35 protein-coding genes (2 of these 35 cut by a window edge) are annotated in these 57,671 nt (G+C 44.4%); 2 read left to right on the top strand and 33 right to left on the bottom strand.

Annotated features, from left to right (window positions below; translation table 11 throughout):
- The 13 genes from pksL to FB592_RS09850 all read right to left on the bottom strand — a co-directional run.
- On the bottom strand, positions 1–7,441 hold the 5' portion of the coding sequence (gene pksL / locus FB592_RS09910) for a polyketide synthase PksL (protein WP_141949468.1). 6,176 nt of this gene lie to the left of the window's left edge; only the first 7,441 of its 13,617 coding nucleotides appear in the window; the start codon lies at positions 7,439–7,441; its stop codon lies beyond the left edge, outside the window.
- The gene (gene pksJ, locus FB592_RS09905; protein ID WP_141949467.1) at positions 7,425–22,556 is read right to left on the bottom strand and encodes a polyketide synthase PksJ; all 15,132 of its coding nucleotides are present in this window, start codon (positions 22,554–22,556) and stop codon (positions 7,425–7,427) included. Before pksJ ends, pksL begins: the two co-directional genes overlap by 17 nt.
- 44 nt (positions 22,557–22,600) lie before the next feature.
- Positions 22,601–23,350: a polyketide synthase gene (locus FB592_RS09900; RefSeq protein WP_015715915.1), complete on the bottom strand. Its 750-nt coding sequence runs from the start codon at positions 23,348–23,350 to the stop codon at positions 22,601–22,603.
- A 31-nt stretch (positions 23,351–23,381) separates the two neighbouring features.
- On the bottom strand, positions 23,382–24,161 hold the full coding sequence (locus FB592_RS09895) for an enoyl-CoA hydratase/isomerase (protein WP_072173348.1): 780 nt from the start codon (positions 24,159–24,161) through the stop codon (positions 23,382–23,384).
- Complete coding sequence (gene pksG / locus FB592_RS09890; protein ID WP_024573082.1) at positions 24,149–25,411, bottom strand: polyketide biosynthesis 3-hydroxy-3-methylglutaryl-ACP synthase PksG; 1,263 nt, start codon at positions 25,409–25,411, stop codon at positions 24,149–24,151. The genes FB592_RS09895 and pksG overlap by 13 nt, the downstream gene beginning before the upstream one ends.
- The gene (gene pksF / locus FB592_RS09885; RefSeq protein ID WP_124048390.1) at positions 25,412–26,659 is read right to left on the bottom strand and encodes a polyketide biosynthesis malonyl-ACP decarboxylase PksF; all 1,248 of its coding nucleotides are present in this window, start codon (positions 26,657–26,659) and stop codon (positions 25,412–25,414) included.
- On the bottom strand, positions 26,637–26,885 hold the full coding sequence (locus FB592_RS09880; protein ID WP_038828279.1) for an acyl carrier protein: 249 nt from the start codon (positions 26,883–26,885) through the stop codon (positions 26,637–26,639). The genes pksF and FB592_RS09880 overlap by 23 nt, the downstream gene beginning before the upstream one ends.
- Before the next feature lie 61 nt (positions 26,886–26,946).
- Complete coding sequence (gene fabD / locus FB592_RS09875) at positions 26,947–29,250, bottom strand: ACP S-malonyltransferase (RefSeq protein ID WP_141949466.1); 2,304 nt, start codon at positions 29,248–29,250, stop codon at positions 26,947–26,949.
- A complete protein-coding gene (locus FB592_RS09870) occupies positions 29,247–30,221 on the bottom strand; it encodes an acyltransferase domain-containing protein (protein ID WP_038828277.1) in 975 nt (324 codons plus the stop codon). The genes fabD (FB592_RS09875) and FB592_RS09870 overlap by 4 nt, the downstream gene beginning before the upstream one ends.
- Positions 30,222–30,723: 502 nt before the next feature.
- The gene (fabD, locus tag FB592_RS09865; RefSeq protein ID WP_141949465.1) at positions 30,724–31,590 is read right to left on the bottom strand and encodes an ACP S-malonyltransferase; all 867 of its coding nucleotides are present in this window, start codon (positions 31,588–31,590) and stop codon (positions 30,724–30,726) included.
- Positions 31,587–31,853, bottom strand: a complete 267-nt coding sequence (locus tag FB592_RS09860) for a hypothetical protein (RefSeq protein ID WP_120363368.1) — start codon at positions 31,851–31,853, stop codon at positions 31,587–31,589. Before FB592_RS09860 ends, fabD (FB592_RS09865) begins: the two co-directional genes overlap by 4 nt.
- Positions 31,854–31,963: 110 nt before the next feature.
- Positions 31,964–32,641: an MBL fold metallo-hydrolase gene (locus FB592_RS09855; RefSeq protein ID WP_015715908.1), complete on the bottom strand. Its 678-nt coding sequence runs from the start codon at positions 32,639–32,641 to the stop codon at positions 31,964–31,966.
- A 189-nt stretch (positions 32,642–32,830) separates the two neighbouring features.
- A complete protein-coding gene (locus tag FB592_RS09850; RefSeq protein WP_015715907.1) occupies positions 32,831–33,448 on the bottom strand; it encodes a TetR/AcrR family transcriptional regulator in 618 nt (205 codons plus the stop codon).
- A gap of 120 nt (positions 33,449–33,568) precedes the next feature.
- On the opposite strand from FB592_RS09850, the gene FB592_RS09845 reads away from it, so the two are divergent.
- Positions 33,569–34,126 (top strand): hypothetical protein, encoded by a 558-nt coding sequence (locus FB592_RS09845; RefSeq protein ID WP_014479830.1) that lies wholly within the window; start codon positions 33,569–33,571, stop codon positions 34,124–34,126.
- Positions 34,127–34,280: 154 nt separating this feature from the next.
- Positions 34,281–34,736 carry a regulatory YrvL family protein gene (locus FB592_RS09840; protein WP_021479270.1) on the top strand — a complete coding sequence of 152 codons (456 nt, stop codon included), beginning with the start codon at positions 34,281–34,283 and terminating at the stop codon, positions 34,734–34,736.
- A gap of 396 nt (positions 34,737–35,132) precedes the next feature.
- Here FB592_RS09840 and mutL read toward each other — a convergent pair whose 3' ends face one another.
- From mutL to yfmF, 20 genes are all read right to left on the bottom strand, one after another.
- On the bottom strand, positions 35,133–37,016 hold the full coding sequence (gene mutL / locus FB592_RS09835; RefSeq protein ID WP_124048388.1) for a DNA mismatch repair endonuclease MutL: 1,884 nt from the start codon (positions 37,014–37,016) through the stop codon (positions 35,133–35,135).
- A gap of 15 nt (positions 37,017–37,031) precedes the next feature.
- Complete coding sequence (mutS, locus tag FB592_RS09830; RefSeq protein ID WP_003231832.1) at positions 37,032–39,608, bottom strand: DNA mismatch repair protein MutS; 2,577 nt, start codon at positions 39,606–39,608, stop codon at positions 37,032–37,034.
- Positions 39,609–39,740: 132 nt separating this feature from the next.
- Positions 39,741–40,286 carry an outer spore coat protein CotE gene (cotE, locus tag FB592_RS09825; RefSeq protein WP_003231833.1) on the bottom strand — a complete coding sequence of 182 codons (546 nt, stop codon included), beginning with the start codon at positions 40,284–40,286 and terminating at the stop codon, positions 39,741–39,743.
- Between the two features lie 261 nt (positions 40,287–40,547).
- A complete protein-coding gene (ricA, locus tag FB592_RS09820) occupies positions 40,548–40,979 on the bottom strand; it encodes a regulatory iron-sulfur-containing complex subunit RicA (RefSeq protein ID WP_003231834.1) in 432 nt (143 codons plus the stop codon).
- A 1-nt stretch (position 40,980) separates the two neighbouring features.
- Positions 40,981–42,510, bottom strand: coding sequence for a tRNA (N6-isopentenyl adenosine(37)-C2)-methylthiotransferase MiaB (gene miaB / locus FB592_RS09815; protein ID WP_014664026.1), 1,530 nt, complete (start codon positions 42,508–42,510; stop codon positions 40,981–40,983).
- 147 nt (positions 42,511–42,657) lie between these two features.
- Entirely contained in the window at positions 42,658–43,836 is a 1,179-nt protein-coding gene (locus tag FB592_RS09810) for a glycine C-acetyltransferase (protein ID WP_038828267.1), read from the bottom strand.
- Positions 43,837–43,848: 12 nt separating this feature from the next.
- Complete coding sequence (gene tdh, locus FB592_RS09805) at positions 43,849–44,892, bottom strand: L-threonine 3-dehydrogenase (protein ID WP_070548987.1); 1,044 nt, start codon at positions 44,890–44,892, stop codon at positions 43,849–43,851.
- Between the two features lie 264 nt (positions 44,893–45,156).
- Positions 45,157–45,417 (bottom strand): stage V sporulation protein SpoVS, encoded by a 261-nt coding sequence (spoVS, locus tag FB592_RS09800; RefSeq protein ID WP_003154135.1) that lies wholly within the window; start codon positions 45,415–45,417, stop codon positions 45,157–45,159.
- Between the two features lie 199 nt (positions 45,418–45,616).
- Positions 45,617–46,411, bottom strand: coding sequence for a 2',3'-cyclic-nucleotide 2'-phosphodiesterase (ymdB, locus tag FB592_RS09795; protein ID WP_003245138.1), 795 nt, complete (start codon positions 46,409–46,411; stop codon positions 45,617–45,619).
- A 68-nt stretch (positions 46,412–46,479) separates the two neighbouring features.
- A complete protein-coding gene (gene rny, locus FB592_RS09790; RefSeq protein ID WP_003221010.1) occupies positions 46,480–48,042 on the bottom strand; it encodes a ribonuclease Y in 1,563 nt (520 codons plus the stop codon).
- 274 nt (positions 48,043–48,316) lie between these two features.
- Positions 48,317–49,492 (bottom strand): serine hydrolase domain-containing protein, encoded by a 1,176-nt coding sequence (locus FB592_RS09785; protein WP_015715899.1) that lies wholly within the window; start codon positions 49,490–49,492, stop codon positions 48,317–48,319.
- Between the two features lie 167 nt (positions 49,493–49,659).
- Positions 49,660–50,706, bottom strand: a complete 1,047-nt coding sequence (recA, locus tag FB592_RS09780; protein ID WP_003245789.1) for a recombinase RecA — start codon at positions 50,704–50,706, stop codon at positions 49,660–49,662.
- A 172-nt stretch (positions 50,707–50,878) separates the two neighbouring features.
- Positions 50,879–52,129, bottom strand: coding sequence for a competence/damage-inducible protein A (locus FB592_RS09775; RefSeq protein ID WP_003231847.1), 1,251 nt, complete (start codon positions 52,127–52,129; stop codon positions 50,879–50,881).
- Between the two features lie 17 nt (positions 52,130–52,146).
- Complete coding sequence (pgsA, locus tag FB592_RS09770) at positions 52,147–52,728, bottom strand: CDP-diacylglycerol--glycerol-3-phosphate 3-phosphatidyltransferase (protein ID WP_003244753.1); 582 nt, start codon at positions 52,726–52,728, stop codon at positions 52,147–52,149.
- Between the two features lie 49 nt (positions 52,729–52,777).
- Complete coding sequence (gene rodZ, locus FB592_RS09765) at positions 52,778–53,692, bottom strand: cell shape determination protein RodZ (RefSeq protein ID WP_021479276.1); 915 nt, start codon at positions 53,690–53,692, stop codon at positions 52,778–52,780.
- Between the two features lie 18 nt (positions 53,693–53,710).
- Entirely contained in the window at positions 53,711–54,502 is a 792-nt protein-coding gene (locus FB592_RS09760; protein ID WP_003220998.1) for a DUF3388 domain-containing protein, read from the bottom strand.
- Positions 54,503–54,631: 129 nt separating this feature from the next.
- Positions 54,632–54,889 carry a DUF3243 domain-containing protein gene (locus FB592_RS09755; RefSeq protein ID WP_003245199.1) on the bottom strand — a complete coding sequence of 86 codons (258 nt, stop codon included), beginning with the start codon at positions 54,887–54,889 and terminating at the stop codon, positions 54,632–54,634.
- 80 nt (positions 54,890–54,969) lie between these two features.
- Positions 54,970–55,698 (bottom strand): elongation factor P 5-aminopentanone reductase, encoded by a 729-nt coding sequence (gene ymfI, locus FB592_RS09750; RefSeq protein ID WP_015483236.1) that lies wholly within the window; start codon positions 55,696–55,698, stop codon positions 54,970–54,972.
- Between the two features lie 54 nt (positions 55,699–55,752).
- A complete protein-coding gene (gene yfmH, locus FB592_RS09745) occupies positions 55,753–57,039 on the bottom strand; it encodes an EF-P 5-aminopentanol modification-associated protein YfmH (protein WP_141949464.1) in 1,287 nt (428 codons plus the stop codon).
- Positions 57,036–57,671, bottom strand: partial view of an EF-P 5-aminopentanol modification-associated protein YfmF gene (gene yfmF, locus FB592_RS09740; RefSeq protein WP_021479277.1) — the 3' portion only. Its footprint extends 645 nt past the window's final position; only the last 636 of its 1,281 coding nucleotides appear in the window; its start codon lies beyond the right edge, outside the window; the stop codon is at positions 57,036–57,038. The genes yfmH and yfmF overlap by 4 nt, the downstream gene beginning before the upstream one ends.

The raw sequence follows: 57,671 nt of genomic DNA, 5'->3' as shown, positions 1-57,671 counted from the left end.
TATCCTCATCAGCAGCAAAAGCAGCAATGGCTTCTTTGTTGCTCTTTACTTGTCCGCGATAGACATATTCACGATTTTCTGTTCCGGAGATACATTCATACAGCTTTTCTTCAAGCTCCTGCATCGTTTCCGCAACGAACGCCAGCCGTTCGTTCATCGCTTCCCGGCCGACTTGCAGCGTATAGGCAATTCGGTGTAAATCTGCTTCAACATATGTTTGTTCACGAATGGCATGCAGCAATCGCTCTGCGCGTTTCTGAAGTCTTTCCTCATTTTTTGCTGAGAGCACAATGACAGCCGGCTGTTTCCTCGCTGGTAAACGTTCCTCCACAGGTTCCGGAGCATACTCTTCTATTAAAATATGGGCGTTCACACCCCCGGCACCAAATGAAGAGACTCCTGCGATTCTCGGTAATTCGATGTCTTTGCCATTGACACTGATGATCGGCCTCTTCCACTCTTCTAGCTCTTGCTGTACTTTAAACGGCGAGTTAAGGAAATCAATATTCGGGTTCAGCACGTTTGAATGCAGGGAAGGCGCAAGCTGCCTGTATTTCATTTGGAGCAATACCTTCGTTACTCCTGCGATACCTGCCGCACTCTCACAGTGCCCGATATTTGATTTGGCTGACCCTATTGCACAAAATTGTTTGTCATCGGTTTCTTGCGTAAACACTTTGGACAGCCCTGTGATTTCAATAGGATCACCGAGAGAGGTTCCCGTGCCGTGGGCTTCGATGTAACTGACTGTCCGCGGATCAACCTTCGCTTCCACAAACGCCTTTTTGATGACATCTGCTTGGGCATTCGGATTGGGCACTGAGTATCCGTTTGTTTTTCCCCCGTGGTTAATGGCAGTCCCCTTAATGATTCCATAAATGTGATCACCATCTTCAACTGCTTTAGACAATGGCTTCAGAAGCACTGCTCCAACGCCTTCCCCCGGCACATAGCCGTCTCCGCCCTGTCCGAAGCTTTCACACCGGCCTTTGCTGGACATAAATTTGTTCTGCCCGAGCATCAAATATTTATTTGGATGGATTGACACATTCACGCCGCCCGCGAATGCCGCCTCACACTCTCCGCGCTGCAGGCTTTGGCAGGCCAAGTGGATAGCCGTTAAAGAAGAAGAACACATGGTGTCTAATGCAATACTCGGTCCGTGAAAATCAAAATAATAAGATACCCGGTTCGCGATGGATGATGGATTTCCCGTTAAAGCCAGAGACCTTCCCCGCACCTGCTCTTGTGCCCCGTACAGCTGATATTCTTCGTACATGACACCGACGTAAACACCGACGCTTCCGCCAAGCTCAGCATCACGCTTACGGCCGAGGTGCTCTCTTGTATAGCCTGCGTCTTCCATCGTTTCATACACGCACTGCAAAAATAAACGCTCTTGCGGGTCCATTAATTTTGCCTCACGCGGCGATATATGGAAAAACTGAGGATCAAACTTGTCTACATCCTTCAAGAAGCCTCCCCACTTGCTGTAGGTTTTTCCAGGCTTGTCTTTATCTTCATCATAATAAAGACTGTGATCCCAGCGGTCTGCAGGAATTTCAGTAATACATTCTCGACCGTCTCTCAGGTTTTCCCACAATTCATCAATGTTGTCTGCCTGTGGATAGCGACCTGAGATACCGATGATCGCGATTTCTTCCGTTTCCTTCTCTCTTAACTGCTTCTGCTCTTTATCTCGCAAAGGAAGAAATCCAGACTTTCTTAGGGTAACTGGGATTTCTTGTTTTTCAGGTTCTGATTTTCTTTCAACAGAAGGTTTTCCTGTTTCAATTCCCAAGATGTCCAGCAGTTTTTCTCTGCGGGAATCAATAAAATACCGTGTTAATGAGCGAATATCCTGATATTCAAAGAACAACGTCTTGGACAAAGAACCGAATACTTTTTCTAATTGACCCGTTACATGCATGATCATGATAGAATCGATCCCGTAATCCTCGAGAGGAGCTTCAGCATCAATCTGGCCGGCTGGCAGCTTAATCACCGAAGAAAGCACCTGTTTAAAATAGTTCTCCGCTTTTTCTCTTAGTATCTCTTCATCAGCTTCCCCGATCATGTCTGCTTTTTCTGCCTCCTGATTGAGACTGCTTTTTTTGATATCGTGAGATTGGCCTTTGCCATGTCCCGTTTCATGTAAAAATGCACGAATCCGATCAGTAACACCGGAAGCAACTAACACTTGCGGCTTTCCTGACGTCCAGCCATGATATAGCGCCTGAATCCCACGATCTGTTTCCATGGCCACCATGCCTGTTTCTCTTTTCAGCATCCTTGCAGTTTCCGCATCAATTTGCATGCCCCCGTCTTTCCACAGCGGCCAGCACACTGAAAGAGTTTTTCCGTAACGCTTGTGCAGCTCTGCTTGGCCATTGCGATATTCGCTGAATGCATTCATAAATGCATTGGCCATTGCGTAATCAGCCTGTCCCGCGCTTCCTACTGCTCCGGCACCTGAGGAAAAAAGGATAAAGAAATCGAGCGGAATATCTTTCGTTGCTTCGTCAAGGTGAATCAGTCCTGCTACCTTTGGAGCAAGAACGGTTTGAACCTCTTCTTTCTTTTTCTTCATAATGAAATTATCTTTTATTAAACCGGCGCTGTGAATGATGCCATCTAAGTCTCCATAAACGTTTTGGGTTTCTTTTAATAAGGCATCAACCGTTTGTTTGTCAGCCAGATCAGCTTGTCTGTAAATCGCTTGGATGCCAAGTTTCTGTAAGGCTTTAAGCTTCTTCTTCTTCCTTTCATCAAGCGGAGAGCGTCCTGTCAGGATCACAACCGCATCATTCGTTTGGTTTGCAATTTCAGTTGCAAAGATGAATCCAAGACCGCCTGCACCGCCTGTGATCAGATACACGCCTTTATCTTTCCATGGCATGTCAGCACTTAGGTGCTCACCAGACACTTCTTTCCACTTGCTTACAAATCGCTTCCCTTGCCAGTGGCGGATATGCGTGTCACGCGGATAGCGTCTGTTTTCCTCCAATATTTCGAATAGGTCACCAGCTGACGTCCCGGTTTCTATTTCGATCAACTGTCCTGTCAGTTTTGGATTTTCCAGTTCAGCCGTTTTGAGCAATCCAGTTAAGCCGCTTAATAGCTGAGGCTCGTCCAACGCAGGCACCGCCACTTGAATGAATGTATGTCCTCCTGTTTTTGAGTGCATTAGCTGTTTGATTTCTTCAAATAACTGTATGGCATAACCTTCAAACCGTTCATCAATTGTCTCTGTATCATGCTGCAGAACTGTACAGTCAAGATGATTTTGGAGGCTTTCCATTTGTTCTCCAACATCACAGACAACGACTTTATGCGTGTCGTACTCTATGAGCTCTTGCCTCTCTGCAGCACGTTCTTCCCAAATATGTTCGAACAGTAGCGTGTCAGTCGCTTCAGAAGGACCTTCTTGATCTGTTTCTAACACTCTTGCAGAATAGCCCGTCAATCGCACGCAAACCTGCCCCTCTTCATTGCATAAATCGATATCAAGCTTCTGCATACGATCCCCAGCTGTACTGCCCTCGCTATATGTGATCCGCGCCCACATAGATGCCTCGCAGCCTTTGAAGATTTGGACATCCTGTATGGCAAAAGGCAGCATTGCCTTTCTGTCTTCTAAACTCGTAGCTCCTCCCAGCCTCAAACCGATAGATGCTTGAAATGCCGAATCTATCATGCTCGGATGCAGAATATATTGGTCTTCTGTATCAGAGATTACAGGAGGCATCGTCAATTTCACTAGAACTCCGTTTTCGCCTGCATATAGGCTGTCGATCGCTCTGTGGCTGTCACCATAATGAATACCCATTTCTGTATAAGCCTCGTAGCAATCAAAAGGTGACAGCGTCCGGCCATTATAGCTTGCCTTCAGTTCTTCAATGTTGAAAACCGGATTTTCACCAGCCTCACAAAGCACTGCACTCCCTTGCCCATATACAATCGGCGACTCCTCTGCGCTTTCAGGGTCCCGGCAGATTTCAAATGTAATCTCACCATTCTCCTCAGGATATAGACGTACATCTATATCTTTCTGCTGTTCTGTGACGGTGAACGGCCGGACCCAGACGATATTCCGGAGCCGGAATCCTGTCGGGAACTGATCCGCAGCTGCCCTTTCCACAGCTGCCCGAACCATCTCCAATAAAGCTGCGCCAGGTAAAACGTGTTCGCCCTTTATGACATGATCCTTCAAGAAAAATTCACGTCCTGTAAACGCTGAACGGAAGCGGACACCCGATATGTCGGACACATTTTGATGCAGAAGAGGATGCAGGATGTGCCGCTCCTGTTTTGAACGATCAGTCTTTTTCTCCGCTTTCGGCACCCAATAACGCACCCTCTCAAATGGGTAAGTCGGCAGGCTGATCCGCTTTGGTTTGTTTCCCTCGTAAAGCTGCTTCCAGTCAACACCAGATCCGTTCGCCCACTGCTCTGCAATCTGATCGAGTTTTCTTTGCTCCAGCAATTTATGTACCGATTCGGCGGGACGCGATGGTTCGCTTCCTCTTGACACGCGGCCCTTCCAGCAATGCTGAATGGTTTTTCGTCCTTCTATAAAAGCCTTCAATTGGTCGCTCAATTCTTGAATTCCGGATGCTAAGAAAGAAACCCGTTCTTCCATTGGTTCACGGCCTACCTGCAATGTATACGCCAAATCTTTAATCTGAATCCCATCATGAAGAAAATCCAAGAGACGTTTTACATATACACGGAGACGTTCTTGATTACGGGCAGAAAGCGGAATAACTGCGGATATGTCAGAATCTGAGGACAAAGAAACGTCCTGCTCCGCTGCTTGAGGAATATATTCCTCAAGGATAATATGTGCGTTTGAACCAGTTGCTCCGAAGGAACTGATACCAGCCCGCCGCGGATAAGGGACCTCTTCCCCATTCTCCTTGATAACAGGCTGCTTCCACGTTTCTGTTTTATGCTGTACATAAAATGGAGACTTTTCAAAATCAACGTAAGGATTCAGTTCTTCCGAATGCAAAGAAGGCACAAGTTTTTGATGGTGAAGCTGAAGGGCAACCTTGCTTAAACCACTGATCCCCGCGGCGGATTCGGCGTGCCCAATGTTTGACTTTACAGAACCGATTGAACAGAACTGCCGATCCTGCGTATATTGGCGGAACGCTTTCACTAATCCCTGTATTTCGATCGGATCTCCTAAGGACGTGCCGGTTCCATGGGCTTCCACATAACTGATCGTCCGCGGGTCGATTCCCGTTTTCTCCAAGCATGTCTCAATCAGATCAGCTTGAGAAACAGGGCTCGGCACTGAAATGCCGCTTACAGTGCCCACATGATTCACAGCACTTCCTTTAATAACTGCATAAATGCGATCTCCGTCTTCCTCCGCCTGGCGCAAAGGCTTTAATAAAACCGCGCCTATACCCTCGGCAGGCACATAACCGTCCCCATCCTTTCCAAACGTACGGCAGTGCCCGTCAGTGGAAAACATATCCCAGACCCCGTATGTCATATATTTATTCGGGTGCAAAGACAGGTTCACTCCGCCTGCTAACGCAACATCGCACTCACCGTGACGTATGCTTTCCAACGCCAAGTGCACTGCGGTCAAAGAGGATGAACATACCGTATCGACAGCCATACTCGGACCGTGGAAATTACAAAAGTAAGAAACACGGTTGGCGATTTGCGCATAGTTGAGCGAAAGAGGAAACACATTTTCTGCTGATGCTTCTTCAGCTCCGACTAATGTATAATCCTTGTGCATGACGCCGGCAAAAACTCCTACATACTGTCTTTTATTTCGTCCTTTAGGCTTGGCCAACGTCTTTGGCGTATAGCCCGCATCTTCAATCGTTTCCCAGCATGTTTCTAAAAACAGCCGCTCTTGAGGGTCCATTGTCTCCGCTTCTCTTGGCGTGATTCTGAAAAATTGAGGATCGAAGCAGTCGGGATCATCAATAAATCCTCCCCATTTGGAAATGTCCTTACCCGAAGGAGATGTGATTCCTTCAAGTCGCTGCCAATCCCAGCGCGACTCAGGAATCTCGCTAACGCAGTCCTTCCCCTCTTTCAGATTGTTCCAAAATTCATGAATATTGGCTGCCTTCGGATACCTGCCCGCCAAGCCGATAATCGCAATATCGCCTGCTGCCTCAATAGGTGCAGGACGAGAAGCTTCAACAGTCTTATGGTCGTTTATGCTGTCGGAAACCCGTGCTCTTTCATTCTGGCCAAGAGAACCAGCGGCACTAAAATGCTCAGCATATTCCTCGGCAAGAAACGCTGACAGCTCCGCTATGGTGGTATGCTCAAACAGAAGAGTCGGCGAAAGGCTCTCACCGATCTTATCACTGATCGTTTCTACCACCTCAAGCAAGCCCGATGAATTCAGTCCCATTTGGTAATAACCGACCTGTTTTTCAACTTGTTCTACCGGCTTATTGATTTTCTCTGCGATTAATTGGCTTACGAACTGTTCAGCCTCACTATAGGAATTAACGGGAGAAGATACCATGTCAGCAGGTTTATCACGCTCAGCAGTGTCCGCTCTTGTCATCTGTGTCTCCTGTGCATCTTGATGTTTTCCGCTAATCAGCTCTGCTTCTCGCACCAATTTGCTTGTAAAGTTTTTCAACTCAGCCACTTTTTCTCCCGACGCATTAAAAAATTCAAGTGTTACATAAATTAGCTCTTTTTCCCGCCGGACGGAGGAGCGCTTAATTCTTGTCATGCAATCCGACTGCAAAAGTGCAGAAGCTGAAAAGGATTCATAGAACAGAGGCAAATACAGCCTCTGTTCTCCTTTAAGTAAAGATGTGAGCAAATGATTGGCACCCACCCCGCTCCCGTCTATGAGAGTGGGGTGAAACATAAAGCCTTCTGCGTGAAGCATGGCTTCCGAACCGAGAGAAAGCTCAAGAAGGACGCCATCTTCCTCTTCATAGATGCAGCCACTTGCTTTCATATATTCGCTGTGCACCAATTCCTGACGTCTGCATTGTTCATATACTTCATCAAGCTGAACAGCGTTCTGTGCAGATGCTTTGATTTGACTGAGATCCAGTGTTTCTTCAAATATGGCTGGGGAGTCTGCGTGCATGTCAGCCTTCATATAGAGCTTTTCTTCTGAAACTTCTTTCCCATCACGTTTTTCAATTCCCTTGGCTGTGATTTTCCACTTTCCTTCTTTTTTCTCCGCGCATTGGATATTCAGAACAATTACTGCATCCTGTTCCGCCGTCAATGGCTGATAGATGGATAAATTCTGCAGCTGAAGCTCTGAGCAAGAGAAGCCGTGTTCTCTGAATATCTGGTAGATTATATCGATATAAGCCAATCCCGGCAGGACATTTTGTCCGTAAACCACATGGTGATAAATAAACGGATTTTTTAACGATAATGTGAGTTGTTTCGTTATCTTTTTCACGTTAGACCTCCACCTCATAAGTATCCCATATGTTTGCCGCAGTCATTTTTGAAGTCTCCGCTTCCAGCTTTGGCTCGCCTGGCAAAAGCGTTCGTTTCTTTAATTGAGGAGGCGATATTGGACTGCGCTTGATGGCGTGTTTTTCATCTTTTTCCCACGCCTCTACGATGACATGGGCATTCGTCCCCCCATCGGCAAAGCAGTTAATAGCCGCAGTAGGCTGCGAATCTGTCCATTTTTCCAGGGCTCGGCTGAACGTGATGTTCGCTTTCTGTTGATCGAAATGCGCCATCTCTTTTTCACCTGATAAAAATGGGACAAAGCGGCGCTCTTTCAGCATCAGCACAACCTTAATGAAGCTGGCGATCCCTTCAGCACATAGCGGATGCCCGATGTTCGGCTTGATTGAGCCAAGAGAAAGAGGCGATGAGTGCCCAGAACGGTACACTGATTGGATCGCTTTTAGCTCAAGGAGATCGGTTACGATTGAACCTGACCCGTTTGCCTCAAGGTAGCTGATGTCCTCTGGTTTTTTTCCGCTTTTGAAAAGCGCATCTTTCATGACTTCCTTTTGCGCCTCAAGATTAGGTGTTGCAGGCCCCGCCGTTCTTCCGTCGTTATTGACCGAGGCCGCTTTCACGACAGCATATATGGTATCTCCGTCTTCCAGTGCCTGTTTTACGGTTTTTAGCATAACCATTCCGACGCCTTCACCTAACACAACTCCGTCAGCACGCTCATCAAACACATGGAAGGATGAATGCTTGCTTAAAATGCCGCGCCGGTCAAACAGCCTGTGAGAGGCATCTGAGCTCAGCAAGCTGACACCGCCGACTATGGCGGATTGAATATCTCCGCCACGCAGCGCCTGAATGGCCATATTCATGCCGACCAGAGCTGACGAGCATGCGGTATCAACTACAACACTCGGGCCGCGGACATCAAAAAATTGTGAAAGATTAGCCGCTAAATAATTTTGGCCGACTGTCACGATCGGATTCTTGGCATGATCAAGGCTGTCTTCATCAGGTTTGTGCTGGCTTCTGCCTCCGATATAAACACCGACGGGCTTGCCCTTTATTTCCTCAGGTGTATAACCGGCGTGATACAAGAGTTTCAGACACTCTTCCAACACGAGCAGTGCTTGCGGATCCATCGCCCTTACGTCTTCTTTGTGAAGCAAAAAGAAATCAGGATCAAAATAGCTGACGCCATCAATCACGCCGGCATAATATGGCGTCTTACAGCCCCAACGCTCTGCCGGAATCGGGCCGATTGACGAACGCCCCTCGGATAGTAACGACCAATATGATTCCAATGTATCTGCTCCAGGGAATCGGCAAGAGAGTCCGACAACGGCAATACCTTCTGCATGAGAGTCCGGTGACAAAATCGCTGGCGCCTGAATCTGAGGTGTAAGAGCTCGATCCTCCGCAGGAACAGATACCTCCGCCTCTATTTTGTTCTCCAAAGGTGCTGATGCATCCGATATCCTGCCTCCGAATAAAGCGGACAGCCTTTCGGAATAAGAACCGATCAGCCAATCTGCGAACCTTTGAATTGTCGGGTATTCATATAGAATCGATGGATCGAGCGCTGCCTCTAATTTGCGGTTTATACGCTGGAGCACCTGTGCCAAAATGATCGAATCCACGCCATAATCCTGAAACAACCCGTCAATCTCGAAGTCTTCACGATCTATTCTCAGCTCTTCGGTAAACAGATCAACAAGCCAGGACTGTGTTTCAGATAATAATCCATCACATTTGGAAACTTCATCGGCCTCTTCAATGTCTCTGGCTGGCGGGCTCTGTAAAGCAGCTTCCTGCAAACCGCCCTCATGCGGTTTCCTCCTCTTCATCAGCAGTTCCGGCTCCCAGTTTGTTTGATTCGCCATTGCAGGGAGAACAACCGGTCCGAACATTTTCGATACAATTTGATCTAGAAAACGTAAGCCTTCTGAATTCGTAATGCTCAACAAGCCGCTTTCCCGATACACTTGATTTGTCACTTCACCCATACCGGTTTCTTTCCAGTTCGGCCACTGAACACTGATGATCGGCACATGTTTCTGATGTGCTTCTGCAAAATAATCCATATAGCTATTGGCCATCGCATAGTCAGCTTGTCCCGCCGAAAGCTCCGGAATAATGGCTGAAACAGAAGAAAATAAGACAAAAAACTGTAAAGGCTCGTTACACACATGGCGATATAACGTTGTAAGACCTGACACCTTAGGTTCCAGCACCCGCTGAATATCATCTGAAGTTTTTCGGATAAATGCCAGCGTATCCATATCCGTCAAACCTGCACAATGAATAACACCGCCAATCGGTCCTAATGTTCGCTTGATATGTTGCAGCGTTTGCTCAACCTGAGCTTCATCAGATAACGTCAGCGACAGCATCTCCACCTGTGCACCCTTCGCTTCCAGCTCCCGCACTGCCTGGATTTTCTGGGCAACTGATGTGTTCGAGGTGTCAAAACGAGTCCATTCCTCTCGCGGAGGAAGCTGTTCTCGTCCGGTCAGCACCAGTTTTTCCACTCCATAGCACTCTGCAAAATGACGGGCGCATAATAGTCCGATGCCTCGTGTGCCGCCTGTAATGAGAAGCACATGATCTTTCGGGAAGACCGCGCTCTGTTCCGTGGCCTTACCTGTTTCCGGATGAACTTTTAGAAAAGCTTGATACCGTAAACCATCTCTGTAGCAAACCTCGGCATCATGAGAATCGGAATAAAACTCATCAGCGATCAACTTCGCGAGACGGCGATGATCAGTAACCTCCTCAGCATCCATATGCCTTGATATAAGATGGCTGTACTCGCATTGGAGCATTCGATACAACCCAGCCCGTGAGGCGCCAGCCATCCGGACAGATGTGTTTTGAAACGATTCGAGCCCCTTCGTCACACAAAGCAGCCTGAGCCCCTCTTTATGCCCGAATTCAACCAGTCTTTGCACCCATTCAATCCAATCCAGCCGGCCCTCATCATCCTTACCGCATCCGATGACATCCACTAGGCCGTCAAACTCTTTCCAATCAATGTCTGACTGATCATTTTCTATCCGGCTCACATCTATTAAGAGATGATTCGGAAAATACGAAGACACTTCTGCTGCTAAATCTGCTGTCTCTTGATTGCTCAGGATGGCAACAGTTCTTGTCCCCGGCACTGCTGAGCCAATTGGACTCAAACTCCATTGTTTCGTCAAAAAACATGCATCCCGATCTTCAATCGCATTAACCAGTTCTTTTTTGTCTCTTTCTGAATGTTCCTTTGCCGGCACCCAATAGTGATCCTTCGCAAACGGATATGAAGGGAGGCTGATCAGGCGTGGTTTGGTCTCTCTGTATAATGTGTTCCACTGGATTGAGACCCCTTTGACCCATAAATCAGCAAGTTTGGCGTATTTTCTTTTTCTGATCCAAGCATCAAGTGCCAACGCCATATCTTCATCTGCTGTAAATATAGTCTGGGTCTCTTTATTTCGATGAGACTGTCCCCGGAAAAATTCGTCTGTTTCTTCCTTACCGTCAACAAACGCCTGCAGTTTCTCTTCAAGTTCCTGCATCGTCCCCGCAACACACGCCAGACGCTCATCCATTTCTTCGCGCCCGACTTGCAGGGTGTAAGCGATGCGGTGCAAATCCTGATCTGTATATTTTTTATTGCGAATCGCCTCAAGCAATTGCGAAGCACGATCCATCAGCCTGCTTTTATTTTTAGCCGACAGCACAATCACGTTTGGCTGTTCTGTAGCCGTGTGTTCTGAATTGGCTTTTGGCATATATTCTTCAACCACAATATGCGCGTTTACTCCGCCAATCCCAAACGAACTGATTCCCGCACGGCGCGGAAGCTCGTTTCCGTCACGATCTGTGACAGACTTCCATTCCTGTTTTTCCTGAACGATGTAAAACGGACTGTCAGTCAGCTGAAGATAAGGGTTAAGCGTCTTGCAATGCAGGCTTTTCACTAACGTTTTATGCTTCATTTGCAAAAGCACTTTGATCAAACCGGAAATACCTGCTGCTAGCTCTAAATGACCGATATTGCTTTTAACTGAGCCGATGCCGCAACGGCGATCCGGAACATCCGGCTGGCTCTCGCCTCTCATATTGGATAGTTCCTTAAACGCGGCTTTCAGCCCATTTATTTCAATCGGATCGCCCAATTCCGTCCCTGTTCCATGTGCTTCGATATATGTGACAGTGCTTGGATCTATGCCTGCTTGGCGATATGCACGCACCAACAAATCAGCTTGTGCTTTCGGATTAGGCGATGTCAGGGTATTGGCTCTTCCGCCGTGATTTTCCGCCGTCCCCCGAATAACACCGTAAATATGATTTCCGTCGCGCTCGGCATCTTCCAGCTTTTTCAACATGACCATTCCGACCCCTTCACCTCTGACATAGCCATTCGCATCGGCAGAGAAGGTTTTACACCTGCCGTCTTTGCTGAGCATCCCCGCCTTGCTGTAGCTAATATGCGCCTCCTCGGTTAAGATCGTATTCACGCCTCCAGCGATCGCCATCTCACAATCACCGTTTTGCATCGCAGTCACAGCACGGTGAATGGCTACAAGAGAACTGGAACAAGCCGTCTCTACTGGTTCGCTCGGACCATGAATATTTAAAAAATAACTCATTCTATTCGGGCCTACCGAAGGAATCATATGACCTGTAGCAGCATGGCCTTCAATTGGAAGATTCGCTCTATGGAATAGATCTTTATAACCGGTGTTTCCCGTACCGATAAAGATACCGGTCCCTGTACCCGAAAGGCTTTGCGGCGAGCAACCCGCATCTTCCAGTGCCTTCCACACGTATGTCATTAACAAGCGCTGCTGAGGGTCTACATAATCAGCTTCTCGCGGCGAAATACCAAAAAACAACGGATCAAACTCTGCGACACCATCAATAAACCCGCCCCATTTGATGTCGGTTTTATTGACGTCAGTGTCTGGGTTTCCATAATGCTCCCGCCAATCCCATCGATCTTTTGGAACTTCTGTGATGCTGTCTTTTCCTTCTTCTAGGTTTTCCCAAAATTCGTCTATATCCATAGCGCCAGGGAATCGGCCGCTGATGCCGACAATTGCAACCGGCTCAAAATCGGCAGCCTGCTTTTTGTTTCTTTCTGCTTTTGCAATAACAGGCTGTGTAAAGCGGCGCTTTCTACGTGATGTGATTTTCGGCGCTTCAGGGGATTTTGTCTGTAACTCTTCCTGCCCCTCTGGTTTTTCGCGCTCCTGAACCAGGGTGTCCTCATGTTCAGCAGTCAAATACTCAGCCAGGCTTTGGATGCTTCCATATTCAAAGAAAATGGTCGGCGTTAGCTCCAACTGAAATTCTTCGTTAATCTTGTTTGTAAAGACCGTAAATGTAACGGAATCAAATCCGTATTCACTCAGCTCTGTATTGACATCAATATCTTCACTATTTACTTTTAAAATTGCACTGACCATGTTGCTTAATGATGCCTCCAGGCTGTTTAAACTGTGCAATGAGTTTGTTCTTTCATCTATGCCTTTAGCAGTAGCATCTTGATTCCATTCGCCCTGATACGCAGCAACTACATATTCAGCCAGGCTTTGGACGCTACCATATTCAAAGAAAATGGTCGGTGTTAGCTCCAACTGAAATTTTTCGTTGATCTTGTTTGTAAAGACAGTGAATGTAACTGAGTCGAATCCGTACTCACTCAGCTCTGTGTTGACATCGATATCGTCTGTGTTTACTTTCAAAATTGCGCCAACCATCTGGATTAAGGCTGCTTCCAACTTTCTAGTTTGTCCTTGATCCTGATCCGCCTTTCTCTGATCGTTCCGCTTGGCTTTCGATCCTGCGGAAAGCAGTTTTTGTTTCATTTTCTGAAGCTGTCCTTCCATCACAAAAACTTGCGGCTTATCAGATGCTATCCCTTGATAAAATGCTTTCAAGCCACTATCTGTCGGCATCGGGACCATTCCCGTCGTTTTCAGCATTCTCTTTTCATCTTCAGCGCCGACTTGCATACCGCCTTCTTCCCATAACGGCCAATTGAAGGAAATGGTGGAGCCGAATCTCTTTTTTGATGCCGCAAGAGAACGGCGGTATTCAGCAAATGCATCCATAAACGAATTGGCTGCCGCATAATCGGCTTGTCCAGCGTTTCCTAAACATCCCGAAACAGATGAGAAGAAAATGAAAAAGTCCAATGGGAAATCCTTGCTGCATTCGTCTACATGTAACAACCCGCTCACTTTTGGCTGCAATACTTCTTGAAACTCTTCATTCGTTTTATGAATGATGAAGTGATCTTTAATGCTGCCTGCACCGTGAATAATTCCATTGAGAGTGCCATATCTTTCTTTGATTTCCTCAAAAAGATGATGAACCGCATGCTGATCACTTACATCAGCCTCTCGATAGACAACCTCCGCTCCGATGCTTCGAAGAGCCTCCAGCTCGTTTTCCTTATCCTCATTTAAAACAGATCGTCCCGTCAGCACAATAGTAGACCGGCCAGTTCGATTGGCAATTTCCTTTACAAACAGAAGGCCTAAGCTTCCTGCTCCGCCTGTGATTAGATAAACACCCTCGTCTCTCCACGGCATGTGAAGCGTATCAGCTGAAGGAAGCATCATTTCCCTCCAGCCTTTCACAAAACGGTGTCCAGCCTCATATCGAATCTGTTTGTCAAATGGTCTCCGGCTGTCGTCTTTCAGCTTGAGGTGAAGGTCTATCATCTCTTCAGGTTTCTCAATTTCGATGACCTGAGCAGTCAGTTTGCTGAACTCTATTTCTGCTGTTTTAAACAGACCAGAAACGCCGGCAAACAATTGCTTCTCTTTTTCCAGCGGAACAATCGCTTGAATGATGATACGGCCTGCAGAAAGCTCACGGACCTTGCTTTGCAGGAGTTCAAAAATGTTCTGCGTGTAACATTGATAACGTTCATCAATATGTCCTTCAGCTTCATTCAGAGTAATCACACGGACATCTTTCATGTGGGAGGCAATGCTGTCTGTGACACTTCGTTCAGTTTCGAAGAGAACAATGATATGCTCCGTGTACGAAGGATCTTCGTCCTCTCGTTCTTCATTCGGTTTTTCCCACACCGGTTCAAGCATTAAGCGTTCGTGCCGTGATGAAGGCTTTGAAGGATGAACCTCTCCTTCTAATACTCTTGTTGAGAATCCTTTGATCCTGACACATACGCTTCCACTCTCGTCAATGACATCGATATCCGCTTTCTGGACACCCCCTCCGGAGCGGTCGCTGTCACTTAAGCGAGCATAAGCCCACATAGAAGACGAACAGCCTTTGATCACCTCAAGCTCTTCAAGCGCAAATGGCAAAATCAGCTTTTGATCCGCTAATTCCTGCATGATGCATATCGTTGCTGTCTGCAAGGCGGAGTCCATGATACTTGGGTGCAGCACAAACTGTTCATTCGTTCCAGAAACGATTTCCGGAAGCTGCAGCTGCGCCAAAACCTCTCTGTTTCCTATATTCACATTCTTAATTCCTTGAAAGGCCGGACCATGGAACATTCCTCTGCTTCTGCCTTCTTCGTAAAATTGATCAGGCGACATCTTTCCTATGCCGCAGCGGCGTGACATTTCAGCGAGATGTGCGACCGGTGTTTCGGCGGCAGATGCCAGCTCCGCGCTGCCTTGACTATGAATAACAGGGTCGTCCCCGTCTTCCTGTGTACTATAAATGTCAAAGGTGATTTTTCCATCTTCTTCAGGAAAGAGACTGATATCCACTTGAGCTGAATGTCTGTCAACCACAACAGGCTGAACCCAGACTGTATGATTCAATCTGATTCTGACATCTTGGCCAATTTCACTTCCTGCCGCCTGGTTTATAGCCGCGTACGCCATTTCAAGGTACGCAACACCAGGAAGCACAGGCTTTCCTCTTACCACATGGTCTCTCAGGAAAAATTCGTCACCAGTGAAAACCGAACTGAATTTCTGTTCAGAAAAATCAGATGTATTCTGATGAAGCAATGGATGAATAGTGCCGATCCCTGTCTGATTTCCGGATATCTGCGCCACCGGTTTGCGGTCATCCTGCGACGGCCAGTATCGTTCCTTTGCAAATGGATAAGTCGGCAGACTCATTCTGTTTGGGCGCTCACCCTTGTAAAGCTGCATCCAATCTATATGTGCTCCCTTGCTCCACATTTCTGCAAGCTTGTTTACCTTTCCTTTGGCCATCCACTTACGTATGAGTTCAGCGCTGTCCTCATCCTCCGTCAGCCATGAAACCTCTCTGGCATTGTGCTTACTTCCTTGAAAACAGCCTTCAATCGCTGTTTTTCCATTGATAAAATCTGTGAGCCTCTGTTTTAACTCATTTATATGATCGGCAATAAAGACAACGCGATGCTCCATCGCTTCGCGCCCCACCTGAAGGGTATACGCAAAATCAGGCAGATGGCTGTTCTCAAGCCCTCTTCTTTCAAAATAGGCCAGAATGTCTTCGGCATACTCTTGCAGCCTCTCTTTATTTTTCGCCGAGATCGGGACGATGCAAGTCCCGTCTATCTTTCTCTTATTAGAATCCCTTTTGAATTGTTCAAAAATAGCATGGGTATTTGTCCCGCCAAGCCCGAACGAGCTAAGTGCAGCCCTGTGCGTTTTGATCTCACGGCTTAACGTTTTCTTTTGATCGACGACGTAAAAAGGAGAGCTGGCTAAGTCTGTATTTGGATTCGGCTCCTTATAATTGATACTCGGTGCAAGCTCTTGATGATAAAGACTCATCACGACTTTAATGCAGCCCGCAAGACCGGCGGCTGTATCTAAATGTCCGATATTAGTTTTCACCGACCCAATGCCGCAAAATTGCGTTTTATTTGTATATTGCCTGTAAACGTTTGTTAAAGCCGCCAGCTCGATCGGGTCCCCCAGCTTCGTTCCGGTTCCGTGTGCTTCTACATAGCAGATGGATTCAGGCTGTATCTTCGTTTGATTCATGACCTGTTGAACCACGTCAGCCTGGCCTTTAACGCTTGGAGCATAAAAGCCGACTTTGTCAGCGCCGTCGTTATTTACACCAATGCCTCTCAGCAAGGCATAGATATGATCCCCGTCCTTTACTGCATCAGCTGCTTTTTTCAGCAATACAACAGCAACGCCCTCACCGCCTATCATTCCGTCAGCTGAAGCATCAAAAGCTTTAATATGTCCATCACTCGAAAAGTTCAGCCCCGGCTGATGCACATATCCGATATTTGACTCAGTATGCAGCGTTGCCCCGCCAACTAAAGCATAATCAGATTCACCCGACAGCAGGCTTTTATAGGCAGAATGCAATCCAATCAGAGATGATGAGCAGTTGGCATGAACGAAATAGCTTGGCCCTCTCAGCCCGAGCTTATGAGAAATCATTGTCGGAATCGTCCCGCTCTGTGCAAGCACCCACGAAACATAGCCGTCCGGCGTCTCCAGGCTCTCTGTTGTATCTGACGGTAACAGCGCGCGATAAGAATTATTGCTTGCCGACATAAAAACACTGGTTTGCGGAATCTGTCCCGCAGCATAACCGGCATCTTCTATTGCTTTCCATGAATGAGTCAGCAGCATCCGAAGCTGAGGGTCCATAAATTCAGCGTCTTTAGGAGAGATTTGAAAGAAGCTTGGATCAAATCTGTCTTTCCCCTCAATTGAAGCTTTAGCCGGGACATAGTCGGCATTCTCTGCTATCTCCTTTGAAATGCCAAAGCGCTGAAGCTCTTCTTTATTGAAAAACGCAATGCTTTCCTTGCCGTCTCTGAGGTTCTCCCAAAATTCATCATGATTTTTTGCCCCTGGAAATTCACACGATATGCCAATAATCGCTACACTATCGTCATAATAGTCCGGGAGATCACTCATCTCGGTAGACTGATCTTCTATATGAGCTGGCGGTTCTGTCGGCATATGGTCACTTGCATCGCCCATTCGCTGTTCAGTGATGTACTGGCTGATATTTTTAATGGTTGAATACTCAAACAGGTCTGTGACAGAAAACTCACAGGATAGTTCATGTTTGATACGATCAGCCACAGTGACCGCGAGAAGCGAATCCCCGCCCACATCGAAAAATCCGTCATCCCATTCAATATCACTCGTTTTCAGCACTTCCTGCCAAATGGTAAAAACAGTATCCTGAATGTTCTTAGGAGAGGTCTGCCTTTGCTTTAGCTGCTCCCCTGATAAATCGATATTCTTAAGGCTGTTTCTATCTATCTTTCCGTTCGGAGTTAACGGCATATGATCAAGCTGAATAAAATAAGAAGGCACCATATAGGCAGGCAAAGCGTTTTTCACAAAATGACGCAGCTCTCTCGCTGTGAGAGAAGCATTTGCATGTTTAGCTGTATAATAGGCAGCTAGGTTATCCATATCTGCGACCACAACGCATTCCAGAATGCCGGGATGCTCACTAAGCCTGCTTTCAATATCACCAAGTTCAATACGGAATCCGCGGATTTTTACCTGATTATCGATGCGGCCTATATATTCAATTCGCCCTCCCGGAAGCCAGCGGGCCATGTCTCCCGTTCTATAAAGCTTAGACCCAGGCTCAAAAGGGTTGTCAATGAATCTCGAATCTGTTAATTCTTCCTTTTTGTAGTAGCCCTTCGCCACACCGTCTCCTGCAATGCACAGCTCACCCGGGACACCTGCCGGCACTGGCGCGAGCTGAGAATCCGTAATATAGATTTGTGTATTGGCGATTGGCCTTCCTATCGTGGCATGAGAGCATTCATCGTTAATACGCTGAACCGCTGACCAGATAGTTGTTTCGGTTGGCCCGAACATATTCCAGGCTTCACTGCCCGTATCTAAGAAATATCTTTTTAATGTCTCAGGCAATGCTTCGCCACCGCATAAAATTTTCACGCTCTCTTCATTTTCCCAGCCTGAATAAAAGAGCATCTTCCACGTAGCGGGGGTTGCCTGCATCACTGTCGGTTTGATCGTGCGGATGTCCCGTTTCAGTTTTTCAACGTCTTTTGTATGCTCCGTTTGACAAATATAGCAGTGTGCGCCCTTTATTAAAGGCAAAAATAATTCCAGAGCTGCGATATCAAAACAGTAGGTTGTGACAGCAAGCATTTTATCCTCTGCCGTAAGACCTGGTGTTTCCCCCATCGAAACGAGAAAGTTTGTCAAAGCTTTATGCGGTATCATGACACCTTTTGGCTTTCCTGTGCTGCCGGATGTATAAATGACATATGCCAAGTTCTCTGGCGTGACAGTGCGTGTAAGCACTTTTCGATCAGAGGCTGTTTGAGCAATTTCATCCCAATCTTGATCTAAAAGAGCTGTTGTGACACCATTCCAACTCAACGTATTTACTAATTCCGATGTCGTCAGTGTAATGAAAACTTCACTGTCCTCAAGCATGTATTCCAATCGTTCAGCCGGATAGGACGGGTCTAGCGGCACATACGCTCCCCCAGCCTTGAGGATCGCTAATAAGCCCACTAGCATGTCCAGCGATCGATCCACATAGATCCCCGCCAGACGGTCAGGACCCACTCCATGCGCCTGCAAATAAATGGCCAGCTGTGTGCTTCTTTCATCAAGCTCCCGATACGTCAATGTTTGACCTTCATAGCTGACAGCCGCTCTATCAGGCGTCTTTTTCGCCTGCTGCTCAAACAACTCATGAAAAGTTATATATGGATACGTTTTTCCTGTGGCGTTCCATGTTTTGAGAATCATCTGCTTCTCTGCCTCAGGTAATAAAGAATACTCTTTTAAAGGCTGAGAAGGATTCAACATCGCCTGCTCTGTTACATAAACAAAATGGTCGAACATGGCGGATATAGAAGCCGCATCAAACAGCCCAGTATTGTACTTGATGTTCAGCTCCATTTTTTCTTCTGTTTCCCACAGTTCAAATACTAATTCGTATTCGCCCTCTTGGTGAATATACTCAACGAAATCGACAGAAAAGAAGTCAGCATAGCGGCTCAGCAAGCTTTGATAGCTTCCGGATTGAAGAAAATTCTGATAGAAAAAAGCGGTTTGAAATACCGGTGAACCTGTTTGACTGCGAGGAATATTCAGATCCCTCACCATTTTTGGAAAAGGATATGCTGCATGATCAAGCCCATCCAATATCGTTAATTGCAATTTTGATATAAAGCTAGAAAAAGAGTCTGCCGGGTTCAGCTCACTCCGAATCGGGAGCATATTGAGAAAATGTCCAATGGCATCATCAAATCTTTCTTCCGGCCTCACCATGGCCGGCATGCCGACGATCTGTTCCTTTTGGCCGGTGTAACGGCCAAGCAGCATCATATAGCAGCTTAAGAATACCGTCGTGACATTTACAGAATGCTCTTTCGCAAACGTTCTGACCTGATTCATGAAGCTGCTGGACAGCCGCCTGGTGTATGTATTCTCTCTAAACTCAGAATCGACTGAACTTGCGCTGACCTTAGGCAGCTGAAGATTCGGCAAAGTTCCCGATAGCTGTTTCTGCCAATATGTACGATGCTTCACACCGTCCTTGCCGGCAAGCATGTTTTTCTCCCATGCCGCAAAATCATGATAAATGGCAGGAGAAACAGCTTTTTCCGGCTGCTGTCCTTTTAAAAGAAGCTGATAGATATCAAACAGACTGCGTATAAATGTGACAGACGAAACTCCGTCAAAAATCAAATGGTGAATGACAACTAATAAAAAATGCTCTTGTTCAGATCTGGAAAAGCTCATGACACGGACTAACGGGCTGTTTTCCTTTACATACGGCTCCTTTACTTTCTTCCTAAGAAAAGCAGGAATATCAGACTCTTTCATACTTGAGATATTTTCTGTCTTGATTTCAATTGAAAGTGCTGGCTCATTTTTAAGAAATGGCATTCCGTCTTTCTCTTGGATGACGTGCTTTAAGATTAGGTGCTGATTCAATACAAGGCCGAAAGCCTGCTGTAATGTTTCAAGGTGAAGCCCTGACGAAAATTTAAAACAGAGAGGTACGTGATATGCACTTTTTTCGGGTGACATTTTTTGCAATGTCCATAATCCTTTTTGAACCTCAGAGAGAGGCTGAAAAGTTGCCTGACTCCTTTCCGGTTCGGTTTTATATGTGTCCGTGCCCTTTTTGTCAGCAGACAAGCTGCTGAGGTCTTCATGTTCTGATAGATAGCTGGCTAAGCGTTCAATTGTAGGATATTGATGTATCTCTCTGGCTGTTAGTTTGATATGGTAGTTTTTCTCGATCGATCGAATGAGCTTCATCATCTTGATAGAATTCACACCAAGGTTTTGGATATTTGCATTTGGCTCCACCCAATCGCGGGAAACGTGCAGCTCCTCAGTCAAACAGGTGAGCAGATGCTTCTGTATTTCTTCCCTTACTCTTTTCACCTGGTCTGCTTGCTGTATCTCCTCATCCTGGACCGCATCGTTCATCCGATTGGGTTTATGTAGCAAGCGGTCGAACTCTCCATTTTCAAATGAAGTTTTTAGCTGGGTGCGCTGGATCTTTCCGATAGCCGTTTTTGGAATCTCTTCTTTTTGTACAGGCAGCAAATATTCCGGGGTGACTCCGATCACCTGTGAGACATGGGATTGTATGTTTCTAAGAAGCTGAGACATCTGCTCATCATTTAATTTTGCGGAAGTAACAAAGAAGATAGCCAGCTGATCTGTTGAATTCTGGCCCAGACGGACAGCGCAAGCAGCAGTATAAGAAGTTTCAATTTCAGATAATTCTTCAACTGCAGACTCAATTGCATGACTGTAATAATTAATGCCGTTAATGATAATTGCATCTTTCGTACGGCCTGTTATGGTTAAGCGCCCGTTTCGCAAAAAGCCAAGATCTCCGGTTTCAAACCAGCCGTCTTCTGTAAACACACTCTCATTCAAATCAGGCCGCTGGTAATAACCGCTAGTAACAGAAAGACCCGAGACTTGAAAACGGCCGATCTCGCCCTCTTCAACCAATTCATTATGGTCATTCACAATTCTCATAGAGAAGCCGGGGATTGGAGAGCCTATTTCAACAAAATGATCATCATCACTTGTTCCAGCCCGGGTAAATTCATGAGAAAAAATAACGCCCGATGAAGTTTCGGACATTCCCCATGCAGGTCGGATGGCGTCAGCAGGCAGTCCATGTGGTTCTAAAAGCTCAAGTATTCTGCGCCCTACCTTGGCTACCATTGCTTCACCGCCATTGAGCATGTATCGCATTGAAGACAGATTCCATTTCCTATCTTTTATTTCTTCTGCAAAATCAGTAACCAGACCAAACGCAAAATTCGGCGCCCACGTAACAGAAGCTCGGTAATGATCAATCCAATCCAGCCATTTTAACGGCTCCATTAAGATTGTTTCACTTGAGACGTTAATTTCCTGACAGCCAAGATAAACATCCCGCAAATGCAGCATTCCGATCCCTCCGACATGGTCAAACGGCATCCAGTTAAACGTAATATCCTCTCTGGTGAAGCCTTGCATTTGAATAATCCCTTTCACCATGCTCATAATGTTACGATGATTAAGCATAACTGCTTTGGGCGTACCCGTACTGCCTGAAGTCAGCAATAAAAGCGCTAAGTCTTCAGGACTGGATTGATGCCAATCTGAGTCCGCTTCAGCGCTGAGCAGATCCTCTACAGCAATTGCCCTGAACCCTTCAAGCTCTTGTTCTTTTGCCCAATCGAGCATTTCCTGGTGTATCCCCCGGTCCGTAATCACCGCCGGCTTGTCAAGAAGCGTCCATGCGTCTTTCAGCTTTTGAGTGACGCTGCTCGATTCAGCATACGTTGGCGGAACGGCTAACGGAGCCGGAACAATCCCTGTTAACACACACCCCCAGAACGCAGGGAGAAGCTGTGAATTGTCACCAAGCTGCAAAATCACGTTTTGTTTTGCTTTCAGGCCTGATTGGCGAAGCCCCTTCACAATGCGCAGTCCATCATCCCATAATCGTCTGTATGATTGGTAAACTTCAGTTCCATCCGGCTGCAAATAAATGATTCCCTTTGTATCCCCAAGCTCCGCCGCCGTTCTGTATAAAACTTCAGGTATTGTTGCCGGCTGCTTTTCAGATATATGTAAAGGCTCACCATGACTGACAGAAGGATTAGCTAATATGCGGATATTATCATTATTTCTCATCACGCTGCCTCCATTTCACCTGCAAAATTTATATATATTTTCAGTTAATTACCATATAAACCTTTGATTCTACTTTTGACTTCTTCATGATGAAATGTTTTCTCATGCATCATCAATTCCTGTTCAATGACGCGCGGCAGCTGATCGCGAAGCGGGGCAACCAAATGATCTTTCAGTGTAACCAGTGAGTTTCTCGGCTTTTCCGCCAATTCTTGCGCCAGCTCCACTGCATAATCTAACACTTCTGCACGGGGCAGCACCTTAAAGGGAACCCCTCTTTTTTCAAGATCAGCTCCGCGGTAGCTGCCCGCATTCAATAATATTTCCTGGGCCAGGCTGAAACCCAGTTTTTTAGGAACGATAAAGGTAGCGCCCATTCCAGGCGTAAATCCGTATTTCATAAAATTAGCCGTATACACGCTTTCCCTGCTCAGAATGACTATGTCAGCAAAGAGCCCCATGACAAAGCCGCCTCCAATTCCATGGCCCTGCATTGCCGCAATAACTGGAATCTCACAATCCAGCGCCAGAGAATAAAGATTGTCATCAGTGAACTTGGTCAATCCCTGTTGAATTCGAAGCAGTCCTTCTTGCGTTCCTCCTGAAGCAAAATAATTATCATATCCTGTCAAAATAACCGCTTTGTATTTGGGGTTCTGCCGTATGTATTCAAACGCTTGAATTAAACCATCCGTAAGTTCTTGTGAAAACGCGTTTTTATGAGTGCGATCTTGCATCTTTACCTGAATAATGGCGGATTCAATTTCGATAAGCTCTACAACAGAATGCGTCATGATGTCCTCCTAATGGTTCTGATTGAAACGGTTACTGATCCTCCCATGGGAATTGTCCTGTTTCAACATACCTGATGATTCCCATTTGGTTTTGAGGATCAGAAAACATGTTTTGATTTGCAGTTAAAGCGGTGGCTTTCGCACGACTGACTTGATGATCAAGTGAGCTCATAAACTGTTTATAATGTGCGATTCCTTTTTTATTCAGCCTCCGCAAACGCAATAAATGCTTTCTCAGCAGCACGTCACTTTCAGCATCATAAGCATCTATTAACCCCCATTCACTGGCTTCCTGAACGGAAATCGGCTTTGTCATAAGCGTCATATAATGCGCTTTCTGCCGGCCGATACGGTGGATCAGAAACGGTAAAACACAAGCAGGGTACAGGCCGAATAGCAGCTCAGAGAGACTGAATGACGCCGTCTGATCAGCAATGGCAATATCTGTGGCAGATACAAATCCAATACCGCCGGCATTCACTTTTCCCCTGACATGCGAAATCGTGACATAAGGGCCGGTCTGCAATTTCAGCCACAAATCATAGAGAGGCTCTTGGGAGCTTGCCTGTTTTCTGCCCCTTTTCATTTCCTGATAGATTTCTTGAAAATCAGCTCCAAAACAAAACACCTCGGGAAGCCCCTCTAAAACGACAACCGTCACCGTTGATGTTTCACATTGATTTAACACTTGCAAGCATTCTTCTATCAGCGTGTCATTAATCGTATTATTCGCTTCAGGACGGTGAAAGGTAATATAGCAAACCGACGCTTGAAAGCGGACCTTTATCGTTTGATAGGTCACGAGATCCACCTGTACTTCCGATGAAACTCAGAAATTTCTTCTAAAAACAAGCGCGGCTTCTCTTGAGTGGACTGCATGATACCCGGTATCATCTCAAAGTCCAGCTTTACATTGCGCGTCCCAAACCGCACCATCCCGCTCCCCTTAAACAATAGCTCATACTCTTCCATGGAGAGCTGATACCGGCGGTCCAAATGCTTCTCAATACCAAATGTTCGCTGACGCTCCTGGCCTTGCGGAGTTGTAATTCCGCTGTAAAATTCAGAACAGCAGCCGGATCCGTAGGAAAAACAGCCAATTCGTTTAGGCGAATCAAACCTCCCTTGGTCTATCGTGCTGGCCAATGCCAGAAACAAGGCTGCCCCCATAATATTTCCAACTCGTTGACAGTAGTTTAACCCTGGTTTTACCCGAGTTAAAAAATCCGTCTCAATCCCGGATGTTTTCACCTTCGCCACCTTACGCATCATTGTCCGGTGCGCGCCTTTCACCATCCCGCCAAAGGGCGTATGGTAAGCAAGATATTGAAACGTGTCCTGATAATTGGCACCCGGTACACGCTTTTGATATTCCAGAAAGGTCTGTTCGCAGCAATCCAAATATGACATTAAAGACAGATCAGAATCTCCCGCTTCACTGTCGGGAATGGGGCGGCACGTGTCCATCACTTCATAGCCGTAATAACCATTTGCTCCGGGATCTATCTGAAACACCTCGGGATTTTCGCCAACTAAAACGGCCACCGCTCCCGCTCCGGCGCTCGGTTCCGCATAAGACCAATCTTCGCTTAAAGCGTCTCCGCCCTCAGCGATTAAAAAACGTGAAATATCACTGGCGATAACCAGTGCTTTGGCACCCGGAGAAGTCTGGGATAATATAAAATTCACCGCCATCTGAAATCCCGCTGTCCCTGAATAACACGCCTGTTTAACCTCAAACAAACGGCAGTTGCGGTTGAGACCTAAATATTCATGGATATATGTACTTAACGATTTCCCAAAGTCGATCCCGGATTCAGAGCAAGTGATCAGCAATTCAATCCGGTCCTTCTCTGCTTCAGATAAAGCATCAATAATCGGCTTAGCTGCATTGACTCCGAAGGTCACGGGATCTTCATAAGGCAGTGCTACCGCTTTTTCTTTCATTAATAAGTTTTCAAATCTCGCAGTATCTAAGTGTCTGTATTTGGCCAGCTCCATGACATCAAGGTATGCCGTTCCGCCAAAGACATTCATCGCTTCTATTCCGGCTGAAACCATTTATGATTCGCCTCCACATTTCTCAATGTTTTGTATACAAACCGCGGTGTTCATTCCGCCAAACCCCATGCTTAAGCTCAGCGCATTTTTGATGCGGTATGAAATCGATTTCTCATTTACCCAATGAAAGGAATCATCGATTGGATGATCCAAATTCCTGCTCGGATGCAGGGCAGATTTTTTCATTTGCAGCAAAACAGAAATAATCTCTACGATGCCCGCCGCACTAAGCCCGTGTCCGGTTATCGATTTTGTTGCATTGATATAAGCATGGGAAAGCCGGCATGCACGGAGCGCCTTTAATTCTATTTCATCTCCAATAAAAGAGCCTGTTCCATGAGGATTAATATAATCAATATCTTCTGGTAAAAGCCTGGCACGCTCCAGTGCCTTCTGGATGACATGAATCTCTCCTTCTAATGAAGGATCAGGATTCCGGTTTCCGTCCAGTTTGATTGACCAGCCAGACAATGCTGCATAAGGTTTTAGACCTCTTCGTAAAGCCGTCTCCTTTCGTTCTATTACCAATGCACCGCACGATTCTCCATAGATAAACCCGTCTCTGTTTTGATCGAAAGGACGGCACGCATTTTCAGGTTCATCAGCATATTTGTCCGTCCCCATAGCGCCTAAAGCCCTTAGCGCCTCGCATTCCATATAAGAAAGATCCATTAAAGCACCAAGTGCTATGCAAGTATCAACTTCGCCTGACAGGACTTGCTGAATCGCATGAATGACTGCTAACTGGCCGCTGGCCGAAGCTCCTCCCACCGTATATGCTAATCCCGTGATGCCAAACTGATCTGTACATATCCCGCAAAGATCGCTGTCCATGAAAGACAGACCATACGCCGGAGAAATAAAACCGGAGCGGTCTTGATACCTTTCATAAACTTCAAAGTTTTCTCTCTGTTGAAAATTTGATCCGCCAACAACCAGTCCGATACGTGAGGAATCTGCATCGTCCAATTCAGCCTCCTCCCAAGCCTCTGTGAGAGTTACCAATGCAGCGCGGCTGGAGAATGATGCTTTTCGCAACATTTTTTTAGAGAGTCGGTCAGGATAAGACAATGACGCAATTTCGGCTCCGATAAACCGGCTGTCTTTTTGTCTGCCTGAACGCTTCATGACATCAAAGGCATGTCTGCCGGACAGCAGCGAGGAAGCAAAGTCCTCTTTCCCTTGACCGATAGAGGCCGTAACGCCTACACCGGTCACCACCACCTTAGGCAGATTGCACTTTGTCATAAAGCACCTCAGCTAATTCACCGATGTTTTTCACCCCGGATAGCTCAACGCGAGGGATTTTTAACGATAAATCCTCTAGGACCATCGTGATAATTTCAGCTCTGTCTACAGAGTCAGCTCCTAGCTCAACTAACTGATCTTCAGGCTCAAATCTGTGTCCGTCTAATTCAGGAAGCACCTCGCAAATATTGGTGATTAGTACTTCAAAGATTCTCTGTTTATCCATAATACGCTCTCTCCTTCGAGGGATTATTTTAATGATTTTTATAGGTGTATTTTCATAATATTCAAACTTTCATTTTTATGTTGTCTGTTTCATGCGACGGCTGATACATCGATTGCATCCGTTCATGAAGCAATACCGCCGTTTCTGTCATTAATTTTTTCCCGATTTCATCCACATGGCGGTTTCGCCAATTTTCTAATTGCGATCCTTTAACCCATTGATTAAAGGCTCCCAGCGCGGGACCGCAGTGAATTTGATAATCAACCTTCGAATGTTCGCTTCCGCTGATTGCCAATTTTGAGCTGTATCTGAAGTACCATCGGAAAATCAAAGCCATTTTATGCTTCGGGTTTTGTTCAGCCTTCTCAATGTCTGCCGCGGGATAATGCAATGCAATATCTTTATATATGTCTTCTATACTGCGTTTAAAGTATTTCTCCTCAAGCTGGGCCAGCATCTTTGCATCCAGCTCACGTATAGACCCATACCGCTGGTACAGTTCATATAACTTGTTTGCCCGTGCGGGAAAGAACACACCTTTCTTTAGCACCTGCACTTTACTGCCCGATTCAAACATATCACCTGCAGGCGCATAGGCTGTATCTTGTACATTCATCTGCTGAAGCAAATCCTTTACTTTATCACTTGTTGCCGCCTCAACCGTACATTGATTGATTGAGCCTGTTAGAATAAAATCAGCTCCTAGCATAAAAGCCGCCATCGCTGCCTCAGGTGTTCCAATTCCTCCAGCTGCACCAACTCTTATTTTTTTCCGGTATTGATATTTTTTCATCATTTCATCTCTTAAAGATGTCATCGCCGGCATCAGGCTGTATGCTACACCGCCATCTGTATGACCGCCTGAATCAGCTTCTACACAAATATCGTCAGCCATCGGAATGCACCGCAACAACTCAGCTTCGTTCATAGTGATTTTATTTTCTCCTAAAAGCTTTTGCAGCATATTCTCAGGCGCAGGACTCAGAAATGATTCTGCAACTTCCGGCCGTGATATTTTTGCTATGAGACGATTTGAGCATATAACGTCACCATTTTGATTTCGTTTCACTCCTTTCGCGCGGTACCTTACTAATGCAGGAGTGACACTTAAAAATGCTGAAGCCTCCACAATGCTCACTTGATTCCTCAATAAAAGATCGATCATTTTTTCTTCTGATTCAGTATGTTTCATATTGTGGACCAGATTGATGCCATAGGCTTGTCCTTTCCCTAATTCACCTTGTATAGCATGGATCGCATCTTTAACCTCTTTCAGGCTCAGACCTCCTGTGCCAAAGAACCCCATCATTCCCGCTCTTGACAGCTTTACTACCATTTCTTTCGAAGCAATGCCGCGGTACATTCCTCCTGCAAGATAAGCATATGTAAGATGATAATCTTGTTTAAATTCAGCACTTCCTAAAGATTCTGCCGTAATCCCAGCTTGAACATTGCGTTGCTCCTTTAGATGCGCACTGATCGCGGGGTTCTTTTTCGGTATATATGTCAATGGTTCAGCTTCATTTTTAATCCGATGAATGAGACCGGTTAAAACAGTTCCAGGCCCAATCTCTTCAAACTCCATTTCTCCTCTTCCCATCAGGAAACGAATGCTGTCCGTCCATTTCACTGTGTTGTCCATCTGTTCAGATAATGTATCTTTTAACCGTTCCTGATGGTATGGTTCTGCATAGACATTGGAGATAACCGGGATCGCCAAAGGTGCAAATTGGAATGAGTCAATATATTGCTTAAATACCTGTTTGGCTTCATTCATATATCTGGAATGAAAAGCTCCGCTCACATTTAATGGATGAAACAGCTTTACATCCTTGGTGTTTTCAAAAATAGCCCGAGCTTTTTCAATCTCTTTTTTTGGGCCAGAAATCACATTTTGCCGGGGCGTATTTTCATTTGCCACATCAATGTCATGAAGACGGTGCTCTTCTAAAACAGCTGTAACTTGTTCCTTACTCAGGCCGATCACAGCAGCCATTCCGCCCTCTGTAATTCGTCCCATCAATTCTCCTCTTTTTTTGACGAGCCTTAATCCGGTTTCAAAATCAAATGCACCGGCTGCCATCAGCGCATTGTATTCTCCTAAGCTATGTCCTGCCACAAAATCAGGTTTTCTGCCGGTCTCCTCTACTCTCTTCAAGTAACTAAGTGCATTAACAACGTACAAAGCCGGCTGCGTGTATTCAGTATGATTTACATCCAGATATGATTTTTCGGTACATAGCTTCTCTATTGAATAGCCCAATATTTGATCTGCTTGATCAGTCAAATGCTGATATTGTTCAAATAGGCCTTGTCCCATCCCCTTTTGCTGGGAGCCTTGCCCTGGAAAGACATATGTAATCATCTTGTAAACTTCCTTTCTGGTGTACGGAAATACTCAACCGTATTCAGATTTTTCAGCTCCTGATGAAATGGTGTTATGATTGAGCAGCAACGGTCAGCTGAATCACCCGGAATCAGCTGTTTCACAAAAGCAGCTAAGGTGCCGGATGGCCCTAAATCGATAAACTTGCATGTATGCTGGCTTTCCAAATATCGAATCGCTTCACGAAACATCATTGGCTTTCTGACCGCATTCCAAAAGAAATTCTCGTCCATTACGTGAAGGCAGCTTCCCGTTAAGCTCGATACAATCGGTATTGACGGTTTTTTAAAAGATTTTGATCTTAAAAATTCTGCATAGGCACTCTCTGCCGGATCAATAAGCGAAGAATGAAAGGCATAGGCCACAGGAAGCAGCTGGCAAAGAATCTGCTTCTCCTTTAAATCCTCCATAATCTTCCTTATATGATCTTCTTCACCAGAAATGACGAAGTGCGAATCATAATTGATAGAAATGAGTTCACTATTTCCAAACAGTAGCGGATAATCATTCAGCAATTGCGGTTTGTCCAGAATGGCCACCATTTTTCCTTTATCGCAGGAATTTTGGATGATAATAGCCTGTTCAAGTATGCAATCCAGTATATCCTCTGCGTCTGACACACCAGAAACTGCCGCTGCTGCGAATTCTCCCAGACTTGATCCCAATACGTAATCAGGAGAGATTCCCCTGTCTTCCAAAACCTTATATAAGGAATACTCAATCATAAAAATGGCGGGGTGGGAAAAAAGAATACTGTCAAACGGATCTGACATACGTTTACCTGGATGGTAGATTTCTTCAACAATGGATGTGCCAATTCGCCGTGCTGCAATGTCATCCATTTCAAGCATAGATTGGCGAAACACGGTATTTTCCTTAAATAGTTCTTTCCCCATGTGATAGTATTGGGAACCTTGCCCGGAAAACATAAAAACAAGCGGTTCATTCATGTGTATAACCTTCTTTTTTTATATTTATGACGGCTATTGGATTTCTTATTTCCATGTATGTTGTAAAGCACATAGCAGCGATTGAAATGAAATTAATAAATGGAAAAGACATATGTGAAAAAGTAAAGGAGATTCAACTTGGAAGGATTGCTATTGGTGCTCTGGATGCGGTTCATTTATGATGTGATCGTAGATGTATGTTGATATCTCAAAATTGATGTAACATGATAACAGGATCAGCAAAGAACATCGACTCTATGATTGGTGGGTGAGGTTAAAAAATGGACCATCTAGATGTGGGAGCGATGGTTTGACAGACCGGCTGACATAGTTCAAATGTCTAACTTAATTTATCAGCCTCTTTATGTAACAGTATATAAAGTTATTCAATTAGAAACAGTGTCAATCGAACGATTGAATCTTTAAAACTTTATACCTTAAATGAAAGGAAATCTGTGTTTAGACCTGATTGATGAGGTACACGGCCATAGGGGCAAATGCTTTAGCGGGGCATTGCTTCCGCATCTTTCTTTATGCGATGAATTAACCCAGTTAAAACATTTCCAGGCCCTACCTCCTCAAACTCCATATGGCCTTTTTTCATTAAGTATCTTATGCTGTCAGTCCATTTCACTGAGTGATTAATTTGATCAGCCAGCGTCTGTTTCATGAATTCGTATGTATACGCTTTGGCATACACATTAGAAATAACCGGGATAGACGGAGGCGAAAAATAAAAGGCATGAAGGAATTCCTCGAATTCTTCTTTTGCTTTATTCATGTATCTGGAATGAAACGCGCCGCTTACGTTTAAGGGGAGTACCATTGTAACTTCAGTCATCGTTTCAAAAAGAGATGCGGCTTTTTCAATCTCATCTTTTTTTCCTGAAATTACAATTTGATATGGGGCATTCACATTAGCGATATCAACATCATGTAAATGATATTCTTTCAGAGCCTTTGCAACCTGCTCTTCATTTAGTCCCATAACAGCTGCCATACCGCCGTTGCTTATCAGACTCATCAGTTCGCCTCTTTTTCTGACAAGCTGTAAACCTGTCTTAAAATCAAAGGCTTCAGCTGCAAATAACGCATTGTATTCACCCAAGCTGTGCCCGGCGACAAAGTCAGGTTTAACTTCTTCATCCTTGATTTTTTTCAGATAGCTTAGTGCGTTTACCACGTATAACGCCGGCTGAGTAAATTGCGTTTTGTTTAAATTGGAATAAGGATTTTCCAGGCAAAGACGTTTGATTGAATATCCTAAGATCTCATCTGCCTGATCCGTCAGTTCTTTAAATTCATCGAATAGGCCGCTGCCCATTCCCTGTTTCTGTGAACCCTGACCTGGAAAAACATATGTGATCATTCTCTCAAAGCCACCCTTCCGATTAGTAGATGTGTTTCACTTCTGTATGACTTTATAATAGTGATGACCGGATAAATAGTAGCATGTTCATGTTGATGGTAACCTCTGTAAATATTATCCGTCAAGTTAATTTTTCCTACAGTTTGCTCGATTGTTTTTCTGCTTTTTTCCATTGAGGAATAAAGGATCAGGAGATATAACAGAACATAAGAAAAAAGACCCGGATTACGTATAGGGCGCCATATCATGATAATGCGCTTCATTTTCTTTCAAATGAGTTTTCAAAATAAATAACACCCATCTATGTAATCATTTTCGAAAATAAAAATCATTTAGATATTCGAAGAAAAATAGGATAATAGATTCAGAAGGATTATTTAAAATCAAAAATACCTTTTTGGTTTTTACGAGTGCGAAATTTCACAAAATATTCTTTCTTATCAATTTGAAAGTAAATATTATGCTGATAAAGATCCTTTATCGAATGGCCGGGCAATTTGCCAAATGAGTGACCAGGATACACCCGTACATGGGGTGAAACCTCCGACTTTATTCTTTGAATACTATCAAACATCTCTTCCGCAGAGCTGCCATCATCCTCACATATGCCGCACCCTTCTGTAAACACCGTATCTCCGGTAAAAATACTCTCAGAAAACAAATAACACATTCCGCCGGCTGTATGCCCAGGTGTGAGAAGGCATTGTGCTCTTGTGTTTCCTATGCTGATTGTCTGATGATCATCTAGGCTAATTAAATTTCTGCATCGGAATTGATAATAATCAATTTCTTTTTTTGACATATAAACTTGAGCGTTAAACATCTTCGTCAGCGGGTCTACCAGATTTACATGATCATAATGAGAGTGTGTCAATGCGACTGCCTTTAATTCCGCTTCGATTTCAGAAAGTGTAGTGGTTATCTTACTCAATTCCCATGAGGGATCAACAACAATTGCAGATCTGCTTACAATATCTTCAATGATATAGCAATAATTCGTCCAGCCCTGATACCTTGTTTTAATTGGATGCACCTTGTAAGTAAGATTCATTTATACCATCCCTATCATGTAAAGTTCTTAAACGATGGACCAGTGTTCACCCCTCAGTCCGTCTTTCATTCCACTTTACCAAACAGCATGATTGTTTTCCATTTTTTTCAGAGATCCTTGTTCTTTGAAAATAAAAAAGCGACTCTTTTGGACGCATGCCCAACAAGAATCGCTTTTCGCACTAGTGCCTTAAGGATGTCGTTTTTGTGTCTCACGTGTATCTTCCACGCAAATTGACTCTACATGCTGCATAATGACCCGCTTAATTCGGTCTTTATTCACTCGCACGGGGTCAAGCATGGCATGTAAAGCCAAGCCGTCAACAAGCGCGTAAAGTCTCTCAGCTTCAATGTCTTTATCAGCATTCTGCTTCAGTAAATCGGATTCATCTAAATAGGCAATCAGATTCCGCATGCCGCTGAAAATCCCGTCATGATTCGCATCAAACATATCCTTTTTATGTCTGGCGTAAGCAGTAAAAGCAAACCAAACCTCCATCTCTCTAATCGTTTCTTCATTCGTTGGGACCATTTCAAGCAAAATTTGCAACACTTTTTTCTTAGGGAGCAAATCCCTCACTGCAATGTCCTTAATTCGGGCCGTCACCTTTTCTTGGACAAGTTTCATTGCAAAAGCAAGCAATTCATCCTGTGTAGAGAAATAATGGCGCAGCGCACCTAATGACAATCCTGCTTCCTTTGCAATGTTCCTGGCTGATGCTCCCTCCATCCCTCGTTCTAAAATGACGCGCCACGTTGCTTCTGCAATTTGTTTTCTTCTTTTCTCATGGTCAATTTGTTTTGGCATAGCTTTATTGTAACAAGAAAAAAATGAGAGGGCAATTTTTATAATACAGTTGTGTTGCAAAAACAAAGATGGTAACATATTATTTAAATAATACAACTGTATTGAAAAGAGGGGAATGGATTGAACGGTATCGCATGGATGATTGTTTTCTGTGAAATTGCGTTTTGGGTTGTCATTGTTTTGGGGCTTGCTGTACGTTACGTATTCAAACGACATACATTAGGACTGCTATTCCTTGGCTTAACTCCAGTTATCGATTTGATTTTGTTAGCGGCAACTGGTGTGGACCTTTACCGCGGAGCCTCAGCGACCGCAGCCCATGGGATTGCAGCTGTTTACATCGGTATATCGATCGCTTATGGAAAACAAATGATTCAATGGGCAGATGAAAAATTTCAATATTATGTGACAAAAAAAGGCGCAAAACCGCTGAAACGTTTTGGAATGGACCATGCCAAGCACGGTGCGAAAGGCTGGCTAAGACATGTGCTGGCCTACTTAATTGGTGCGGGACTATTGGCAGGGATGATCTATTTTATCAATGACTCTGCCCGAACCGAGGCGTTGAGCGGCATTCTTAAACTGTGGACTGTCATTATAGGCATTGACTTTCTCATTACAGCCAGCTATTTTATTTGGCCAAAAAAAGAGAAAGCTTCGGCGAATCTCAGGAGTTAACATGAAGAAAAAGGCCCTTCCCCAGTGGAAAGGACCTTTTTTGGTTTTGTTAAAATATGCTATACTATTTTCGTTAGAAAATAGACTTATAGATATTTTGGGCTGATTCAAGGGTGCTGTTTGTATGAGTAAGCAGGGGAAGGGAGTGTCATACTTGAACCAAAAAGAACAGAACGAGCACTCTAAAGATTTTAACCTGAGATCAAAATTAATCGGAATTGTATCTATCACTTTTATCGCGGCCATTGCGCTTGCAGTCATCTTCGGCGGCTTTTTCTTCGGGATGAAAGGCTTATTCTCCATACTTGGCATCACATACGCTTCCAATCAAACATTAGCTTTATTTATTTTAGCCTGCTTTGCTGTAGGTTTAATCATAGACCCACTCACAAAGATTCTCTCTATCATTTTGGCAAAATCACTTTCATTGAAAAAGACTGCACTTTTTGCTTTTATACTGTATTTTATCAGCAATCTTATAACAATTTGTTTTGCAGATTACTTTATGCAGTCTATTTATATTCCAGATATCTTGCTTGTTGTGATATCAGCTTTCATGGCTTTCATTGAACTTGCTTTTGATAACCAGCCTAATAGAGAAGCAGCTTAAAGTCGATGGCAGATATGGAAAATTCATAACACCCTATATTTGGACATCAACAGTTATATAAACGAAAAAATCTCCCTGTTCACACGAACAGGGAGCAAAACACAATGTTGTAATTTAAATTCTACATTCTAAAATGATTCTCACATTTGGATCATCAAGTTCATCCAAAAAGATAATGATCTTCGGACCACATGCCATATGTTTCCACCCCCTCACCCAAAATATACATTAATCCCAATTGCCTGTAAATGTAAATTTTGTTATACGGAGGAACCATGAAGTATAATGCGTTAACACTGCTCACACGTTTACAACTGTTTCTTATAATCTGACACTCGAAGGAGTACAAAAAAGCATTGATCCATTCAGAGAATGGATCAATGCCTACCACCCCCGCTACATCACGCGTTTGAACATCTTTTCCATCTCATATGTCGAGTGGTGAATGATGATCGGGCGGCCGTGCGGGCATGTAAATGGGTCTGATGTGCTTCGGAGGTCGTCCAGAAGCGCTTTGATTTCATCGTTTCTGAGGTGGCGATTTGCTTTGATGGAGCCTTTGCAGCTCATCATAATCGCCGCTTCCTCGCGGAGTTTTTTAATATCTATATTTTTGGAGTCGAGCACCTGCTGAATGATTTCTTCTATAAGCTCTGCTTCTTCTCCCTTTGGAAACCAGGCCGGGTGGCAGCGGACGATGTAACTGTTAGAGCCGAATGACTCTAAAAAGACACCGACGCTTTCGAGCTCTTGTTTGTGCTGTTCAATAATCAAAGCCTCATTTGTGGAGTAGTGGAACGTCAGCGGTACAATCATATCCTGCACCTCAGGCTCAACCTCCCCCACCTTTTCACGAAAGTACTCATATTTAATACGTTCTTGGGCGGCGTGCTGGTCGATAATATACAGGCCGTTTTCGTTTTGTGCCAATATATAAGTCCCGTGCATCTGGCCGATCGGGTACATAATCGGAACCCGCTCAGACGCTGGCTGCTGCTGTTCCTCATGGCATTCCTGCTCAAATGTTTCAGGCAGTTCTTCTGAAACATCGGACACCTCAAGGGTTTGTTCCTGATCAACGATAGGAGGAGCATCAAATTGGTGAGGAGGCAATTCTTCCTCCGTATCAACCGGCTCTTTCACGACTGAGCTGAGCTTCATTGGTGAATAAGATGGCGCATGCGCTTTTTCCGGTACTTTTCTTTCCGGAGGCTTTTCATCAAAGGTTATGAACTGCTGCTCATTTTTGATAACAGGTGCCGATTTTTTCGGAAGCTGGGCACTCGGAATCAGCTGCTGCTGTTTAAATACATCTTTAATTCCGTCACGAATTAAGTCATGAAGCTCTGTTTCCTTGCTGAGCCGGACCTCAAGCTTCGATGGATGCACATTGACATCGACTAAAATCGGGTCCATCGTAATTTCTATAAAAGTAATCGGATGGCGTCCGATCGGCAGAAGCGTATGATAGCCTTCATGAACCGCTTTGACGAGCGGGAAATTTTTAATGTAACGGCCATTGACCACAGACGACATATAGTTTCTCGACGCCCGTGTAATCTCTGGGAGGGCGATATATCCCTTTACTTCAAAATCCAAGGAGCTCGCATGCAGCGGAAGCATTTTTTTGGCGACAGCTGTGCCGTAAATCGCTGCCAGTACATGGCGCACATCTCCGTTTCCGTTCGTTTGAAGCAGGTTTTTCCCATGATGTCGCAGGCGGATCGATACCTCTGGATGCGCCAGAGCAATACGGTTAACCACGTCTGTAATGTTTCCAAGCTCTGTATGAACGGTTTTCATATATTTCAAACGGGCCGGTGTGTTAAAAAACAGGTTGGAAACGACAATTTCAGTTCCCTTCCTGCTTGAGGAACGCGATTCGGAAATGATGTTTCCTCCTTGGAGGACGAGCTTCGTCCCAGCTCCTTCACCAGTGCTTGTTGTAATCTCCAGATGAGAGACTGACGCGATACTCGGCAGGGCTTCTCCCCTGAAACCGAGCGTTCTCACCCTGAATAAATCATTTTCATCTTTTATTTTACTCGTTGCGTGGCGGCGGAAAGCTCGCTTGCAATCTTCATTCTCCATTCCTTCGCCGTTATCCAAGACCCGAATGGATGCAAGGCCTGCTTCCTCAATATCGATTTCAATGACTGTGCTGTCAGCGTCGATCGCATTTTCCACCAATTCTTTGACGACTGAGGCGGGCCGTTCCACAACCTCGCCCGCCGCTATTTTATTTGAAAGCTCATCTGACAGTTGGATGACTTTTGCCACATTCATCACCCCGTTTTAATGTAATTTCTTTTGCAGCTTGTACATTTCATTCATCGCTTCAAGCGGTGTCATATCCAGTATATTAAGTGATTTGAAAGCATCGATCACTTGCTTTTCTTTTTTTGAAAGCTTTGGTGTTTCAGCCGGCTTTTCCGCTTCGTCAAAAAAGGACAGCTGTGCCGGCTCTTCTTTCACCTGAGGTTTCTGCACCGGCACTTCCGGTTTGTTTCCTGAATGCTCAAGCTCTTTTAAAATATCTTGGGCGCGGGCAATCAGATCTCCCGGCAGTTCGGCAAGCTGAGCTACATGGATACCATAGCTTTTATCAGCGGCACCTTCTTTAATTTGATGAAGAAAGACAACCGTTCCGTTATATTCTTCAGCGCGAACATGAACGTTTTTCAGCTGGGGCAGCTTGTCCTCAAGAACGGTCAGCTCGTGATAGTGTGTGCTGAACAGCGTCTTGGCGCCGATGTGATCGTGAACATATTCAATAATCGCCTGTGCCAGCGCCATGCCGTCATAAGTGGACGTTCCCCGCCCGATTTCATCAAACAGAATGAGGCTGTTTTTCGTCGCGTTGACAATCGCATTTTTCGCTTCAAGCATTTCTACCATAAATGTACTTTGTCCGGAAATCAAATCATCTGCAGCGCCGATTCGCGTAAAAATTTGATCGAAAATCGGAAGCACCGCTTTTTTCGCGGGTACAAAGCAGCCGATTTGCGCCATAATGGAAATGAGCGCGATTTGTCTCATATACGTGCTTTTCCCTGACATGTTTGGACCTGTAATGAGAAGCATTTGTCTGTTATCGCCCATCATACAGTTATTCGGGACATATTCCTGGCTGTCCATGACTTTTTCAACAACCGGGTGTCTGCCTTCAATCACTTCGACTTCATCTTTAGAGAACTCTGGTTTCGTGTAGTGACGATTTTCACTGATTGTCGCAAAGCATTGCAGTGCGTCCAGCTCGCTCATCTGTTTTGCAAGCTGCTGCAGCCGCGGAATATACTGCTTCACTTTCTCGCGTAGCTCGGTAAACAGCTCGTACTCCAGCTCACAGATGTTATTTTCCGCCTCTAAAATGAGCGCTTCTTTTTCTTTTAATTCAGGTGTAATGTAGCGCTCGGCATTGGTTAACGTCTGCTTCCGCTCATAACGCCCTTCCTCAAGCAAATGCAAGTTTGCTTTAGTCACTTCAATGTAATAACCGAAAACTTTATTAAAGCCGACCTTTAAAGAGCGAATGCCTGTGTATTCCCGCTCCTGCTGTTCCAGGCGGGCAATCCAGTCTTTTCCGTTTCTGCTTGCATCACGATATTCATCAAGCTTTTGATTATAACCATCTTTAATCAGGTTCCCTTCTTTTACCGATAAAGGAGGGTTTTCGTACAGCGCTTCTTCCAGCAGTTCAAGTACATCCCCGCACGGATCAATGCGCTCTGCACGTTCCTTGGCCTTGTCATGAGCCAATGAAGCAACCAGCTGTTTGATGCCAGGAACTTGCTTTAACGATTCCTTCAGCTGAATCAAATCCCGGGCATTGACATTTCCGAATGCAACGCGGCCGGCAAGGCGTTCTAAGTCATACACTTCTTTTAAACGTTCACGCAGATCTTCCCGTTCAAAGAAATGGGACATCAATGTTTCCACCATTTCTTGGCGCTCTTCGATTTGATTGACTCTGATAAGCGGCCGGTCAATCCACTGTTTAAGCAGCCGGCCTCCCATTGCCGTTTTTGTTTCATCCAGCAGCCACAAAAGGGAGCCTTTTTTATTTTTTGAACGGATCGTTTCGGTCAGCTCCAGATTACGCTTTGAGTACAAATCAATTTTCATCGCTTCCTCAAGCTCATACACCTGCACGGGCTGAAGATGATCAAGGCTGCGCTTTTGGGTTCTTTTCAAATACGTATATAAGCGCAGAAATGTTTTTGTTATATCTTCATTATTTAAGTGCTCAATGATCGTTACGTGTTCGTCTGTTTCTCCGTCTTCAATTGAAATCGTTGCACCGCACCGCTCTCTCAGCTGTGCCACTGTATCGGCATCCAAGCTTCCTGAAACCACGATTTCCCGTGCGCCGACTGAATAAATTTCTGATATGACGTCTTCAAGCCGTTCAATCAAAACAGCCAAATTTTCTCCCGTTGTTAAATCAGACAGCGCAAGTCCGTATCCGTTCGAGCAGGCTGAAACAGATGCGATAAAGTTATTTTCCGATTCATGGATGCCTTTGCCGTCCATTACAGTTCCGGGCGTAATCAGCTGAACCACTTCTCTTTTCACAACGCCCTTTGCGGCTTTCGGATCTTCCGTCTGTTCACAGATCGCCACTTTGTATCCTTTTTTAATAAGCTGTTCGATATACGCGGAAGCAGAATGATACGGCACACCGCACATCGGTATTTTTTCAGCCGCACCGCCATCTCTGCTCGTTAACGTAATTTCCAGCTCTTGTGACGCTTTTTTGGCGTCCTCAAAAAACATTTCATAAAAATCACCCAGGCGAAAAAATAAAAAGGCATCCTGGTGCTCTGCCTTTATTTTTAAATATTGCTGTATCATAGGCGTATAACCGGCCATTGTTTAATCCCTCACTATGTATCAACGTTTCTATTTTCCAACCTTCATTATAACATAAACAAAAAGTGATAAAAGAATGATATATCAATATAAAAAAGAGACTTGGGGGTACTGTCTCCCCTAGTCCCTTTTTTATTCTTCAGGATCTCCCACTAAAAACTCCGGGTTGATGTCTTCAAGCTCTTCATCAAGCTCATCTTCCCAATCTTCCTCGTCATCCTCTTCCCAGTCAGGATTGACCTCAACAACTACCTTTGTTTCCCCTACCACTTCCGCCAAAAATTCTCTTTCTGCCTGCACAACGATTTTATTTCCATTCGGCGAAATGGTCACTTCAAGGCAGTTTGGCTGCTGAAGCACTTTGGCAATCACTTCATGCTCATCATCTAAGTAATTATTGTCTCTGTATCTGAGTTTAATGACATCTACGTATTTTACCCGTTCTGTGACAACCTCTGTCTTTGTGTTGTCCGCGTAAGAGTACCATACGTTTATATCATAATACCCTTCAATCTCTACCGTTTTTCCAATTTTTTCAGCGTCATACTTGTGGTTAATAATCCAACCACCCAAAATGCTGCTCGGTTTTTTCTCAGGCGAGATGGTGTTGGTGCATTGGGTGAATTTTCGGCCTTTCGCTACTACTGCCTTCGTAATAATTTCCCTGTATTCAGACATTCCGGCATGCCTCCTTGTTCTTCTTCGTGTTATCTTATGCTGGGCATTTGTCTAGTGTGCATTTTTATAAATAAAATATAAAAATACAAAGTTTCTGTTCCATTGTATGCAGGGGTGCCTAGAAACTTTACTTATAAGTGCGATAAAGTTTATACGCGGCTGAGCACAGAAAAACCAATTGAACATTTGGTACATAGATTATTTAGTTTATTTTTAACCGCACAAATGATAAAAAAACACGGGCCTGTAAAGGCACCGTGTTTAGAGAGAACAACTGTTATTTGAATGCTTCACCTTTGAACCGGTTTCCCCTTTCAGCAGGTCGCCTCCGGTTGATGTGATGATTTCATTTGTGACTTGGTTGGAAATGGTGTGTGCAACGAGCTGCAATAGGTCATTTACTTCCATCTGCGAGTCTCTGAATTCCTGGATAACAGGAATCTCTTCAAGCTCTTCTTGCAGCGCGTCAATTTTTGCTTCTACTTGTTTGAGCGCTTCATGCTTTTCATAATGCTTCAGATTGACAGCCTGCTTTTGCAGGGCTTTAATCTGATTAACGATTGTGGACACTTTGTCATTCTCATTGATTTGCGCTTCAGCCCGTTTGAAAAAATCAACCTCTTCTGTTTCAGAAATCATTTTTGCAAGGTTTCGTGCCTGCTGCACAATGTCTTTTTTTGAGTAGAGCGTCATCTTATTTCACCTCGATTGCTTCTCCTACCATTTCTCCGTCAAGCGACCATGTTTTCGCTTGCTGGATTTTCACGCGGACGATTTTGCCGATGGCTTCCTTCGGCCCTTTAAAATTGACAAGCTTGCTTTTTTCCGTATAGCCGGCAAGAATATCAGGGTTATTTTTGCTTTCACCCTCAACTAATACTTCGACAACCTTGCCTTCGTATTCCTTCATTTTTTTAGCAGAAATTTCATTCACCAGCGCGTTCAGACGCTGCAGGCGTTCTTTTTTCACACGCATCGGTACATTATCTTTCATCTTAGCAGCCGGAGTGCCCTCACGCGGAGAGTAAATGAACGTATAGGCGCTGTCAAACTCCACTTCACGGTATAGAGAAAGCGTTTCTTCAAACTGTTCGTCCGTTTCATTTGGAAATCCGACGATAATGTCCGTTGTCAATGAAGCGTTTGGCATTGCTTCTTTAATTTTTCGCACCAGCTCCATGTAACGCTCTCTGTCATATTTGCGGGCCATCAGCTTCAGAACTTCTGAGCTTCCTGATTGAACCGGAAGATGAATGTGATCAAGCAGATTTCCGCCTTTTGCCAGCACTTCAATGAGGCGGTCGTCAAAGTCGCGCGGATGACTCGTTGTAAAACGGATTCTCGGGATATCGATTTTTCTCAGTTCATCCATCAAATCACCAAGTCCGTACGTCATATCTTCAAAGTCTTTTCCATACGCGTTTACGTTTTGGCCTAACAGAGTAATTTCCTTATAGCCTTCACTTGCAAGCCTTCTCACTTCCTGAATGATATCCTCAGGGCGGCGGCTTCTTTCTTTCCCGCGTGTGTAAGGCACAATGCAATACGTACAGAATTTGTCACAGCCGTACATGATATTGACCCAGCCCTTAATTTTTCCATTTCGGACTTTCGGAAGGTTTTCAATAACGTCCCCTTCCTTAGACCAAACTTCTACAACCATTTCTTTTGAAAGGTATGCTTCTGACAAAAGCTCCGGCAGGCGATGAATGTTATGCGTTCCGAAAATCATATCGACAAACGGATGTTTTTTCAAAATACGGTTCACGACTGATTCCTCTTGGGACATACAGCCGCACACGCCTAAAATTAGATCGGGATTGTTTTTTTTCAGTGCTTTTAAGTGCCCGAGCTCACCAAACACCTTGTTTTCAGCATTTTCACGGATTGCACATGTATTTAACAAAATGACATTGGCATCGTCAACAGAGTTTGTCGCTTCGTAACCGAGCGCCATAAAGATCCCTGCCATAACCTCTGTATCGTGTTCATTCATTTGGCAGCCGTACGTACGGATATAGAACTTTCTTCCGTCTCCCAATCCTTTAAATTGTTCAGAAATTTTAAAGTCATTATGATAAGTAACGGCTTCCTTGCCTCGTTTTTTCGCGTCTTTTAAAGAAGGCGGAATGTAAACAGCTTCAAAGTACTTGCTGTAATCCTTCTCGGATTTTTTGTCCGATGGATTAACTTGTCCGCTCTCTAATTTTTGTTTTTCATTCATGTCATATTTTCTCCTTTCAAACCAAACTTCCACCCTTCAGTATAAAGGTTATTGAAGCTCTGCACAACTGGCAACCTATCATTGTACACTCATTGAGAATAATAATCAATAAGGAATCAAAAGAGGAAGATTAAACTCTTCCTCTTGTTACAATAGCTGGAGCTCCTTTGCCGTCTTTTCGATGACATCAAGCGCCTGATCCAGTTCATCTTTGGTGTGCTCTGCTGTTATAATCGTGCGAATTCTGGCTTTTCCCTTTGCTACAGTCGGGAAAACGATACTTTGGGCAAAAACACCGTGAGAAAGGAGCTGATCTGAAAATTGCTTTGCCACACCTTCATCACCTATTAAAATAGGAAGAATCGGCGTTTGACTCTCTGTGAGAGTCAAACCCATTTTCACAAGCATTGCTTTAAAATAGGCAGTATTCTCCCACAAGCGCTCCATATGCTCCGGCTCTTCAAGCAAGACATCAATCGCTTCCATACAAGCTGCAGTGACAGCCGGCGGATGAGATGTGCTGAATAAAAATGGACGGCCTTTATGGCGCAAATAATCGATCAGCACCTTTGAACCTGCAGCGTAGCCGCCGAGCACTCCGATTGCCTTGCTTAATGTTCCGACCTGAATATGAACTCTGCCGTCAAGACCGAAGTGATTCACCGTTCCCCTGCCGTTTTCGCCAAGTACTCCGGATGCATGGGCGTCATCCACCATCACAAATGCGTCATATTTCTCAGCGAGCTCTACAATATCAGGCAGAGGAGCTATGTTGCCATCCATGGAAAATACGCCGTCTGTCACAATCAGACGCATCCGATAATTCATTGACTTTCTCAGCACCCGCTCTAAATCACTCATATTGACGTGCTGATACACCTTTTTATCCGCCTTTGTCAGTCGAATTCCGTCAATAATAGAGGCATGGTTCAATTCATCTGAGATGACAATATCCTCTTTTGATAGAATACTTGAAAGTACGCCTTGGTTTGTTGTGAAGCCTGATTGGAATACAAGTGCCGCCTCCGTTTTTTTAAAGGCTGCCAGCTTTTTCTCAAGCTCTTGATGCATTGTAAATGTACCGGCAATCGTTCTCACTGATCCGGTGCCGGCTCCATACTGCTGAACGGCCTCCTGTGCGGCGTTGATGAGTCTAGGATGTGAAGTGAATCCGAGGTAATTATTAGAAGATAGCTGAATGACTTTTTGGTGATTCACTGTGACAAATGGGCCCTGCATAGATTCAAGCTGTTTTATGTCTTGCCATGTATGGTTTTCTTTCATACTATCAAGCTCTGCTTTTAAAAACTCAAATTCCTTCGTCATGTTTATCCCCCTTTATGGAATTAAAATTACTTTTCCGCACTGCCCGCTTCTCATCAGTTCGAAACCTTTTTCAAACTCCTCTAACGGAAACTGATGGGTAATAACAGGTGCAAGATCGATCACGTTTGAACTGATCAACTGAGACACCTGGCGCCATGTTGAAAACATTTTTCTTCCTGTGATTCCTTGGATGGTAAGCCCTTTAAATACCACTTTATTCGTCAAATCAATTGTCACCGGATGTTCCGGCAAGCTGAGAATATGAAATCTTCCGCCATTCGCAGCCATCGCAAGACCTTGGGCAATCGCTGAGGGATGACCCGACATCTCACAAACAAGATCTGCTCCTTCCCCACTCGTTAAAGCGCTTACAATTTTGAGCGGGTCTTCTTTTTCAATAGAAACAGTACAAGTCGCTCCCATTTGTTTTGCAAGCCTCAGCCTGTATTCATTCTTATCAATCGCTATCACCTGAGAAGCTCCTGCTGCTTTTGCAACCGCAACAGCCATAAGACCAATCGGTCCGCATCCAATGACTGCAGTCGTTCTTCCTGCAGGCTGGCTCTCGAGTACGGTATGAACTGCATTTCCTAAAGGCTCTTGAATGGAAGCAATCGACGGGTCCATATCAGCGGGATTTCTCCAAATGTTATCAGCTGGAACTTTTACATACTCCGCAAAACAGCCTGCCGTGTCCACTCCGATTATAGCAGTATTGGTACACACATGAGATTTTCCTGTTAGGCAAGGGACACATTCACCACAGACAATGTGTGTTTCCGCAGACACATACTCTCCCACTTTTACACTGCTGACATTCTCTCCCACGTCCTCTACGATGCCGCTGAACTCATGGCCGAAAACATAGGGTGTTTTGATTCTCTGACGTGCCCATTGATCCCAATTATAAATGTGGACATCCGTGCCGCATATGGAAGCGGCTTTCACTTTTATGAGGACTTCATGTTTATCAATCTCAGGAATGGGAACTTCAGTCAGCACAGCACCGAACGCCCCGTCCTTTTTCATTAGAGCTTTCATCTTTCCACTCTGCATGTACAATCCTCCTTGAAAAATTCTTGTTATATTCGGATTGTACCATGATATGGAATAAGCGTAAACAGCACTGTCTTCTCCAGAAGGACAAAAGTATCTGTCTTGAAAAATGGGCGGAATTTTTTTTGAAACGTTTTAGCTCATTTTTGATTTTGTATATTCGCTCATTTATGTGCTAAAAATACTATCGGGAGAAAATATCACAATAAATGAAAAACAACCTGTTTGCATTACGCAAACAGGTTGAGAATGCTTTATTTGTTTTTAGCGAGGCTCCACGATTAATTTAATCGCTGTTCTTTCTTCCCCATCGATTTGAATATCTGTAAAAGCCGGAATACAAATCAAATCAACGCCGCTAGGCGCCACAAATCCCCTGGCAATCGCCACAGCTTTTACAGCCTGGTTTAATGCACCCGCTCCGATCGCTTGAATCTCGGCGGCTCCTCGCTCTCTCAACACGCCTGCAAGCGCACCTGCCACTGAATTTGGACTCGATTTTGCTGAAACTTTTAAGATTTCCATTTCTGCTCCCCCTTAGTTTTACAATGGATAAGTGAGTGTTCATTAGAACAATCATTATTAGATGTTGCTATCCAAAAAGCCATCCCCACAATGCTTTTCAAAAATAGCGGGCTACCTTCCATTTTTACTATATTCACTAAGGAGTTGCTATATTCCTGCTTTTCTTTTTAATATTTTTATAAAATAACCATATGTTCAACTATTCAAAGAACATGTGATCATCGTTGATTAAAATACGCTCAATTTTCACGGCTTTTTTCGTTTGATCGTCAATGTCAATGACAACTCCGCTGAGCGTTGTTTTTCCTTCAGCGACAGTAAACCGGACTGGAAGGTTCGTTTTGAATCGCTTAATAATCGTCTCTCTGTCCATCCCCAGTATACCGTCATATGGGCCAGTCATTCCCACATCAGTAATATATGCCGTTCCCTTCGGCAAAATGCGGTTATCCGCTGTTTGCACGTGTGTATGAGTTCCTACTACAGCCGACGCCCTCCCATCCGTGTACCAGCCAAGTGCGAGCTTTTCACTTGTCGCTTCGGCATGAAAGTCGATAAAAATGTACGGTGTTCTTTTCGCAGCTTCTGCGATCAATTCATCCGCTTTTAAAAACGGGTCATCAAGCGGCGGCAAAAACGTACGTCCCTGCAAATTAATGACTGCTAGTTCTTTGCCGTTTGCTTTCACATATGTGATCCCTTTCCCCGGTGTTCCTTCAGGAAAGTTTGCCGGGCGAACCAAGTTCGGAACGTCATCTATAAAATCAAATATTTCTTTTTTGTCCCATGTGTGGTTCCCCATTGTGATTGCATCTGCGCCGGACTGGATTAAGCTGTGATAAATTTTTTCCGTCAGGCCTTTTCCATGTGCGGCGTTTTCACCATTAATAATGGTAAAGTGAGGCTTATATTTTGTTTTTAGCTTTGGTACATATTCTTTGACCATGTCACGGCCCGGTGAACCGACAACATCTCCGATAAATAAAATTCTCATTTTGTAAATCCTTTCTTCTTGAAAATTCCTTGCCGTCAAAAAAATAAAGTGATGCTTAGCGCATCACTTTATTTTGCATACTCTACGGCTCGAGTCTCTCTGATTACTGTCACCTTAATATGACCTGGATAATCGAGCTCGTCCTCAATTCGCTTGCGGATATCTCGCGCCAGTCGATGAGCCTCAAGATCATTAATTGAATCCGGCTTCACCATAATACGCACTTCGCGTCCAGCCTGAATGGCAAATGATTTTTCAACACCTTCGTAGGACTCAGAAATTTCTTCGAGTTTTTCAAGTCTTCGAATATAATTCTCGAGCGTCTCACTTCTTGCGCCAGGTCTTGCAGCGGAAAGCGCATCTGCTGCAGCTACCAGCACAGCGATAATGGAAGTCGGCTCCTCATCCCCGTGGTGTGATGCAATACTGTTAATCACGACTGGGTGCTCTTTATATTTGGTCGCAAGCTCTACCCCGATTTCAACGTGGCTTCCTTCTACTTCATGGTCAATTGCTTTCCCGATGTCGTGAAGAAGACCCGCACGTTTAGCAAGCTTTGCGTCTTCACCAAGCTCCGATGCCATTAGACCGGCCAAGAATGCGACTTCCATGGAATGCTTAAGCACATTTTGACCGTAGCTTGTACGGAACTTTAAGCGGCCGAGGATCTTGATGAGATCTGGGTGGAGGCCGTGAACGCCAACCTCAAATGTCGTTTGCTCACCCATCTCACGAATATAGTCATCGACCTCGCGGCGAGATTTTTCAACCATTTCTTCAATCCGTGCCGGATGAATACGGCCATCCTGAACGAGTTTATCAAGAGCAATTCTGGCTGTCTCACGTCTGATCGGATCAAATCCGGAAAGAATGACAGCTTCAGGCGTATCATCAATAATCAGGTCAATTCCTGTCAGCGTTTCAAGCGTACGAATGTTACGCCCTTCCCGTCCGATGATACGTCCTTTCATCTCATCATTTGGAAGATTGACAACTGATACCGTTGTTTCGGCAACGTGGTCCGCTGCGCAGCGCTGTAAGGCGAGTGAAAGAATGTTTTTCGCTTTCTTATCCGCCTCTTCTTTCGCACGGTTTTCAGTTTCTTTTGTCATGATGGCGATGTCATGTGAAAGCTCGTTTTCAACCCGCTCAAGAATGATTTGTTTTGCTTCATCACGAGTCAGACTCGAAATTCGTTCCAACTCTGACTGCTGCATACGAATCATCTCATCCACTTTGCTTTCCATCTCTTCAATATGTTGTTGTCGTTCATTCAGAGAATGATCTTTCTTCTCCAACATCGCTTCCCGTTTATCAATTCCCTCATGTTTGCGATCAAGGTTTTCCTCCTTTTGGAGTAAACGGTTTTCTTGTTTTTGAAGCTCATTTCGTCTTTCACGAACTTCCTGTTCAGCATCTATTCGAAGTTTGTGGATTTCATCCTTTGCTTCAAGCAGAGCTTCTTTTTTCAGTGCTTCAGCATCACGCTTTGCATCTTCAAGAATTTGCTCGGCTGCACCGCGTGCGCCCGCAATTTTCGCTTCGGCAATGGTTTTACGAACAAAGTAGCCAACAACTAAACCGAGTAGAATCAGCAAAATGGAGATGAGAACCATCATAATTGGGGTCATACTTTCACCTCCTCTTGCTATGAACTTGGTTGTTGCTTAAAAAGTGTCGGCATGTACATTGTCTAGTTTTCTCAACATACAGAACCTTCACAGGGAATGAGTGTGTTCATCGCCCTTGTCAAGTTTAAATGGTTTAACAATCATGTTAAAAAAACAAATGTTACAACTTCATTGTAAATGTGTCGGAAATACTTGTCAAGCTTGCCATCTTAACGTTTGCAGGCCAGTCGTCTTTTCACGTGCCGAATGTAATTCATCCAAAGAAGATCACCAATCATTCTTGATTTAGAAGCTGGTATATTTTATTGTTCACTTGGCCCAATTTAGCATTATTTTGAATGTTTGAGAACAAAATAACAATGGTTTGCCCCGATTTGCTAAAGCTGTTCAAGATATTGAAGCCCGGCATCACACCATGGTTTGAATAGCTTCCGGGAGCAACATAAAATCCCATGCCGTATGTAGAGCTGCTCCCTGGCGTAAACATCTTTTCATAGCTATTTTGCGAATACAGTTTTCCGTCTATCAGCGCTTGGTCAAATTTGTACATATCTATAGCGCTCATATAAATATCACCGGCTCCATACAGCTGGGATAGATCAGGTATATACGGTGTAACTGTTTTGCTGCCCTCCATCTTATACCCGACAGCAGGATAAGGTTCTTTTTCATATGTTTTGTAAAAGCCTGCATGCGTCATTCCCGCAGGTTTAAAAATATGATTCTTTATGTACTGTTCATAGGGCTCACCGCTTACTTCAGCAATAATATAAGCGAGAACAGAATAGTTGGAATCCTTGTAGTCCCATACGCCCGGCTGACGTTTGATTCCCTGCAGTTCTATGTCTTTTATTAAATCGTCCGGCGTAATGGCGCCGTTTCCTTCAATATGTCCGTTTATCCCCGATGTATGTGTAAGCAGATTCTTCAAAGTAATCGTTTGTCCGTTAGGAAAATGAGGTAAATACGTACTTACCGGATCACTTGTCTGAAGTTTCCCCTTTTCCTCAAGCTGCAAAATAGCAGTTGCAATCAGCGCTTTTTGTGATGAACCGACATAAAAAGATGTCAATGGATTATTTTGAATGTAGTGTTTACGGTCAGCATAGCCAAAACCTTTATTTGTTACAATTTCTCCATTTCTGACAATCATGGCTGTTCCGCTGAAACCGATCTCTTCTAAATAATTGCTGATTTTTTGGTTTCGATCCACTGTTTTGATTTGTTCCTCTGATTTTTTGGCAGTTTTCTTTTTGACCTCTTTTTTCTGATCGGTATTTGAAACCGCTGCAGTTTCTTGAGATGGTTCGTTTTCTTCACTATTTCGATGAAGAGCATTCCAAATCGTAATGCAAACCATCACTGCTAAAAGACCAAGCAACAGTTTTCCTCTTTTATTTAGTTTTCTCCGTCTGCGTTTCGCAGTTCTTCTGCGGGTTGGGCTTGTCATTCATTTTTTCCTCCCAAAATAAATTCCATTTTGCACACGTTTTGTTAGACGAATAAAGCCATAAAAAAGTTGTCAAAAAAAGCAATATTTTTATCATTTTTTTGCAAAATACAAAAAAGCTGAGTTTTTCACTCAGCCTTTTGTATCATTTGAAACTTATTTTATTTTTATTCTTCAAATTCGAGTTCTTCTTGTGTCTCTTCAGCTTGCTGCTGCACTACTCCGTTATTATCCAAGCCGTAATGTTCGCGAATTTGCTCCTGGATCATCAGCATGATATCTTTATTTTCTTTCAGGAATTGTTTTGCATTTTCACGGCCTTGGCCAAGACGCTCTTCTTCATAAGAGTACCATGAACCGCTTTTTTGCACGATATCAAGTTCAGTTCCTAGATCAATGATTTCGCCTTCTTTTGAAATGCCTTCTCCGTACATAATGTCAACCTCGGCTGTACGGAACGGCGGAGCCACCTTGTTTTTCACGACTTTGATTTTCGTTTTGTTCCCCATTACGTCGTTGCCTTGTTTCAGCTGTTCAGCACGGCGCACTTCAAGACGCACGGAAGAGTAGAATTTCAACGCACGGCCGCCAGGAGTTGTTTCCGGGTTCCCGAACATAACGCCGACTTTTTCACGAATTTGGTTAATGAAAATCGCGATTGTCTTCGATTTGTTAATGGCCCCTGAAAGCTTACGAAGCGCTTGAGACATTAAGCGTGCTTGTAAACCGACATGAGAATCTCCCATGTCGCCTTCAATTTCCGCTTTCGGAACGAGAGCGGCTACAGAGTCGACAACGACAATGTCAACTGCCCCGCTTCGAACCAATGCTTCCGCAATTTCAAGCGCCTGCTCGCCTGTGTCAGGCTGAGACAGTAAAAGCTCCTCGATGTTAACACCGAGCTTTTGCGCGTATACCGGATCTAACGCATGCTCCGCATCGATAAACGCGGCTTGTCCGCCCTGCTGCTGAACTTCAGCAATCGCATGAAGCGCCACAGTTGTTTTACCTGAGCTTTCAGGACCGTATACTTCAATAATCCGTCCGCGAGGATATCCGCCAATTCCCAGTGCTGTATCAAGAGCGAGGGAGCCGCTTGGTACAGTAGAAATTCTTGTATCTGTCTTTTCTCCCAGTTTCATAATGGAACCTTTGCCGAACTGTTTTTCTATTTGTTTAAGAGCCATATCTAAGGCTGCCTGACGATCACTCATTCTATTTTTTCCTCCTTTATGTTACCACTACATATACTATACCCTGTTTGAAGGGATTTGCCAAGAAAAAAGCGAACGCATATTCGGATTTTTTCTTGGCGTGATTCCTATCAAAATATCATAATGTATCAGAGAAATCATGTTTTCTTAGGAGGATAATGTGCTGAAAATATTATTTTTGCTCTAAAAGCTTTAAGATTAAATGGCAGCCGTATTTAGCGCCGCGTTTTCTGATCCCCGTTCTGGAGCCCGCAAAGTGAAACTCGTGAACCTCTTCTTTACCATTTGCGGAAATGCCGATAAACACATGCCCAGGCTCATGCCCTTCTTGAGCATCAGGTCCTGCTACACCAGTAAAGCTAATGCCGATATCGCTGCCAGTGAGTTTTTGAACACCCTTAGCCAGTTCGGATGCGCACTCCTTGCTGACCGCCCCAAAACGATCTAATGTTTCCTTCTTGACACCAAGCACATTCTGCTTCACGTCGTTTGTATAGCAAACAACGCCCCCGGCAAATAATTTTGAGGCACCGCTATGATCCGTCAGCCATTCAGAAAACAGCCCTCCGGTAAAACTTTCTGCCGCAGAAATTGTAATGCCTTTTTCCTTGCACGCTATAGATAGCTCTTTTACAAGAGAAGTATCATCGTAACCATAGAAAAATTCACCGACACGCTCTAAGATAACGGCCTCTGTTTCTTTTAACAGACGCTCTGTTTCCTTTTCATCGGCGTGTTTGGCTGTCAGACGCAGCGTCACCTCTCCATCAGCCGCCAAAGGCGCAATTGTCGGATTGGTTTGCGCATCAATAATATCTTCCAAATCGGCTTCAAGCTGAGATTCACCGATACCGAAAAAGCGAAGAACGGTTGACACAATTTTTTCATTTGAACCCATCTTTTTCAGCAGAAGAGGCTTTGCCTCGTTTTCAAACATTGGACGCAATTCGCTCGGCGGTCCAGGAAGAAGCATATAATAGCGCGATTCATGCTCTGTGAGCATTCCCGGGGCCATTCCAAAGTGATTCGCCAGCACGTCAGAACCTTCGATCACAAGCGCCTGTTTTCGGTTATTAGGTGACATCGTGCGTTTTGTTCGTTTGAAATAGTCCTCAATGGATTGGAATGCCTCATCATTTAACACAAGCGGACGTCCCAGCGTATTTGCAATCGTTTCTTTCGTCAGATCATCTTTTGTGGGTCCAAGCCCTCCTGAAAAAATAATGAAGTCAGAGCGTTCTTCAGCAATGCGGATGACCTGCTTCAGCCGCTCCGGGTTATCTCCGACCGCTGTATGATAAAATACGTTGACCCCGATTTCAGCGAGCTGTTTGCTGATAAATTGAGCATTTGTATTGGCGATTTGGCCAAGCAGCAGCTCTGAACCGACTGCAATTATTTCTGCTTTTTTTGGAAATTCCATGACGAAGTCCTTCTTTCTTAGTTAGATGTTTTTAACGCTTCCCAGTTTTTAGAGAAATATTCCCATCCTGAGACGACAGTAAAGAAGACGGCTACCCACAGTGCCAAGTCTGCAAACGGGAATGACACAAGTTCAAATGGAAGATTATGAAGAAGCAATGCGGATACCGCAATAATCTGTGCCCAGGTTTTGATTTTACCAAGCATGTTAGCAGCTACGACTTCTCCTGTTCCGGCTAAGACAAGCCTTAAACCTGTCACGGCAAACTCCCTGCTGATAATCACAATGACCATCCAAGCTGGAGCGAGATCAAATTGAACAAGGATAATTAACGCTGCGGATACCAGCAGTTTGTCCGCAAGCGGATCAAGAAATTTCCCGAAGTTTGTTACGAGATTCAATTTTCGGGCATAATACCCGTCCACCCAGTCTGTTGTAGATGCAATAATAAATAGAATGGCCCCCGCCAAATGTGCGACCGGGATCGATTCGTCTCCAACTTCGAGCCTGCCCCAGTCAAACGGCGCCAGCATGATAATCATGAAGATTGGGATTAATGCGATTCTAGCTAGTGTGATTTTATTTGGTAAGTTAAACATAAAGCCCCTCCAATTTCATACTCGGACGTGAAGAAAAGTCATCTGGTAATTAAGATGACTTTTCTTCCTTTTTATTTACAATCTTTATAGTTTGTGCCATCACTTTTTTCGGATCAAGTTCATATGAAAGAACCTTACCGTTGATTTTTATTTTCAGATTAGGTGCATATCCGGTGCGGATATCAACTTGTTTCTGATCAGTTATGTCTTTTTTATAGGTCTCGTCTTTTTTCAGCGTTCCTTCTTTTAAAGAGCTGCTGTTTTCATCGCGCACTCGAATCCAGGAGCTGTCTGATGCCTTCAGTTCCAGCTCGATTTTATCAGCGCCGGACACTTCATAAGTCGTTAACGATCCTTCAGTGCCAGCAGCTTTAATCTCCAGCTTATCACTGTCATTTTCTTTTTTCTTATCTTCGTTTTCTTTCGTTTCTTTTTTAGTGTCTGTCTCTTTTTCAGAGCTGTTATTTTGATTCTCTTTCAGCGTTGAATCTTTAGGGATTTCGTACTTGCTCTCACTTTGCGTAATTGCTTTTTCTGATGCCGCATTGTGATCATCACTGTTTTTGTGATTGGCAAACTGAATGATCGCGTACACAATGGCAATCACGACAATCACGCCGAGAATAACAAGTATCGTTGGCAGCAGCTCCAGCGCCTTAGATGCTGGCTTTGGCATTTCCTTTTGAAGATTCATGCCGGAGATCTTTTCAGACACATCGTCATGATACGTATTAGGGATATCTTTTTTATGCTCCTCAAACAGCTGATCCGCATCAAGCCCAACGGCTTCTGCATATTGCTTGATGAATGCCCGAACATAAAACTTCCCCGGAATAATGTCATAGTTTCCTTCCTCCAAGGCGGTTAAATACCTTTTTTGAATCTTTGTTGCCGCTTGGAGATCATCCAATGACATTGCTTTTTCCTCTCTGGCTTCTTTGAGCCGGATTCCTAGTTCAGTCACAACAAACACCTTCCAATTTTAAAAATCAAAGCTTGAAAACCCGGATTGATCAAACATTTGGGGTTCCTCGGCATGTTCATATGTAATAACCTCATCAGGGTCATTTCTCAGTTCAATAATATAATCAAAGTCATCTAGTGTATACTCTGTATTTTGAACGAATATGTCCGGATGCTCCACCACTTTTGTTGCAGGCAGCCGCATGATTTCTCGGACCAGCTGGAGATGGCGTTCCGATCCTCTTCGTGTTGACACAATTCCGTCAACGATAAAGACATTTTCAGTGCTGTATTCATCGGCAATCAGCTGGCTTCTTATCGTCTGCTTCAGCAAGGTTGATGACACAAACAGCCACCTTTTGCTTGCACACACACTAGAGGCTACAATCGATTCCGTTTTCCCGACACGCGGCATACCTCTGATTCCGATTAATTTATGGCCTTCTTTTTTGAACAATTCGGCCATAAAATCGACTAATAAGCCAAGCTCGTCCCGTTCAAAGCGGAACGTTTTCTTGTCATCGGCATCCCGTTGAATATAACGGCCGTGGCGTACGGCAAGTCGGTCGCGAAGCCTCGGTTCTCTAAGCTTCGTTACTTTAATTGTTTCCATCGTTTTTAAGATTGATTCTAATCGTTTAATTTGATCTATATGGCGGCACCTGAGAAGCATTCCCCTTCTGGAAAGATCGACGCCGTTTATCGTTACGATGTTGATAGAAAGCATCCCAAGAAGAGATGAAATATCCCCGAGCAGTCCGGGGCGGTTCACTTGAATTTCATATTCAAAATACCATTCGAGCTTTGCCAAATGATATACCCCCTTCATTGTGGCAAAATTTTACCTTCCTTTATCATAAAGCATTTTTCTCTAATTAGAAAGAAGAATGTTGCTGTGATGAGGAAAACATAAAAAAGAGAGGAAAAATCCCCTCTCTTCCTAGTGAGTGCTGTTATTTTCAACAAGCTTAACCATCATATTGGCAATGGCGTGCTGTTCATCTTTTGATGCTACACTCCAAAGATCTGCCAGCACTTTTTCCTGCTCGTTCTTAGATTCCACTTCATTAGCCAAGTAGCTGCCGATTTCTGTCGCAAGATCTGTAATCGTATCCTGGCTCATACCTTTATCTTGCGCATAGTTCAGACGGTCGCCAAGGAAGTTTTTCCAGCTATCCCAGTTTTCTAATACTGACATGCTTGTTTCCTCCATTTCATGTGAAGTTACAAGATTATTGTGTCCTTCACAAAAGAAACTATACACCGAATATTTTCGTGTCAACAGTGCCAGCCGCCATTCACCGACAGAATTTGGCCGGTGATATATGACGCTTTTTCAGACAGGAGAAAAGCTGTTGCATCAGCAATTTCTTGCGGCCGGGCCAGCCGGCCGATCGGAATCTCATCAGCGATCTCTTCTTTTTCAGCCGGGGTAAATTGATTCATCATATTTGTATCAACTGCACCTGGCGCTACTGCGTTTACCCTGATTCCGCTTGGTGCCAGCTCCTTAGCCAATCCTTTTACAAATGAATGCTGAGCTCCTTTTGCCATGCTGTACAGTACTTCACAGGATGCTCCAGTCTCTCCCCAAATCGAGCTGACAGCCACAATCGCTCCCGATTTATTCCGAATCATGCCTGGCAGAAGGTTTCTCGTCAGCATATACGGACTTGCCACATGAAGCTGAACCATTTCCTGAACCGTTGCGTTATCTACATCCGTAATCAGCCCAAAATGGCTTCGTCCGCTGTTTAAAACAATCGCATCAATCGGCTGAACAATTGAACTTGTCAGCTTATCTGCTCCATCTTGCGCAGACAGATCAGCTTGTAATATCTCCGCATTTACGCCAAACATCTGACTTAGTTTTTCAGCAAGCTCCGCTGCCGCGTATTGATTTGTATTGTAATGCAGCAGCAGATTGTATCCCTTAGCCGCAAGGGTTTCGCTGATGCTTTTGCCAATGCCGCCGCTTGCTCCGGTGATTAGTGCTGTTTTGTTCATCCTCTTTCCTTCTTTCCGCAGAAAAACACCCCTCACACTGGAGGGATGTTTTATTTATGATTTAGGAACAACCTTGCAGACAGTCAGCCTGTCTGCAGCGATTTCCTCTTGTATTACGTTCTGGACATCCTCAAGGGTAATCTGCTCGAGTACCGTTACAACGTCAAACAGGCTCATATCCAAGAACGCATAACGGGTAAATTGATTGGCGATGTATTCAGGGGAATTCAGCGCTTTTAAGAATGTACCAATCTTTTTCTTTCTGGCAAGTTCAATCTTTTCAGCAGTAATCAGTTCACCGGCGCGCAAAAGCATGCTTGAAATGTCTTCAGCCAATTGATCAGGCTCAGGCGTATCTCCGCCGATCGCCGCAAAACCAAACCCATATTCAGCAGTAAAATCAAAGCTAAACGTTTCGTCAATATATCCTTTTTCATAAAGTGATTCATACTGGGCAGAGCTTTTGCCAAAAAGAGCTTCAAGCAATAAGTTCATTGAAAGTTCATGCTTTAAGAGCTCTTTGCCTAATTTAAACGGATTTTTGGATTTCAGCCCAACAAGGCATTTCGGTCCCTGCACGTTCATTTTGATCTCTTTTTCTTTTCGGAAAACCGCTTCTTGCTCTTTCACTTCTTCCCGTTTGATCTCCGGCTGATCAGTATACGGCTTTTTCCCCTGGTTTTCTCTTACCTGAGAAATAATCGCTTCAGGATCTACAGGTCCGACAATGAAAAGGAGCATGTTACTCGGGTGATAAAACGTTTCATAGCATTCATAAAGAAGGTCTTTTGTAATATGTGAAATGCTATCCACTGTTCCCGCTATGTCAATTCTGACAGGATGCTCTTTGAACATGTTTTCAATGACCCCGAAGTAAAGCCTCCAATCAGGGTTATCGTCGTACATATTAATCTCCTGCCCGATAATCCCTTTTTCCTTTTCAACCGTTTTTTCAGTAAAATATGGGTCCTGTACGAAATCGATAAGCGTCTCTAAATTGCGTTCAACATTTGATGTGCTTGAGAAAAGGTAAGCCGTTCTTGTAAATGACGTAAACGCATTGGCAGAAGCCCCCTGTTTGCTGAAATCTTGAAAAACGTCTCCGTCCGCTTTCTCAAACAGCTTGTGCTCAAGAAAGTGAGCAATCCCGTCCGGCACGTGAACCATCTCGTTTTTACCTAAAGGGACAAACCGGTTATCTATCGAGCCGTACTTTGTTGTAAAGACCGCATATGTCTTGTTGAAGCCTTTTTTCGGCAAAACGTAAACATCAAGGCCGTTGGACATTTTTTCATGATACAGCGTCTCTTGAAGCTGTTCATATTCGATTGGTTTGATCAAGATGCACCCTCCGTCCCTTTTAAGAAATAAGTCGTATCAAGCTGAATCTTTTCGCCGGCTTTAATGATATCCTCTTTTGTGACATTCTCAATATTGGCAAGAAAGTCTTCGATAGGAATCTCGACTTGAGCAGCGGCCTGCTGATATAAAAACTCAGATAAACCGTATGCTGTATCAATCGTTTCCAGCACTTGATTTCGAATGACAGCCTTTGTCTGTGCTATATCCTGCTCACTGAAATCGCCATTTTTCATTGCCTGGAATTGCTCAGCAATAATCGAAACCGCCTGTTCATAATTTTTCACTTCAATGCCTGACATCACCATTAACAAGCCTTTAAAACTTTCTATACGCGAAGCCGCGTAGTAAGCAAGACTGGCTTTTTCCCGAACATTAATGAAAAGTTTAGAATGAGAGAATCCGCCGAACAATCCGTTAAACACTTGTAAAGCAGGATAATCCTGATCTGTATAAGTGATGCTGGTGCGGTAGCCGATATTCAGTTTTCCTTGCTTGACATCCTCTTCATCAATTACTTCTTTTGGCTGAACTTTTTCATCAGCGTGATTGTTTTCAATCGTGCCAAGAGTGCGCTCTTCTGTTTTGAAATACTTATCAATTGCCGATTGTAC

The sequence above is a fragment of the Bacillus sp. SJZ110 genome (assembly GCF_006715455.1).
Lineage (GTDB): Bacteria > Bacillota > Bacilli > Bacillales > Bacillaceae > Bacillus > Bacillus subtilis.
The sequence above is the reverse complement of the archived record's forward strand: the minus strand, read 5'-3'. Positions and strand labels throughout refer to the sequence as shown.

Coding starts and splice junctions, on each gene's coding strand:
- pksJ (WP_141949467.1), bottom strand. CDS start 22,556: ATGAGAAATAATGATAATATCCGCATATTAGCTAATCCTTCTGTCAGT.
- FB592_RS09900 (WP_015715915.1), bottom strand. CDS start 23,350: ATGACGCATTCTGTTGTAGAGCTTATCGAAATTGAATCCGCCATTATT.
- pksG (WP_024573082.1), bottom strand. CDS start 25,411: ATGGTTTCAGCCGGAATAGAAGCGATGAATGTCTTTGGCGGAACGGCA.
- pksF (WP_124048390.1), bottom strand. CDS start 26,659: ATGACAAAGTGCAATCTGCCTAAGGTGGTGGTGACCGGTGTAGGCGTT.
- FB592_RS09880 (WP_038828279.1), bottom strand. CDS start 26,885: ATGGATAAACAGAGAATCTTTGAAGTACTAATCACCAATATTTGCGAG.
- fabD (WP_141949466.1), bottom strand. CDS start 29,250: ATGATTACATATGTCTTTCCAGGGCAAGGCTCCCAGCAAAAGGGGATG.
- FB592_RS09870 (WP_038828277.1), bottom strand. CDS start 30,221: ATGAATGAACCGCTTGTTTTTATGTTTTCCGGGCAAGGTTCCCAATAC.
- fabD (WP_141949465.1), bottom strand. CDS start 31,590: ATGATCACATATGTTTTTCCAGGTCAGGGTTCACAGAAACAGGGAATG.
- FB592_RS09860 (WP_120363368.1), bottom strand. CDS start 31,853: ATGAAGCGCATTATCATGATATGGCGCCCTATACGTAATCCGGGTCTT.
- FB592_RS09855 (WP_015715908.1), bottom strand. CDS start 32,641: ATGAATCTTACTTACAAGGTGCATCCAATTAAAACAAGGTATCAGGGC.
- FB592_RS09850 (WP_015715907.1), bottom strand. CDS start 33,448: ATGCCAAAACAAATTGACCATGAGAAAAGAAGAAAACAAATTGCAGAA.
- mutS (WP_003231832.1), bottom strand. CDS start 39,608: ATGGCCGGTTATACGCCTATGATACAGCAATATTTAAAAATAAAGGCA.
- cotE (WP_003231833.1), bottom strand. CDS start 40,286: ATGTCTGAATACAGGGAAATTATTACGAAGGCAGTAGTAGCGAAAGGC.
- ricA (WP_003231834.1), bottom strand. CDS start 40,979: ATGACGCTCTACTCAAAAAAAGACATTGTGCAGCAGGCACGAAACCTT.
- miaB (WP_014664026.1), bottom strand. CDS start 42,510: ATGAATGAAAAACAAAAATTAGAGAGCGGACAAGTTAATCCATCGGAC.
- FB592_RS09810 (WP_038828267.1), bottom strand. CDS start 43,836: ATGACGAAGGAATTTGAGTTTTTAAAAGCAGAGCTTGATAGTATGAAA.
- tdh (WP_070548987.1), bottom strand. CDS start 44,892: ATGCAGAGTGGAAAGATGAAAGCTCTAATGAAAAAGGACGGGGCGTTC.
- spoVS (WP_003154135.1), bottom strand. CDS start 45,417: ATGGAAATCTTAAAAGTTTCAGCAAAATCGAGTCCAAATTCAGTGGCA.
- ymdB (WP_003245138.1), bottom strand. CDS start 46,411: ATGAGAATTTTATTTATCGGAGATGTTGTCGGTTCACCGGGCCGTGAC.
- rny (WP_003221010.1), bottom strand. CDS start 48,042: ATGACCCCAATTATGATGGTTCTCATCTCCATTTTGCTGATTCTACTC.
- FB592_RS09785 (WP_015715899.1), bottom strand. CDS start 49,492: ATGACAAGCCCAACCCGCAGAAGAACTGCGAAACGCAGACGGAGAAAA.
- recA (WP_003245789.1), bottom strand. CDS start 50,706: ATGAGTGATCGTCAGGCAGCCTTAGATATGGCTCTTAAACAAATAGAA.
- FB592_RS09775 (WP_003231847.1), bottom strand. CDS start 52,129: ATGGAATTTCCAAAAAAAGCAGAAATAATTGCAGTCGGTTCAGAGCTG.
- pgsA (WP_003244753.1), bottom strand. CDS start 52,728: ATGTTTAACTTACCAAATAAAATCACACTAGCTAGAATCGCATTAATC.
- FB592_RS09755 (WP_003245199.1), bottom strand. CDS start 54,889: ATGTCAGTATTAGAAAACTGGGATAGCTGGAAAAACTTCCTTGGCGAC.
- ymfI (WP_015483236.1), bottom strand. CDS start 55,698: ATGAACAAAACAGCACTAATCACCGGAGCAAGCGGCGGCATTGGCAAA.